At 61.8% G+C, this 57,113-nt stretch carries 52 protein-coding genes and 1 riboswitch (2 of these 53 only partly in view); of the genes, 36 read left to right on the forward strand and 16 right to left on the reverse strand.

The window, feature by feature from the left end:
• The 4 genes in view from IF199_RS02510 to IF199_RS02525 are tightly spaced (at most 14 nt apart) and all read left to right on the forward strand, a layout consistent with a single transcriptional unit that may run on beyond the window.
• Window positions 1-1,350, forward strand: the 3' portion of a protein-coding gene (locus tag IF199_RS02510; protein ID WP_192559609.1) for a PIG-L family deacetylase. It extends 96 nt beyond the left edge of the window; only the last 1,350 of its 1,446 coding nucleotides appear in the window; its start codon lies off the left edge, out of view; the stop codon is at window positions 1,348-1,350.
• Window positions 1,347-2,501: a glycosyltransferase gene (locus tag IF199_RS02515; protein WP_192559610.1), complete on the forward strand. Its 1,155-nt coding sequence runs from the start codon at window positions 1,347-1,349 to the stop codon at window positions 2,499-2,501. Before IF199_RS02510 ends, IF199_RS02515 begins: the two co-directional genes overlap by 4 nt.
• A gap of 14 nt (window positions 2,502-2,515) precedes the next feature.
• The gene (locus IF199_RS02520; RefSeq protein ID WP_096819955.1) at window positions 2,516-3,400 is read left to right on the forward strand and encodes a glycosyltransferase; all 885 of its coding nucleotides are present in this window, start codon (window positions 2,516-2,518) and stop codon (window positions 3,398-3,400) included.
• A gap of 3 nt (window positions 3,401-3,403) precedes the next feature.
• Window positions 3,404-4,027 (forward strand): CatB-related O-acetyltransferase, encoded by a 624-nt coding sequence (locus IF199_RS02525; protein WP_192559611.1) that lies wholly within the window; start codon window positions 3,404-3,406, stop codon window positions 4,025-4,027.
• Between the two features lie 4 nt (window positions 4,028-4,031).
• On the opposite strand, the gene IF199_RS02530 is transcribed toward IF199_RS02525, so the two are convergent.
• Both IF199_RS02530 and IF199_RS02535 read right to left on the reverse strand, forming a co-directional pair.
• Window positions 4,032-5,252 (reverse strand): acyltransferase family protein, encoded by a 1,221-nt coding sequence (locus IF199_RS02530; protein ID WP_192559612.1) that lies wholly within the window; start codon window positions 5,250-5,252, stop codon window positions 4,032-4,034.
• A gap of 2 nt (window positions 5,253-5,254) precedes the next feature.
• The gene (locus tag IF199_RS02535; protein WP_096819857.1) at window positions 5,255-7,120 is read right to left on the reverse strand and encodes a bifunctional O-antigen ligase/aminoglycoside phosphotransferase family protein; all 1,866 of its coding nucleotides are present in this window, start codon (window positions 7,118-7,120) and stop codon (window positions 5,255-5,257) included.
• Between the two features lie 154 nt (window positions 7,121-7,274).
• Here IF199_RS02535 and msbA point away from each other — a divergent pair, with 154 nt between their 5' ends.
• From msbA to hldE, 4 genes are all read left to right on the forward strand, one after another.
• Window positions 7,275-9,077 (forward strand): lipid A export permease/ATP-binding protein MsbA, encoded by a 1,803-nt coding sequence (gene msbA / locus IF199_RS02540; protein ID WP_096819856.1) that lies wholly within the window; start codon window positions 7,275-7,277, stop codon window positions 9,075-9,077.
• Window positions 9,078-9,241: 164 nt separating this feature from the next.
• On the forward strand, window positions 9,242-9,946 hold the full coding sequence (locus tag IF199_RS02545; RefSeq protein ID WP_096819855.1) for a sulfotransferase family 2 domain-containing protein: 705 nt from the start codon (window positions 9,242-9,244) through the stop codon (window positions 9,944-9,946).
• Complete coding sequence (cysC, locus tag IF199_RS02550) at window positions 9,939-10,550, forward strand: adenylyl-sulfate kinase (protein ID WP_096819854.1); 612 nt, start codon at window positions 9,939-9,941, stop codon at window positions 10,548-10,550. The genes IF199_RS02545 and cysC overlap by 8 nt, the downstream gene beginning before the upstream one ends.
• A 102-nt stretch (window positions 10,551-10,652) precedes the next feature.
• Entirely contained in the window at window positions 10,653-12,077 is a 1,425-nt protein-coding gene (gene hldE, locus IF199_RS02555) for a bifunctional D-glycero-beta-D-manno-heptose-7-phosphate kinase/D-glycero-beta-D-manno-heptose 1-phosphate adenylyltransferase HldE (protein WP_096819853.1), read from the forward strand.
• Between the two features lie 66 nt (window positions 12,078-12,143).
• Here hldE and IF199_RS02560 read toward each other — a convergent pair whose 3' ends face one another.
• From IF199_RS02560 to IF199_RS02575, 4 genes are all read right to left on the reverse strand, one after another.
• Window positions 12,144-13,112: a metal ABC transporter ATPase gene (locus IF199_RS02560; protein ID WP_096819852.1), complete on the reverse strand. Its 969-nt coding sequence runs from the start codon at window positions 13,110-13,112 to the stop codon at window positions 12,144-12,146.
• A 31-nt stretch (window positions 13,113-13,143) separates the two neighbouring features.
• Window positions 13,144-13,956, reverse strand: coding sequence for an aldo/keto reductase (locus IF199_RS02565; RefSeq protein WP_192559613.1), 813 nt, complete (start codon window positions 13,954-13,956; stop codon window positions 13,144-13,146).
• Window positions 13,953-15,128 (reverse strand): NAD(P)/FAD-dependent oxidoreductase, encoded by a 1,176-nt coding sequence (locus tag IF199_RS02570; protein WP_096819850.1) that lies wholly within the window; start codon window positions 15,126-15,128, stop codon window positions 13,953-13,955. The genes IF199_RS02565 and IF199_RS02570 overlap by 4 nt, the downstream gene beginning before the upstream one ends.
• Window positions 15,129-15,263: 135 nt before the next feature.
• Complete coding sequence (locus tag IF199_RS02575) at window positions 15,264-15,596, reverse strand: DMT family transporter (protein ID WP_096819849.1); 333 nt, start codon at window positions 15,594-15,596, stop codon at window positions 15,264-15,266.
• A 102-nt stretch (window positions 15,597-15,698) separates the two neighbouring features.
• Here IF199_RS02575 and IF199_RS02580 point away from each other — a divergent pair, with 102 nt between their 5' ends.
• On the forward strand, window positions 15,699-16,601 hold the full coding sequence (locus IF199_RS02580; protein WP_192559614.1) for a LysR family transcriptional regulator: 903 nt from the start codon (window positions 15,699-15,701) through the stop codon (window positions 16,599-16,601).
• An 11-nt stretch (window positions 16,602-16,612) separates the two neighbouring features.
• Entirely contained in the window at window positions 16,613-17,893 is a 1,281-nt protein-coding gene (waaA, locus tag IF199_RS02585; protein ID WP_192559615.1) for a lipid IV(A) 3-deoxy-D-manno-octulosonic acid transferase, read from the forward strand.
• A gap of 30 nt (window positions 17,894-17,923) precedes the next feature.
• Here waaA and IF199_RS02590 read toward each other — a convergent pair whose 3' ends face one another.
• Window positions 17,924-19,357, reverse strand: coding sequence for a TolC family outer membrane protein (locus IF199_RS02590; RefSeq protein WP_192559616.1), 1,434 nt, complete (start codon window positions 19,355-19,357; stop codon window positions 17,924-17,926).
• 219 nt (window positions 19,358-19,576) lie between these two features.
• A riboswitch (TPP riboswitch) is annotated at window positions 19,577-19,682 on the forward strand.
• Window positions 19,683-19,828: 146 nt separating this feature from the next.
• Here IF199_RS02590 and thiC point away from each other — a divergent pair.
• The gene (gene thiC / locus IF199_RS02595) at window positions 19,829-21,718 is read left to right on the forward strand and encodes a phosphomethylpyrimidine synthase ThiC (protein ID WP_096819845.1); all 1,890 of its coding nucleotides are present in this window, start codon (window positions 19,829-19,831) and stop codon (window positions 21,716-21,718) included.
• Window positions 21,719-21,797: 79 nt separating this feature from the next.
• Entirely contained in the window at window positions 21,798-23,090 is a 1,293-nt protein-coding gene (gene cytX / locus IF199_RS02600; RefSeq protein WP_192559617.1) for a putative hydroxymethylpyrimidine transporter CytX, read from the forward strand.
• Here the strand turns inward: cytX and IF199_RS02605 are convergent.
• Entirely contained in the window at window positions 23,059-23,805 is a 747-nt protein-coding gene (locus tag IF199_RS02605; protein ID WP_102620148.1) for an RsiV family protein, read from the reverse strand. The genes cytX and IF199_RS02605 overlap by 32 nt on opposite strands.
• 228 nt (window positions 23,806-24,033) lie before the next feature.
• Between IF199_RS02605 and IF199_RS02610 the strand changes: the two genes are divergently transcribed.
• From IF199_RS02610 to parC, 8 genes are all read left to right on the forward strand, one after another.
• A complete protein-coding gene (locus IF199_RS02610) occupies window positions 24,034-24,651 on the forward strand; it encodes an NUDIX domain-containing protein (protein ID WP_096819842.1) in 618 nt (205 codons plus the stop codon).
• A complete protein-coding gene (locus tag IF199_RS02615; protein ID WP_096819841.1) occupies window positions 24,642-25,094 on the forward strand; it encodes a DUF1249 domain-containing protein in 453 nt (150 codons plus the stop codon). Before IF199_RS02610 ends, IF199_RS02615 begins: the two co-directional genes overlap by 10 nt.
• 126 nt (window positions 25,095-25,220) lie before the next feature.
• Window positions 25,221-26,036 carry a 3',5'-cyclic-AMP phosphodiesterase gene (gene cpdA, locus IF199_RS02620; RefSeq protein ID WP_192559618.1) on the forward strand — a complete coding sequence of 272 codons (816 nt, stop codon included), beginning with the start codon at window positions 25,221-25,223 and terminating at the stop codon, window positions 26,034-26,036.
• 96 nt (window positions 26,037-26,132) lie between these two features.
• Window positions 26,133-26,741 (forward strand): YqiA/YcfP family alpha/beta fold hydrolase, encoded by a 609-nt coding sequence (locus IF199_RS02625; protein ID WP_192559619.1) that lies wholly within the window; start codon window positions 26,133-26,135, stop codon window positions 26,739-26,741.
• A 50-nt stretch (window positions 26,742-26,791) separates the two neighbouring features.
• The gene (gene parE / locus IF199_RS02630; RefSeq protein WP_096819839.1) at window positions 26,792-28,699 is read left to right on the forward strand and encodes a DNA topoisomerase IV subunit B; all 1,908 of its coding nucleotides are present in this window, start codon (window positions 26,792-26,794) and stop codon (window positions 28,697-28,699) included.
• Complete coding sequence (locus IF199_RS02635; protein ID WP_192559620.1) at window positions 28,699-29,688, forward strand: esterase-like activity of phytase family protein; 990 nt, start codon at window positions 28,699-28,701, stop codon at window positions 29,686-29,688. The genes parE and IF199_RS02635 overlap by 1 nt, the downstream gene beginning before the upstream one ends.
• Window positions 29,685-30,209, forward strand: a complete 525-nt coding sequence (locus tag IF199_RS02640; RefSeq protein WP_096819837.1) for a retropepsin-like aspartic protease family protein — start codon at window positions 29,685-29,687, stop codon at window positions 30,207-30,209. Before IF199_RS02635 ends, IF199_RS02640 begins: the two co-directional genes overlap by 4 nt.
• Before the next feature lie 7 nt (window positions 30,210-30,216).
• Entirely contained in the window at window positions 30,217-32,481 is a 2,265-nt protein-coding gene (parC, locus tag IF199_RS02645) for a DNA topoisomerase IV subunit A (protein WP_096819836.1), read from the forward strand.
• 21 nt (window positions 32,482-32,502) lie between these two features.
• Here parC and IF199_RS02650 read toward each other — a convergent pair whose 3' ends face one another.
• Window positions 32,503-32,781 (reverse strand): hypothetical protein, encoded by a 279-nt coding sequence (locus IF199_RS02650; protein WP_176504828.1) that lies wholly within the window; start codon window positions 32,779-32,781, stop codon window positions 32,503-32,505.
• Here IF199_RS02650 and IF199_RS02655 point away from each other — a divergent pair.
• The gene (locus IF199_RS02655) at window positions 32,713-33,423 is read left to right on the forward strand and encodes a PqiC family protein (protein WP_102620143.1); all 711 of its coding nucleotides are present in this window, start codon (window positions 32,713-32,715) and stop codon (window positions 33,421-33,423) included. The two genes, IF199_RS02650 and IF199_RS02655, sit on opposite strands and share 69 nt — an antisense overlap.
• Window positions 33,424-33,647: 224 nt before the next feature.
• On the opposite strand, the gene IF199_RS02660 is transcribed toward IF199_RS02655, so the two are convergent.
• Complete coding sequence (locus IF199_RS02660) at window positions 33,648-35,162, reverse strand: AhpA/YtjB family protein (RefSeq protein ID WP_192559621.1); 1,515 nt, start codon at window positions 35,160-35,162, stop codon at window positions 33,648-33,650.
• 134 nt (window positions 35,163-35,296) lie between these two features.
• On the opposite strand from IF199_RS02660, the gene serB reads away from it, so the two are divergent.
• Window positions 35,297-36,511, forward strand: coding sequence for a phosphoserine phosphatase SerB (serB, locus tag IF199_RS02665; protein WP_192559622.1), 1,215 nt, complete (start codon window positions 35,297-35,299; stop codon window positions 36,509-36,511).
• Window positions 36,512-36,550: 39 nt separating this feature from the next.
• Here serB and IF199_RS02670 read toward each other — a convergent pair whose 3' ends face one another.
• Window positions 36,551-38,305: a molecular chaperone gene (locus IF199_RS02670; protein ID WP_192559623.1), complete on the reverse strand. Its 1,755-nt coding sequence runs from the start codon at window positions 38,303-38,305 to the stop codon at window positions 36,551-36,553.
• Window positions 38,306-38,527: 222 nt separating this feature from the next.
• Between IF199_RS02670 and IF199_RS02675 the strand changes: the two genes are divergently transcribed.
• Window positions 38,528-38,929 carry a lectin OAA family protein gene (locus IF199_RS02675; protein WP_096819831.1) on the forward strand — a complete coding sequence of 134 codons (402 nt, stop codon included), beginning with the start codon at window positions 38,528-38,530 and terminating at the stop codon, window positions 38,927-38,929.
• A 60-nt stretch (window positions 38,930-38,989) separates the two neighbouring features.
• Here the strand turns inward: IF199_RS02675 and asd are convergent, their stop codons facing one another.
• The 3 genes from asd to IF199_RS02690 are packed head-to-tail and all read right to left on the reverse strand — an operon-like array spanning window position 38,990 to window position 42,262.
• On the reverse strand, window positions 38,990-39,850 hold the full coding sequence (gene asd / locus IF199_RS02680; protein ID WP_096819830.1) for an archaetidylserine decarboxylase: 861 nt from the start codon (window positions 39,848-39,850) through the stop codon (window positions 38,990-38,992).
• An 18-nt stretch (window positions 39,851-39,868) separates the two neighbouring features.
• A complete protein-coding gene (locus tag IF199_RS02685) occupies window positions 39,869-40,684 on the reverse strand; it encodes a rhodanese-like domain-containing protein (protein WP_192559624.1) in 816 nt (271 codons plus the stop codon).
• A 39-nt stretch (window positions 40,685-40,723) separates the two neighbouring features.
• Window positions 40,724-42,262, reverse strand: a complete 1,539-nt coding sequence (locus IF199_RS02690) for an HDOD domain-containing protein (RefSeq protein WP_192559625.1) — start codon at window positions 42,260-42,262, stop codon at window positions 40,724-40,726.
• Window positions 42,263-42,428: 166 nt separating this feature from the next.
• On the opposite strand from IF199_RS02690, the gene motA reads away from it, so the two are divergent.
• The 3 genes from motA to dinD all read left to right on the forward strand — a co-directional run bounded on the left by motA (window position 42,429) and on the right by dinD (window position 45,393).
• Window positions 42,429-43,280, forward strand: coding sequence for a flagellar motor stator protein MotA (gene motA / locus IF199_RS02695; protein ID WP_007952169.1), 852 nt, complete (start codon window positions 42,429-42,431; stop codon window positions 43,278-43,280).
• A gap of 3 nt (window positions 43,281-43,283) precedes the next feature.
• The gene (motB, locus tag IF199_RS02700) at window positions 43,284-44,375 is read left to right on the forward strand and encodes a flagellar motor protein MotB (RefSeq protein ID WP_192559626.1); all 1,092 of its coding nucleotides are present in this window, start codon (window positions 43,284-43,286) and stop codon (window positions 44,373-44,375) included.
• Window positions 44,376-44,541: 166 nt separating this feature from the next.
• Entirely contained in the window at window positions 44,542-45,393 is an 852-nt protein-coding gene (dinD, locus tag IF199_RS02705) for a DNA damage-inducible protein D (protein ID WP_192559627.1), read from the forward strand.
• 104 nt (window positions 45,394-45,497) lie between these two features.
• Here the strand turns inward: dinD and rsgA are convergent, their stop codons facing one another.
• Window positions 45,498-46,529, reverse strand: a complete 1,032-nt coding sequence (gene rsgA / locus IF199_RS02710) for a small ribosomal subunit biogenesis GTPase RsgA (RefSeq protein ID WP_102620136.1) — start codon at window positions 46,527-46,529, stop codon at window positions 45,498-45,500.
• A gap of 107 nt (window positions 46,530-46,636) precedes the next feature.
• Here rsgA and orn point away from each other — a divergent pair, with 107 nt between their 5' ends.
• On the forward strand, window positions 46,637-47,179 hold the full coding sequence (orn, locus tag IF199_RS02715; RefSeq protein ID WP_096819824.1) for an oligoribonuclease: 543 nt from the start codon (window positions 46,637-46,639) through the stop codon (window positions 47,177-47,179).
• An 84-nt stretch (window positions 47,180-47,263) separates the two neighbouring features.
• Complete coding sequence (locus IF199_RS02720) at window positions 47,264-47,875, forward strand: trimeric intracellular cation channel family protein (protein ID WP_096819823.1); 612 nt, start codon at window positions 47,264-47,266, stop codon at window positions 47,873-47,875.
• Here IF199_RS02720 and queG read toward each other — a convergent pair.
• Window positions 47,857-48,936, reverse strand: a complete 1,080-nt coding sequence (queG, locus tag IF199_RS02725; protein ID WP_096819954.1) for a tRNA epoxyqueuosine(34) reductase QueG — start codon at window positions 48,934-48,936, stop codon at window positions 47,857-47,859. The two genes, IF199_RS02720 and queG, sit on opposite strands and share 19 nt — an antisense overlap.
• Before the next feature lie 63 nt (window positions 48,937-48,999).
• Between queG and IF199_RS02730 the strand changes: the two genes are divergently transcribed.
• From IF199_RS02730 to hflK, 8 genes are all read left to right on the forward strand, one after another.
• Window positions 49,000-50,499: an NAD(P)H-hydrate dehydratase gene (locus IF199_RS02730; RefSeq protein ID WP_192559628.1), complete on the forward strand. Its 1,500-nt coding sequence runs from the start codon at window positions 49,000-49,002 to the stop codon at window positions 50,497-50,499.
• Window positions 50,487-50,957, forward strand: a complete 471-nt coding sequence (gene tsaE / locus IF199_RS02735) for a tRNA (adenosine(37)-N6)-threonylcarbamoyltransferase complex ATPase subunit type 1 TsaE (RefSeq protein ID WP_096819821.1) — start codon at window positions 50,487-50,489, stop codon at window positions 50,955-50,957. Before IF199_RS02730 ends, tsaE begins: the two co-directional genes overlap by 13 nt.
• 51 nt (window positions 50,958-51,008) lie before the next feature.
• On the forward strand, window positions 51,009-52,397 hold the full coding sequence (locus tag IF199_RS02740) for an N-acetylmuramoyl-L-alanine amidase (protein ID WP_425220387.1): 1,389 nt from the start codon (window positions 51,009-51,011) through the stop codon (window positions 52,395-52,397).
• Entirely contained in the window at window positions 52,394-54,304 is a 1,911-nt protein-coding gene (gene mutL, locus IF199_RS02745; RefSeq protein ID WP_192559629.1) for a DNA mismatch repair endonuclease MutL, read from the forward strand. Before IF199_RS02740 ends, mutL begins: the two co-directional genes overlap by 4 nt.
• Entirely contained in the window at window positions 54,304-55,275 is a 972-nt protein-coding gene (gene miaA / locus IF199_RS02750; RefSeq protein WP_085732663.1) for a tRNA (adenosine(37)-N6)-dimethylallyltransferase MiaA, read from the forward strand. Before mutL ends, miaA begins: the two co-directional genes overlap by 1 nt.
• A gap of 93 nt (window positions 55,276-55,368) precedes the next feature.
• Window positions 55,369-55,629: an RNA chaperone Hfq gene (gene hfq, locus IF199_RS02755; RefSeq protein WP_007902656.1), complete on the forward strand. Its 261-nt coding sequence runs from the start codon at window positions 55,369-55,371 to the stop codon at window positions 55,627-55,629.
• Window positions 55,630-55,641: 12 nt separating this feature from the next.
• Window positions 55,642-56,943: a ribosome rescue GTPase HflX gene (gene hflX / locus IF199_RS02760; RefSeq protein ID WP_096819817.1), complete on the forward strand. Its 1,302-nt coding sequence runs from the start codon at window positions 55,642-55,644 to the stop codon at window positions 56,941-56,943.
• 96 nt (window positions 56,944-57,039) lie between these two features.
• On the forward strand, window positions 57,040-57,113 hold the start of the coding sequence (gene hflK, locus IF199_RS02765; protein WP_085685164.1) for an FtsH protease activity modulator HflK. The gene runs 1,096 nt beyond the window's last position; 74 of the gene's 1,170 nt are visible here — the first part of the coding sequence; its start codon is at window positions 57,040-57,042; its stop codon lies off the right edge, out of view.

Genomic DNA, 57,113 nt, shown 5'->3' on the forward strand with positions numbered 1-57,113 from the left:
GTGGCCTGGTGGTTGCCGCTGGTGCTGGCGGTGGTTGGCTGGATCGCTCACGAAGCGTGGTTCGCCGATCACTTGTTCTACTCGCCGAAAGACGACTACCAATACAGCTTTCCGCCGTTCACACCGCAGCCGAAAGTGCATTTGACCGGTGAGCAGTTGCGCCTCGACGAGGGCGTGATGCTGGTGGACGACGCCACGCTGATCCTCGCCGTGCGGGTGAAAAGCACCTGGCTGGGACGTTTCTTCGATCCACGCGTGGAGCTTGCGGGCGGAACGAATCCGGATGCACAGACCTTCGAACGTGGCGTCAACGGCCTGCGTTATCTGAACCTCAGCGGTCAGGCACAGACCTTGTCGCAAGGGTTGCTGCGCCTGCGCGGACGATTCTGCCGGGTGACCGGCGAGCCGGTGCTATGGGCGCTGGAACAACCGGATTACCGCCGTCAGCGGGTGATGGTGATCGCGCCGCACGCCGACGATGCCGAGTTGGCCGCTTACGGTTTGTACAGTCAGGCCGATGAGGCCTGGATCGTCACCCTGACCGCTGGTGAGATCGAAGCCGAACACTATCAGCAGATGGGCCTGAACAAGGTCGAGGCATCGCGGCTCAAGGGCCGCTTGCGGGCCTGGGACAGCCTCGCCGTGCCGCGTTGGGCCGGTGTGCCGCAGGAACATTGCGTGCAGCTCGGTTACTTCTGCCTGCAACTGGCGGCGATGCAGGCTGCGCCGAATCAACCGGTGGGCTCGCGGGAAGCCGATCTGAGCGATACGCGGATGTTTCGCCAGTTGAATCCGTTTGCCTTGCCCGGCGATGCCGACGGCGCGCCGACCTGGAACAATCTGCTGGCCGACCTGCGTGACGTCCTGTCTCGTGCGCGTCCGGATGTGATCGTGTCGCCACACCCGACGCTGGATCCGCATCCCGACCATATCTGCGCCCAGGAGGCCGTACTGGAAGCCTTGCGCGGTCTCGATTACCAACCGACCCTGCTCGGTTACGCCAACCACCTGCACGACAACGATCGCTGGCCGATGGGCGACAGCGGGCAGGGCATCGCCTTGCCACCGACGTTCGATGCAAACGTGGCGATGCAACCGCTGTGCCTGCCGCTGCCGATCGAGCTGCAACGTGACAAGGCCATGGCGCTGGGCATGATGCATGACCTGCAGCCGCCGGCACCGTTCAAGCGGCGCCTGCGCCGGCTGTTTCAGCGACTGCTGGCCGGTCGTATGCCGTCGGTCTACGGCGAGAACGAATTTTTCCGCAAAGCGGTCAGGCGCCAGGAGTTGTTCTGGGTGCTGAAGCAGAGCGAAACAGGCGCGACGGGTTCGCAACGGGGAGAGTCATGAGTCAACGCGCAAAGGTTCTGCAGCTGCAGCCCGACTACAACGTCAAATCCCATGATTTCGCCGACCTCGCCGAACAGATCGTCAAGGCTTTGCCGACGGATCGTTATGAGGTGACAGCAGCATTCCTGCGCGGCAAGCCCGGGCCGGGTGAGGCCGTCAGCCGGGCCGACCGTTCGGTGTATTTCGAGTTTTCCGACAAGTCCCTCAAAGGCATGCGCCTGCGGGCGATGTGGCAGCTGTACAAGTTCTGCCGGCGGGAAAAGTTCGACGTGGTGATCTGCAACCGGTTCAAACCGGTGAACATGATGCTGACGCTCAACCGCTGGTTGAAAGTGCCGTTGTGCATCGGCATTTCCCACGGTTTTGGCGAGTACGACCGCTTCTATCGCCGTCGTCAGACCCAGCGTCTGATCGATCGCCACTGGCGCTTTGTCGGTGTGTCGCCGGCGGTCAAGCAGTACCTGCTGGACTGCGATTGCGGTTTCACCGATCAGAATACGTACGCGATCACCAACGCTATCGACATCGAACAGGCCGAAGGTTTGCAACACAGCCGCGAGCGTGCTCGTGAGCTGCTCGGTATCGACCCGAAGGTGCGCCTGATCGGTGCGCTGGGCCGGCTGGTGTCGGTCAAGGGCCACACTTACCTGTTGCAGGCTTTCGCCCAACTGAAAGACAAATACCCGAACACCCAACTGGCAATCATCGGTGCCGGGCGCCTGCAAGCGCCGCTGGCGGCCGAGATCGAACAGTTGGGTCTGAGCGGTCGCGCGCACCTGCTGGGCTTCAAGGAAAACGCCCTGCAATACGTACGAGCGTTCGATATCTGGACCATGCCGTCGCTGGCCGAAGGCCTGGGCCTGGCCTTGCTGGAAGGCATGAGCGGGCATCTGCCGGTGATCGCGTCGAACGTGCCGGCCATGTTGCCGCTGATCGAAGGTGCCGGTGGCCTGTCGATCACCCCCAAGGACGTGACGAGCCTGGTCACTGCACTGGATGCTTACCTCGGGCTGTCGGATGACGAGCTCAAGGCCAAGGGCGAGCAGGCCTATCGCTATTTGCAGGAACAACACGACATCGAGGTCTTCCGTCAGGAATACCTGACCCTGATCGACTCCGGCCTGGCGCAGGCCCGCAAGGAACAGCCATGAGTGAGGTCACCGCCCTGAGCGATGCACAACCCATCGTCACCGTGATCATCGCGTCCTACAACCACGGACCGTACATCGAGGAAAGCATCCTCAGCGTCATCAACCAGAGCTACAAGAACATTGAGCTGCTGGTGGTCGACGACGGCTCGAAGGATGACAGCGTCGAGCGCATCAAAGCCTTGCAGGAAAAGCACGGATTCGACTTCCGTGTGCAGCAGAACCAGGGCCTGACCAATACGCTGAACGGCGCGATTGCGCGGGCCAGGGGCAGCCTGATCGTGCCGTTCGGCTCCGACGACATCATGTACCCGGACCGGATCGCCACCCAGGTCGCGTACATGGACGGCAAGCCGGAAGTGGGTATCTGCGCCGGCAACATCGAGTTGATGGACGCCGACGGCAACCTCTACCCGGAAAAGCGCCAGCGCCGGGACGTGCCGTTCCGTCGCCTGGATTTCGATGACATGTTCCTGGAGCGCAAGCCGTATCCGCCGGCCCCGACCCTGATGATCCGCCGCGAGGCGCTGGACAAGGTGGGGGGGTTCGATCCGACGATTCGTCTTGAGGATCTGTACATCGAGCTGAAAGTCACCCGCGCCGGGTATTTCATCGACGGCCTGAACGTGGTGATGGCGCGCTATCGCAAACACGCCACGAACTCGTACAAGAACCACCGTTTCATGATCGAAAACATCCTGCGTACCTACGCGCTGTTCAGCGATCACCCGCTGTACGACGAGGTGCGCTACAAGTCGCTCAATTCGATGTTCCTGAAAACCGCCAACCGTGACCGCAAACTGGCGCGGGAGCTGCTGGCACAGATTCCGCTCAAGGCCTGGAACAAGAAAACCTGGCGCGGTCTGGGCCGGCTGCTGTTTTCACCGCTGGAAAAGGACTGAGCCATGGGCTGGCTTCAGCGCTGGCGTGAGCAGCGCGCCAAACGGGCGATTCGCAAGCTGCCGAAGATCGAACGCGGCGCGGCGCGGTTCGCCCGGGCTTACCCTGACTACAGCTTTGGCCGGGGCAGTTATGGTCTGCCGATCGTTCATGACTGGAAGGAAGGCTCGACGCTGAAGATCGGTGCCTACTGTTCGATTGCCGTAGGTGTGCAGATCTTTCTTGGCGGGCATCACCGTGCGGACTGGGTGACCACGTTTCCCTTTCCGGCGATGCTGCCGGAGGCCGCTGGCATCTGCGATTACAGCGGTACTCACGGGGACGTGATAATCGGCAACGATGTCTGGCTGTGCTCCAACTGCACAATCCTGTCGGGTGTCACGATCGGCAGTGGCGCGATCATCGCTGCCGGTGCACTGGTCACACGGGATGTCGAACCCTATGCGGTCATGGGCGGCAATCCGGCGAAGTTCCTGCGCTGGCGGTTTCCCGAGGAGCAGCGTCAGCAGTTGTTGCAGAGTGCCTGGTGGGATTGGCCGGAAGCCGAACTGCGCGGGCTGGTCGACAAGCTCTGCAGCGATGACATCGAGGCTTTCCTGAGTTATGCCCGCCAACGCCAGCCGGCGTAGCCGCTCAGTGGTCCTGAACGGCTTTGTCGGCCAGTTTTTTCGGCGCCTGCTTCTGACGTAACCATTGCAGAAACTTCCTGCCTGCTTCGATGCCCGGTTTCTCGATGTACAGAAATGTCAGGCTGGCGATCACGATCAGCAGACAACTGCACACGGCCATCAACAGCAGATAGAGGCTCGGGTTCTGTGGATTGAAGGGAACCAGGTGTGGCAGTTGCTGCACCATCATCCAGAGCACATAGCCGTGCAGCAGATAGGTGCTGTAGCTGATCTCTCCCAGCCAGCGGACGCTACGCAGGCGCAAGGCGCCAAATAGCGCGTTGCCCGATGCCACGATGACGAAAAACACGCCCAGCAACAGCAGCGGCATCAGGCTGAAGGCGCGTTTGTATTGCGTCATCACGAGAACAAGGGCCAGCAGGGCAATGAAGGTGGCGAACCGTGTCTGGCTCCATGCCACCAGATGGGGACGTCTCACCCAGTAAGCCGCGGCGATCCCCCCCAGGAAACTCGCCAGAAAGTGCTTTTTCAGCGAGTGCTCCCAGCCGACCACCTGATAAAGGGCATAGATCCCGATCAGGCACAGGACCACCTGCAGCCAGTGCTTGCGGTAGATGAATATCAGCCCCAGAAGTGGCAGCGCCAGGTAGAAAAACACCTCATAGGCCAGCGTCCAGGTCACGTTGGAAATCAACATGCCGCTATGGGGGTACTGATTGATGTCGGGTCGGTCGAACGTCAGCCAGGCCAGTATCTGCCCGGCCAGCTGCGTGCCGGAGTCTTTCAGCTCCCAGCCTTGCAGGTGGAAGACGGTGACAAACACGATCAGCATCAGCGGCAGGTAAAGCGGATAAAGCCGAAACACGCGTGAGACTGCAAATGCCTGCCAGTCATGGTCGCGACCCTGTTTGAGCAGGCGGCTCCAGAACAGGAAACCGGTGATCATGAAAAATAGCGCGACACTGGCCTGGCCCAATTGGGAGTAGAGATTGCTGGGCGGAAAGTCGATGACGCCAGTGCGCAGGTAGAACCAGGTAATGATTGCGTGATGAATGAACACGCCAAAAGCCAGATAGCCGCGCAAGCCGTCAATGCTGTTATAGCGGCTTTCGCCGCTATGACGCAGGTGCTGGGCGGCTTTGGGTATCAGACGCAGGAACATTACCGACGTCGCGATAGCGAGCAGATACGCTATCGCGGCAAAGACTGGGTTTGTATCCGTCATGATCAGTGGGCCCGAGCCGGGCGACCTCCCTGTTGCACTTGCCGGTGCAGATTGTCGACGGCAGCCTTGGAGGCCGTCACCGAATACCCCTGGAGCAGGGCATCGAAGTGATCCTCGAACAGCCAGCGCTTGTCTTCCGTGTAGCGTTGCATGTGGCGCAAATTGCGCTGGCGCAATGAAAGGCTCAAGGGTGATGGATAGATGCGCAGGTCGGCCAGATCGATCAGCCCGAACTCACCGTCCTCCAGCACCAGCACGTTACCCAGATGCAGTGAGCGGAAATAGACACCCTGCTCATGAAGCCGGGCCATGAACTTGCCGAAACGCTCGACCAGCGCCTGTCGCACCGCTGGTGCTGGGATGCCCTGCAGCACCTGACGCAAGGTGTGACCCGGCAACGGAGCGTAGTGCACCGCGCTGCTGCCATCGTCCAGGCGATACAGATTCAGCACCTGCGGGGTCGGGATGCCCATCCGGCGCAATTGTTCGCTATTGATGGCGAAGCGTTCGGAGTACGGGTTGAAGTTGCCGGAGGTGTACCAGCGGCGGCGACGGAACAGCTTGAGGAAACTGCCATCGGTCAGGCGCAGGACCTTTGGACCCAGGCCGTCCTCTTCGATCACCTGAGCATCGGCGCAGCGTTGTTGCAGGCCGGAGACCGACAGTTTCTGCACCGGTATTGCCAACAGGCGTCGGGCCCGCTGATTGATGCTGATCGCAGCAATCAGCGCCAGCGGAATCCACAGCAGGAACCAGTGCTCCTTGGGGCGCGAAATGATGCCGCCACCTTCTGTCAGCCCGGCGCCGATGCCGAACACCAGCCAGGTGGAAGCGATGATCAGCAAGGGTTGTACGCGTTGACGCCAACTGCTCAGCAAGCTCCAGCCCTGGAAGAACAGCCACGGCAGCAGGCCCAGGATGCCGACGTAATAAAGCACGCCGAGGACAAAGCTGTGCGGTTCCTGAAAGCTGTAGCCAACGCCCGGGTCAATCGCCAGATCGGCGTTGTAGCCATGACCGATCCAGGGGTGATCGGCAATTTTTTGCAGGGCAATCTGCCAGATTTCGAAACGGTAGGAGTCGCCGCGCTCGGTGATCATCTTCGAGAACAGGGCGACCACGGCGATGCCGACGGCCGCCAGCGACCCCAGCATCACCAGCGAACGCCGGTTCCAGCAGATGAAGGCCAGCCACAAGGCCGCCATGGTCAAGGCGACCAGCGGCGTTCTTGAACCGGTCGAGATCACCGCCGCGAACATGATCAGCATCGCCGGCAGGCTGAGCCAGAGCAGGCGGCCATGTTTGCAGGACATGCTGACGCTGAGCCAGTAGGCACAGAAAAAACCGAACAGATGGGAGCTGAGCAGCGGGTTGTCGAACGCCCCGCCGCCGACCAGACGCGCACCTGGCTGGTAATGATGGATAAAGGGGATCAGGAAACAGATCGTGGCGATCAGGGCAACCACGGCCGCGACGAACAGCATCGGCGAAATAATGTCACTGCGGTAGCGCACCACCAGGTAGCAACCGACGAACAGCAGCAAGGTATGCAGCGGGGGTTTGAGCATGCCGCCGAACGATTCGCCATCGGGCGGACCCCAGCACAGACTGAGCAACGCCCAGGCGATGAACGCAAGCACCGCAAGAATCACCGGTTCGCCCAGCAGCTCTTTCAACTCCCGCGGGCGCAGGCACAGGGCGATCAGTGCAGGAATGCTGAACAGACCATAAAACAGTTTGTGATGCAGGCTGCGACCCGGCAGGAAGAACAGCGCGCACAAGAGCAGGAAGTAGCCGACGGGAAGTATCCACAGGCTGATGAAATCGAAGATTCGATTGGACGTACTGCTGAAGCCGCGAAGTTGCATGCTGTGAGATTCAATCCTGAAGTTGATCGGCCATTTCATTGATGGCTATTTGATGCTGAAAAAGATGCCTAACAATAACAGCCTTTGCCCGATTGCCAGAACCCTGAAGAAGCTGTGCTAAAGTCAGCGTCCTTTTTATCGACTCTCGCGTGATATGACCGACTCCAGTCTCGCCGCAAGCCCTTCGAGCTTGAAAATCTACTTCCGCCTGCTCGGCTACGTCCGGCCGTATATCAGTCTGTTCCTGATCAGCATCGTCGGTTTTCTGATTTTCGCATCGACCCAGCCGATGCTCGGTTACATTCTCAAGTATTTCGTCGACGGTCTGTCCAATCCCGAGGCAGTGCTGTTTCCCACCGTGCCGTACCTGCGCGACCTGCAACTGTTGCAGGCCGTACCGCTGCTGATCATCCTGATCGCTGCGTGGCAGGGCCTGGGATCCTATCTGGGCAACTACTTCCTGGCCAAGGTCTCCCTGGGCCTGGTGCACGATCTGCGGGTGCAGCTGTTCAACAACCTGCTGGTGCTGCCGAACCGGTATTTCGACAAGCATAACTCCGGCCATCTGATTTCGCGTATCACCTTCAACGTGACCATGGTCACGGGGGCGGCAACAGATGCGATCAAGGTCGTAATCCGTGAAGGCATGACGGTGATCTTCCTGTTCGCCTCCCTGTTGTTCATGAACTGGAAGCTGACGCTGGTGATGGTTGCGATCCTGCCGCTGATCGCCGTGATGGTGCGTACCGCGAGCAAGAAATTCCGCAAGCAGAGCAAGAAGATCCAGGCGGCCATGGGCGACGTGACACACGTGGCCTCGGAAACCATCCAGGGTTATCGCGTGGTGCGCAGCTTCGGCGGCGAAACCTACGAAGAAAAACGCTTCCTCAATGCCAGTCAGAGCAATACCGACAAACAACTGCGCATGACCCGCACCGGCGCGATCTACACGCCGATGCTGCAACTGGTGATCTACAGCGCCATGGCGGTGTTGATGTTCCTGGTGCTGTTCCTGCGCGGTGACGCTTCGGCGGGCGACATGGTGGCCTACATCACCCTGGCTGGCCTGTTGCCCAAGCCGATCCGCCAGTTGTCCGAAGTCAGCTCGACCATCCAGAAGGGCGTTGCCGGTGCCGAAAGCATTTTCGAGCAGTTGGACGTCGAGCCGGAAGTCGATACCGGCACGATCGAGCGCGATGCGGTCAGCGGTCGTCTCGATGTGCGCAACCTGAGCTTCACCTACCCGGGGACTGAGCGTCAGGTACTCGACAACATCAGCTTCTCGGTCGAGCCGGGGCAGATGGTGGCGCTGGTGGGGCGTTCCGGCAGCGGCAAGTCGACGCTGGCCAACCTGATCCCGCGCTTCTATCACCACGACAAGGGTGAAATCCTGATCGATGGCGTGGAAGTCGAGCAGTACAAGTTGCTCAACCTGCGCCGCCACATCGCCCAGGTGACCCAGCATGTAACGCTGTTCAGCGACACCGTGGCCAACAACATTGCCTACGGCGACCTGGCCGGGGCACCGCGTGAAGACATCGAGAAAGCGGCGCGTGATGCGTACGCGATGGATTTCATCGCGCAACTGCCGGAAGGCCTGGACACCCAGGTCGGCGAGAACGGCGTGCTGCTTTCCGGCGGTCAGCGCCAGCGCCTGGCGATTGCCCGTGCCTTGCTCAAAAACGCGCCGCTGCTGATCCTCGACGAGGCCACCTCGGCTCTCGACACCGAATCCGAGCGGCACATTCAGGCGGCTCTGGACCAGGTGATGAAAGGCCGCACCACGCTGGTGATCGCTCACCGTCTGTCGACTATCGAGAAGGCCGATCTGATTCTGGTCATGGATCAGGGCCGGATCGTCGAGCGCGGGACTCACGGCGACCTGCTGGCGCAGAACGGCTACTACGCGCGTCTGAACGCCATGGGCCTCGATGCGCCGGCCGAAGACATCGCCTGATCCAGCCTTGTGAAGGTCGGGCGCGCAATGCGCCCGGCCATTTGTATCCGAATCTTTACCCTTCTTGACCAAACCTGCATAAAACCCGGCATCGCGCTTGTTAAGGTTCCTGACTGAACTCTGACTTCCAACGAAGGGGCTATCCCCGTCGCGCGGGTACTCTCATGCTGCAACGCTATCTGTGGAAATTGTTGCCCAAGTCGCAGCGAACCTTCCTGCTTGGGCGCCTGTCGGTGGTCGACCGGCAAGTGGTGAACAAGTCGATGTCGGCCAACCTGCGCTTTCCCAAAGCCTTCGAGCAGCATTCCTGTCTGTTCATTCATGTGCCCAAATGCGCCGGCAGCAGCGTGTGTGCGGCGATGTTCGACGGCTGGCGGCCCGGCCATCTGCCGTTGTACTGGTATGAAGAACAGTTTCCCGCGCAGTTTGCGGCTGCATACAAGTTCGCTTTCGTGCGTGATCCGCTGGAACGTGCCTATTCGGCCTACGCGTTCCTGCGGGGCAACGAACTGAGCGAGCGTGATCACGCAGCGCAGCAAATGGTCAGGCATTACCGCGACTTCGACGATTTTGTTGCACGCTGGCTACATGCCGACACCATTGCGCGACAATTGCATTTTGCCGCGCAAACCGACTTTCTTACCGATTCGCTGGGGCGTCTGGCGCTGGATTTCGTCGGCTATCAGGAGCATCTGGAGCGGGACTTCCGCCTGGTGTGTGAGCACCTGGGGCTGACGAGTCAATTGCAGCACGTCAACGTTTCCCGGCAGCGGCGTCCGCTGCCGGCGCGTGATTTCTGCACGCAGCGCACCCGACGCCTGGTTCGGCGGGTCTATGAACGTGACTACGAGATGCTCGGCTATGAATGAAGCACTGTCCGTTTCCCTGTTGCCACCGGCCATCCGCCCCTATGCCCTGGCACTGCCCGCCCAGGCTCGTGCCGAGCAGAAGTCGCAGCAACCGCGCTGCCTGTGGCTGACCGGGTTGTCCGGGGCCGGCAAATCGACGCTGGCCAATGCACTGGAGCTGCATCTGCATCAGTTCGGGCTGCATACGTTCCTGCTCGATGGCGACAACCTGCGCGGCGGTCTTTGTCGCGATCTGGGGATGACCGAGGCCTGTCGGCGCGAGAACATCCGGCGCACCGCCGAAGTGGCGCGGTTGATGGTGGACGCCGGGTTGATCGTGATCGTGGCCGCCATTTCACCGTTTCGTGCCGAACGGGATACGGCGCGCCGGCTGTTTGCCGAAGGCGATTTCATTGAAGTGCATGTCAGCACCTCGCTGGAGGTCTGCGCCCGACGCGACCCGAAGGGGTTGTACCGGGCGGCGCGGGAAGGGCGGATCAAGGACTTCACCGGCATCGACAGCCCGTACGAGGCGCCGCTGGCGGCCGAGTGCCGGATCGATACCGATGAGGTGGAACTGGCCGATGCCTGCCATCGACTGGCCGCGTTTCTGTGCAAAAAATGAGCAAAAAAGCCTGTCGTTTCATCCTGTTGCAGCCACCGCACAAGCCTTCGCCAACCCTGTGTTAATATCGCGCCCCTGTTCATTTTGTATGTGGGTTGCTCCATGAAGTTGTCCATGCCGCGATTCGATCAAGCCCCTGTCTTGGTGGTCGGCGATGTCATGCTCGACCGTTACTGGCATGGTGGTACCTCACGGATTTCCCCTGAGGCGCCGGTTCCGGTTGTAAAGGTCGAGCAAATCGAAGACCGCCCGGGCGGTGCCGCCAACGTTGCCTTGAACATTGCCGCGCTGGGCGCGCCGGCCTCGCTGGTCGGTGTGACCGGCGATGACGAAGCCGCCGACAGCCTGAGCAACAGCCTCAAGGGTGCGGGCGTGCGCGCCTTGTTCCAGCGCATTGCGCACCAGCCGACCATCGTCAAGCTGCGGGTCATGAGCCGGCACCAGCAACTGCTGCGTATCGACTTCGAAGAACCGTTCGCCACTGACGCCCTGGCCCTTGCTTCCCAGGTCGACGACCTGCTGGAAGGCATCAAGGTGCTGGTGTTGTCCGACTACGGCAAAGGCGCCCTGAAAAACCATCAGGCGTTGATCCAGGCCGCCCGTGCCAAAGGCATTCCGGTGCTGGCCGACCCGAAGGGCAAGGATTTCTCGATCTACCGTGGCGCGAGCCTGATCACCCCGAATCTCAGCGAGTTCGAAGCTATCGTCGGCGGTTGCGCCGATGAGCACGAACTGGTGAGCAAGGGCGCAACGCTGATGCACGACCTCGAGCTCGGCGCACTGCTGGTGACCCGCGGCGAGCACGGCATGACCCTGCTGCGTCCGGATCATCCGGCGCTGCACCTGCCGGCCCGGGCCCGTGAAGTGTTCGACGTGACCGGTGCCGGCGACACGGTGATTTCCACCCTGGCGGCCGCGATTGCCGCTGGCGAAGAACTGCCGCACGCGGTGGCGCTGGCCAACCTGGCGGCCGGCATCGTGGTCGGCAAGCTGGGTACGGCGGCGATCAGCGCTCCGGAACTGCGCCGCGCGATTCAGCGCGAGGAAGGTTCCGAGCGGGGTGTGCTGGGTCTGGAACAACTGCTGCTGGCGGTGGCCGATGCCCGGGCGCACAACGAGCGCATCGTGTTCACCAATGGCTGCTTCGACATCCTCCATGCCGGCCATGTGACCTACCTCGAGCAGGCGCGGGCCCAGGGCGATCGCCTGATCGTCGCGATCAACGATGACGCTTCGGTCAGCCGCCTGAAAGGCCCGGGCCGGCCGATCAACAGCGTCGACCGACGCATGGCGGTTCTCGCCGGTCTCGGTGCGGTGGACTGGGTGATCAGCTTCGCCGAAGGCACCCCTGAAAACCTGTTGCGCGAGGTCAAGCCGGACGTGCTGGTGAAGGGCGGCGACTATGGCATCGACCAGGTTGTCGGCGCCGACATCGTCAAGGCCTACGGTGGCACCGTTAAAGTGCTGGGGCTGGTGGAAAACAGCTCGACCACGGCAATTGTGGAAAAAATCCGCAAGTCCGAGTGATGCAAGCATAAAGACCGCGCCTGCGACGACTCTCTGGAGTCACTCGCAGGCGCGGTCTTTTGCCGTTCAGGAGTTCACTTTCTTGCGCGGCACGATCTTCTTCAGCAGTTGTTTCGCCTTGCCGCGCAAGCGCGCCAGCCCCGTGTCCTTGGGCGGCGGCGTCAAACCTTGCTGCCGCAGCCAGTCCTTCCAGCGAATCCGCTCCTCGCGCACCAGCCAGCCGTCCTGTCGGGCGAAGCTCTCCGCCAGATACAGACCGCGAGTGCCCGCCGGGTACAGCTGACCTTTCTTCAGCGTGTACAGCTCAGGGAGCGGTTCGCCGTCCTGCAACGGCATCAAGTACAGATCGGGGCGTTTGCGGTCGAGCCGGGCGACCAGTTGATCGCCTTCCAGCCGTTCATCGACATGGAACAGGCTCAGACTCTTGGCTTCCTTGGGCACGTCCAGCCGCAGGTCGTAGATCAATTGCAGGGACGCGGTCGGCAAGTGCACGTAGGCCTGTGGCCGTTCGAGCAATTGCAGGTTGGCGCAGCGCACCGGTCGGGCCGAACCGGACAGCGGCGTCAGGCGAAAGGGCAGGGCCTCGCGGTAATGCAGCGCCGACGCGTACGGCGCTGGCAGCCAGGTGTCGTTGAAGCGCCCGCCGAGCCAGCCTTCCGGGGTTTCCAGCAGGCATTCCTCGGCGATCTCCTGGATCGCCGTGTGCAGCGGAATGTTCAGTTCATGCGCCGGCACGTAGCCGGAAATCAGCTTGAGCACGACATCGCCGCGATCCTGCCGCCGCTGGCGCACCAGCACCCAGTAATCACGATTCTGCCAGTGCAAGGTCAGGCGCACCGAGACGCCGAGGTTGGCCAGCTCCAGCGCAAAGCGTTCGGCATCCGCCACGCTGACCGGTTTGCGCCGTTGCAGGGTCTGGGCGAAATTCAGCGGCATGCCGACGCTCTGGTAGGTCAGGCCTTCGGGCGTCGCTTCGACGAACAGCGGCAGCGTCTTGAAGTTGCTCGGGTTCTTTCTGATGAGCGTACGCGGCATGTCGGCTCCTGCTTAAGGCCGCGGGGCGGCGTCATTGACCACGAAGGACCTGAGCAACGGTCGCAACGTTATGGGCGAGGTGCAGCGGATTGATCGTCCCGACAATGGCGCTGGCCACACCGGGCTGGGCGAACAGCAACTCGAAGCTGGCGCGCACCGGGTCCATGCCGGGACTCAGGCACACGTGACCGCTGGCCAGCGCCTTCTTCACCAGAATGGCTTTGCCGTGGGCAGCAGCATAGTCAATGACTGCCTTCTCGTTTTGCTCGTTCAGATTGTAGGTGACCATCGCGCAATCGCCTTGCTCCAGTGCTTTCAGGCCGCCGTCGACGGTTTTGCCGGAGAAACCGAAGCCGCGAATCTTGCCCTCGGCCTTCAGCGCCGCGAGGGTCGCGTAGACTTCGCTGTCATTGAGAATCGCCAGATCGTTGCCATCGGAGTGCACCAGCACCAGGTCGATAAAATCGGTTTCCAGACGTTGCAGGCTGCGCTCCACCGACATCCGCGTGTGAGCGGCGCTGAAGTCGTGGGTCGACTGGCCATCGACAAATTCTTCGCCGACCTTGCTGACGATCACCCAATCCTCGCGCTCGCCGCGCAACAGCGGGCCGAGGCGCTCTTCGCTGCGGCCATAGGCCGGCGCGGTGTCGATCAGGTTGATGCCCAGCTCCCGCGCCTGTTTGAGCAGCATGCGCGCGGCGTCGTCGTCGGGGATCTGAAAGCCGTTGGGGTATTTCACGCCTTGGTCGCGACCGAGTTTGACGGTGCCCAAGCCCAGCGGCGAAACCTTCAGGCCGGTGCTGCCCAACGGGCGATGCAAATCGTGCAGGGTCGGCAGGCTCATGGCAGCAGTTGCTCCCAGGCCGGAACGCCCATCGGTGGTTTCGGCAGCTCGGGCAGCGGAGCAGCGTGGCTCGGCTGGATGCCGTCGCGCTCGAGGGACGCGATCACCCGGTCGGCGAAGTCCGGCGCCAGGGCGAGTTTGGTTGGCCAGCCCACCAGCAGGCGGCCTTCTTCCGCGAGGAAGGCGTTGTCCGGGCGGGTCAGGCCGGTTTGCAGCGGTTCGGCGCGGTCGACGCGCAGGGTCGCCCACTGCGTGGTGCTGAGATCGATCCACGGCAACAACTGTGCAATTTCCTTTTGCGCAGTGGCGATCTGCTCGGCCGGCTCGCGGGCAACGCCTTCGCTTTCGGCAATGTCGCCACCCATGTACCACACCCACTGACCATTCGCTGCCGGATGGGTCGTCACGGTAATCCGTGGCTTGGTGCCGCCACCGAGGCAGTGAGCGTACAGCGGCTTCAGGCCCGGGCCCTTGGCGATGATCATGTGCAGCGGCCGGCGTTGCATGGCCGGATGAGTCAGGCCGAGGGTTTCCAGCAGCGCTGCGGTGCCGGCACCGGCACTGATGACGATGCGCTGGGCACGAATCTCTCGGCCATCAACTTTCAAGCCAACCAGCACGCCGCTTTCCAGCAACGGCTCGATGTTCTGGCCGGCGAGCAGACCGTCGCCCGCCAGGTCGGCCAGGCGCTGGATCACGCTCGGCACATCGACCACCAGCTCGGCGAGGCGGTAGACCTTGCCCTTGAAGCGCTTGTCCTGCAGGGCCGGTGGCAATTGATCGCCCTTGACCTGATCGACCCGGCCACGCACCGCTTTACTGGCGAAGAAACTGGTGAGGTTGCCGGCCAGGGTGCCCGGCGACCACAGGTAATGGGCTTCGGACAGCAGGCGCACGCCGCTCAGGTCCAGTTCGCCGTCGCCGGCCAGGGCTTCACGCCAGCGGCGCGGCATGTCGGCGATGGCTTCCGAGGCGCCGGTCAGCGCACCGTGCAGCGCGTACTTGGCGCCGCCGTGGATGATGCCCTGGGACTTCACGCTCTGCCCGCCGCCGAGGCTGGCGCTTTCCACCAGCACGGTCGAAAAACCCTGGCGGCGCAGGCGCGCGTTCAGCCAGAGACCGGCGACACCCGCGCCGACAATCAGCACGTCGGTGGAAATTGGAGATGGCATGCAACGACCTCAGTGTTCAAGACGAGGGCGCAGTATACAGACTCGGGGAAAAGGGGATTTGTTGCTGATCAACAGAGGGAAGGCACCCGCCACTGTGGGAGCACGCTGGCTCCCACAGGGAACTGGATCGGCTTATCAGTGGCCGGCGGTTTTCGAGAACAGCTGGATCACCACCACGCCGAGCACGATCAAGCCCATCCCGAGCATCGCCGGGATATCCAGCTTCTGCCCGTAGATGAACAGCGCCGCGATGCTGACCATCACGATGCCCATGCCGGCCCACACCGCGTAGGCCACGCCCACCGGCACGCTGCGCACTACCAGCGTCAGCATCCAGAACGCGATGCCGTAGCCGACGATGACCAGCACCAATGGCAAAGGCGTGCTGAAACCTTTGACGGCTTTCATCGAAACGGTCGCGATCACTTCGGCGCAAATGGCGATGGCCAGGTAGACGTAAGCGTTCATGTTCAAATCCTCGTGTGAAGCGTTGCTTTCTGAGGCGGCATTCTAGTGACTCCCCAGATGGGGTAAAGTCATTACCTATCTGTTTACGAGATGGGTTGGCCGATGAGCATGCAGTGGAATCTGGATCAGTTACGCGTGTTCGTCGCGGTCGCCGAACAACGTTCGTTCTCCGCCGTGGCGCGCCAGCAGCGCAAGGCGCAGTCGGCAATCAGTAGCGCGATCGCGATGCTGGAGGACGACCTCGGTGTCAGTCTGTTCGAGCGTAGCAGCGGTCGCCAGCCGAGTCTTACCGAAGCGGGTGAAGCCTTGCTCGAAGAGGCGCGGGAAGTCCTGCGTCAGTGCGAGCGCCTGAACGGCCGGGCCATGGCCATGTTGCGCGGTCAGGAGGCGCAATTGCGGGTCGCCCAGGATGAGGCGATGCCCTATCAGGCGCTGGTGGAAAGCTTCGGCGCACTGGCCGAGCAGTTTCCGAGTCTGGAGGTGCAACTGACCAGCGCCGCCCAGGGCGAGGTTTCGCGCAAACTGGTGGAGCGCCGGGCCGATCTCGGGCTGTTGTTCTATCACGATGAAATTCCCGAGGCACTGGAGCGCCGGGTGCTGGGCAGCGTGGAGATGGTCACGGTGTGTGGCGTCAATCACCCGCTGGCCGCGCAATCCCGGGTCAACAGTCAGCAGCTTGCCCAACATCGGCAGCTGTTGATGTCGACCCAGACCAGCGTCTACCCCGGCAGCGAACCGGCCAGCCCGCAGGTGTGGCGCGCCGACAGTTTCTACGTGATGGCCGAATGGCTGGTGCGCGACCTCGGCTGGGCCTGGCTGCCGCGCCACGTGGTGCAGTACTCGGCGTATCAAGGGCTGATGGTGGAACTCGACAGCGAATGGACGCCGCCGGCGCTGGTGGTGGAACTGGTCTGGCGCCGTGACGAACCGCTGGGGCCGGCGGCGCGTTGGCTGGCGGAGCGATTTGCCATACACCTGCGGGCGATCGGCGGCAAAAGCCGATAAACTCCGCCGCCATGAATAGAACTCTCTACACCGCGCTGTTTTACCTGGGGCTGCCATTGGTGGCGATTCGGCTATGGCTGCGTTCGCGCAAGGCGCCGGCGTATGCCAAACGGATTGGCGAACGCTTCTCCTACGGGATGCCGACGCTGCAACCCGGCGGCATCTGGGTCCATGCGGTGTCGGTGGGCGAAAGCATCGCGGCCGCGCCGATGATCCGCGCGCTGCTGCAACGTTATCCACAGCTGCCGATCACCGTGACCTGCATGACCCCGACCGGGTCGGAGCGCATCCATGCGATGTTCGCCGACGAACCGCGCATCCAGCACTGCTACCTGCCTTACGATTTGCCCTGCGCGGCGGCGCGTTTTCTCGATCGCGTGCAGCCGAAGCTGGCGGTGATCATGGAAACCGAACTGTGGCCCAACCACATTCACCAATGCGCCAAACGCGGGATTCCGGTGGCGCTGGCCAACGGACGCTTGTCCGAGCGTTCGGCCAAAGGCTATGGCCGGTTCAGCAAACTGACCACGCCGATGCTCGCCGAAATGAGCCTGTTCGCCGTGCAGACCGAAGCTGAAGCGCAGCGTTTCCGTGATTTGGGCGCACGCCCTGAGACAGTCGAAGTCACCGGCTCGATCAAGTTCGACCTGACCATCGACCCGCAGCTGTTGCAACGCGCCGCTGAACTGCGCGGCCAATGGCAGGCGCAGGAGCGTCCGGTGTGGATCGCCGCCAGCACCCATGAAGGCGAAGACGAGGTGGTGTTGAGCGCCCATCGCCGTTTACTGGCCAACCATCCCGATGCGTTGCTGATTCTGGTGCCGCGCCATCCGGAGCGTTTCAACTCGGTGTTCGAACTGTGCCAGCGCGAAGGTTTTGCCACGGTGCGTCGCTCGACCGGCGTAAACGTCGACGCCACAACGTCGGTGCTGCTCGGCGACACCATGGGCGAGTTGCTGTTTCTCTACGCCCTGGCCGACAGCGCGTTTGTCGGCGGCAGCCTGGTGCCCAACGGCGGACACAACCTGCTGGAACCGGCAGCGCTGGCGAAACCGGTGATCAGCGGCCCGCACCTGTTCAACTTCCTCGACATCGCCGCACAACTGCGCAGCGCCGGGGCGTTGGCCGAAGTGGATGACGCCGAAGGTCTGGCGACAGAAGTGCAGCGCCTGTTCGAACTGCCGCGCGACGCGCAGCGCATGGCCGAAGCCGGATTGAGCGTGATGCGCCGCAATCAGGGCGCGTTGCAGCGATTGCTCGATGGCCTGGGACGGTTGATCGACCGCCCATAAAAAACGCAGCCTCAGGGCTGCGTTTTTTGTTTAAGGCCGGGCCTTGAGCTGTGCTTCCGCAGCCTTGGCCAGATCCGGCGGCAGGAAATCCTTGTCCGGGTTGTAGTCGGCCTTCAGATAACGTGTCAGGTCCTGCAAGTCGCCCGGGTTCAAGGTGCCCGCGGCCTGCTTCAGGCGCAGGTTGTCGAGAATGTAGTCGTAACGGGTGTTGTTGTAGTTGCGCACCGAGGTGTAGAGCTGGCGCTGGGCGTCGAGCACGTCGACGATGTTGCGCGTCCCCACCTGATAACCGATTTCCGTGGCTTCCACCGCGCTCTGGTTGGAGATGATCGACTGGCGGCGCGCCTGCACCTGCTCGACGTCGGTGTTCACCGCGCGATGCAGGTTGCGGGTGTTCTCCACGATCTGCCGGCGCAGGCTTTCGCGCTGCTGCTCGCTCTGATCCAGTTGCGCGTAGGACTGGCGCACCTGGGAACTGGTCAGCCCGCCGCTGTAGATCGGGATGTTCAGTTGCAGGCCCACGGTGCTCTGCTCGACGTTGCCACTGTACGGCGTACCGAAGGCATTCGGGTTGGCGAATCCGAGCGCGTCGTTGTCGCCTTTTTCGTACTTGGCCACGGCGTCCAAGGTCGGCAGGTGGCCGGCCTTGCGTTGCTTCAGGGTCTGTTCGGCGGAGCTCACCGCAAAGTTGCTGGCCAGCAGGTTGAGGTTCTGTTTCGCGGCGGTGTCGACCCAGGCCTTGGCGTCGTTCGGCGCCGGCGGCAGGATCGGCAGGGTGTGGACGATGCCCTGGATCGAGTTGTACTGGCGGTTGGTCAGGGTGATCAGCGCTTCGAATGCATCATCGACCTGACGCTGGGCGACGATCCGGTTGGCGCGGGCGGTGTCGTAACTGGCTTGCGATTGCAGCACGTCGGTCTTGTCCGACAGGCCCACGTCGAAGCGCTCGTTGGACTGGTCGAGCTGGCGCTTGAACGCGGCTTCTTCGGCTTTGGTCGAGGCCAGGTTGTCCTGGCTGCGCAGCACGTTGAAATAGCTTTCGGCCGATTGCAGGATCAGGTTCTGCTCGGTGGCCGAGAGTTGCAGCGCGGCTTGCTCGTTGACGTCCTTGGCGGCCTGGTACTGGAACCAGCGATCGGCGCGGAACAGCGGCTGAGCCAGTGTCGCCTGATAGGAGTGGGCGCTGCGGTTGGCGGTGGCCGAAGGCTGGTCGATCGAGGTGCGCACGCTGGCGGTTTCGGCGCCGCCGGAGAGATTCGGCAGCAACCCGGCGCGGGCCTGTGGCACCACTTCTTTCTGGGCGCCGTACTGGGCGCGGGCGGCGGCCAGATCGGCGTTGTTGTCGACCGCTTCCTGATAGACGCTGACCAGATCGGTCTTGGTCGACAAGGGCGCTTCTGCTGCCCAGACCATTGCGTTGGACGCACAAGACACGGCAACAGCCAGTGAGAGTTTGCGCAGCATGAGGCGATCCCTAGCATGAATATTATGGAAATAATCCGGGCGCCAAAGGTAGGGCGCGGGCACTGCATCGTCAAGGCCTGGCGCCAAGGCGCGGCAGGGCAAGGCGAGTGTAGTTGTGCATTGAGGCGCTCACAATCCTGTCGGCCGCCGCAATTGCGCCATTCATCATGGTGTTTGCCACGGTGTTGGCGTTCTTTGCCGGTTGTGTCTAGACTGGCCGGGTTCTTGTCGGGGTGCCTTGCTATGAGGCTGAGATCGAATAATTTCGGATCCCGTTGAACCTGATCAGGTTAGCGCCTGCGTAGGGAACAAGATTTCTCGTCACCCGGCGAGTCCTCTTGTGCTTCGTCCGGGAAATTGTTCGACAATCGAACGCTCGACGACGATGCACAGCACCAGTCCTGGTGCGTCCGTGCCTTTCAGGTTCTGCTCCGACAATCCACTGCCTGGATGCTGTCTGGAGAGCCCGTGATGACTACAAAATCTAAAAACGCGATCAACCTGAGTGACTCGGCCAAGGTCGATGAACAGTCGGTTCAACCGTTCACCCGTTCGCAAAAAGTCTACGTTCAGGGCTCCCGCCCGGACATCCGCGTGCCGATGCGCGAAATCACCCTCGATGTGACCCCGACCGACTTCGGCGGCGAAATCAACGCGCCGGTCACCGTCTACGACACCTCTGGCCCGTACACCGATCCGAACGTGGTGATCGACGTGCGCAAAGGTCTGGGCGATGTGCGTTCGGCGTGGATCGACGACCGTGGCGACACCGAGCGCCTGCCAGGCCTGAGCTCGAACTTCGGCCAGCAACGCCTTGCCGACGCCGAACTGACCAAACTGCGTTTCGCCCACGTCAACAACCCGCGCCGCGCCAAGGCCGGGGCCAACGTCAGCCAGATGCACTACGCCCGCCAAGGCATCATCACCGCCGAGATGGAATACGTCGCCATCCGCGAAAACATGAAGCTGCAAGAGGCCCGCGCTGCCGGCCTGTTGAAGCAGCAGCACGCCGGTCACAGCTTCGGTGCGAGTATCCCGAAAGAAATCACCCCTGAGTTCGTGCGCGAAGAAATTGCTCGCGGCCGCGCGATCATCCCGGCCAACATCAACCACGTCGAACTGGAACCGATGATCATCGGCCGCAACTTCCTGGTGAAGATCAACGGCAACATCGGCAACAGCGCACTGGGTTCGTCCATCGAAGAAGAAGTGGCGAAACTGACCTGGGGCATTCGCTGGGGTTCGGACACGGTCATGGACTTGTCCACCGGCAAACACATTCACGAAACCCGCGAGTGGATCATCCGCAACTCGCCGGTGCCGATCGGCACCGTGCCGATTTATCAGGCGCTGGAAAAGGTTAACGGCGTCGCCGAAGACCTGACCTGGGAGCTGTTCCGCGACACGCTGATCGAGCAGGCGGAGCAGGGCGTCGACTACTTCACCATCCACGCCGGCGTACTGTTGCGCTACGTGCCGCTGACCGCCAAGCGCGTGACCGGCATCGTTTCCCGTGGCGGTTCGATCATGGCCAAGTGGTGCCTGGCGCACCACAAAGAGAACTTCCTCTACACCCACTTCGACGAAATCTGCGAAATCATGAAGGCCTACGACGTCAGCTTCTCGCTGGGCGACGGCCTGCGTCCGGGCTCGATTGCCGACGCCAACGACGAAGCGCAATTCGGCGAACTGGAGACCCTCGGCGAGCTGACCAAGATCGCCTGGAAGCACGACGTGCAATGCATGATCGAAGGCCCGGGCCACGTGCCGATGCAGCTGATCAAAGAGAACATGGACAAGCAGCTGGAGTGCTGCGACGAGGCGCCGTTCTACACCCTCGGCCCGCTGACCACCGACATTGCGCCGGGCTACGACCACATCACCTCCGGTATCGGTGCGGCGATGATCGGCTGGTTCGGTTGCGCGATGCTCTGCTACGTGACGCCGAAGGAGCACTTGGGTCTGCCGAACAAGGATGACGTGAAAACCGGGATCATCACCTACAAGATCGCCGCTCACGCCGCGGACTTGGCCAAAGGACATCCGGGCGCGCAGATCCGCGACAACGCCTTGAGCAAGGCGCGGTTCGAATTCCGTTGGGAAGACCAGTTCAACCTCGGTCTGGACCCGGACACCGCCCGTTCGTATCACGATGAAACCCTGCCGAAGGACTCGGCGAAGGTCGCGCATTTCTGTTCGATGTGCGGGCCGAAATTCTGCTCGATGAAGATCACTCAGGAAGTCCGCGAATACGCGGCCAACCAGCGGATCGACGCGGTCGACGTGGACGTCGCCCAGGGCCTGGCGGAACAGGCCGAGCGGTTCAAGAAGGAAGGCAGTCAGCTGTACAAGAAGGTTTGATCTGACCTGAGTCGGGCGGCGTTCGCGCCGCCGCGATGACGATCAAAAAAACAACAAATGTCCCTCTGAGATAACACCCTTGAGCATTCAACCCGGTACTTATTCCCCCGACCTCGCCGTGCCCGCCGACAAGCGGGTATTCGGCGGTCGCGATCTGTTTTCCCTGTGGTTTTCCCTCGGCATCGGCCTGATGGTATTGCAGACCGGTGCGCTGCTGGCGCCGGGGCTGGGACTGTCGGGATCGCTGCTAGCGATCTTCCTCGGCACGCTGGTCGGCGTCCTGTTGCTGGCCGCCGTTGGCGTGATCGGCAGCGACACCGGCCTGTCGTCGATGGCCGCGCTGAAACTCAGCCTCGGCCGCCAGGGCGCGAGCCTGCCGGCGCTGCTCAATCTGCTGCAACTGATCGGTTGGGGCTCGTTCGAAATCATCGTCATGCGCGACGCGGCCAGCCTGCTCGGCACCCGTGCGTTCAGCGAAGGTTCGCTGTGGGCCAGCCCGATGTTGTGGACCTTGTGCTTTGGTGCACTGGCGACGCTGCTCGCCGTCAGCGGTCCGCTGACGTTCGTGCGCAAGATCCTGCGTAAATGGGGCATCTGGCTGATTCTGGCCGCGTGCATCTGGCTGACCTGGAACCTGTTCGCCAAGGCCGATCTGAGCGCCTTGTGGGCGCAGGCCGGGGATGGTTCTATGCCGTTCGCCGTGGGCTTCGACATTGCCATCGCGATGCCGCTGTCATGGCTGCCGCTGATTGCCGACTACTCGCGTTTCGGCAAGAAGGCGAAGAACGTGTTCGGTGGTACGGCGATCGGTTTCTTCATCGGCAACTTCTGGCTGATGAGCCTGGGCGTTGCCTACACCCTGGCCTTTGCGCCGAGCGGTGAAGTCAACGCGTTGCTGCTGGCGCTGGCCGGTGCCGGTCTGGGGATTCCGTTGCTGCTGATCCTGTTGGACGAGTCGGAAAACGCCTTCGCCGACATTCACTCGGCAGCGGTTTCCAGCGGGATTCTGTTGCGTCTGAAAGTCGAGCATCTGGCTTTGGCTATCGGCGTGATCTGCACCCTGATCGCCTTGCTCGCGCCACTGGCGCAATACCAGAACTTCCTGCTGTTGATCGGCTCGGTGTTCGCGCCGCTGTTCGGCGTGGTGCTGGTGGATCACTTCATCCTGCGCAAGCGCAGTGGCCAGGTGGCTTCGGCCGCATTGCGCTGGCCGGCGCTGTTGGCCTGGCTGGGTGGCATCAGCACCTATCATCTGCTGGCCAATCTGTATCCGGATGTCGGCGCAACCCTGCCGGCGCTAGTCCTGGCAGGGCTGCTGCAGCTCGTGCTCGGTCGGGCTTTCAGTTACGGCCGGGAAACAGCTCGGGCTTGATGATGCCGTTCAGGCGCGGGTAAGGGATCTTCAGTTCGACGTGGCCCAGCGCATAAGGCGCGATGGTGGTCACGTCGTACTTGAGGATCACGCCGCCGTAAGTCAGCGCCACGTGCGGGGTTTTGACGAACGGCCAGTTCTTCACATACTCCGGTTCCTGATCGAGCTTGGTGCTGATCAGCCAGCTGTTATGCGCGACTTGCGCAGCCTTCCAGAACGCTTCTTCCTGACCCGGCACCAACATGTCCGACAGGCTCAGCACCTTGTGCTGCTGGCGCGAATAGTTGATGAAACCGCGACCCGGCGTACCGTGTGCGCCACCGGTGTCCAGGTAGCTCGACACTTCGACAATCACCAGACCGTCATGCTGCTCGCGTACTTTCGCCTGCAAATAGCTGCTGTTGCGTGGGCCTGCAGTGCGCAGGAACTGCTCGCGGTAGGCGGCCAGGGTCGGTGCAACCGGAGCATCCGGCGATGTGCGGGTGAATTGCAGCAGGCGTTTTTCGATGATGCCATCCAGTGCAGGTTCTGCCGGGAAGTGCAGAGTGTCGATGTTCACCAGCGGGCAATCCGGGTTGGAGCAACCGGGTTTCAGCGTTTCCGAGGCATCGCGGGTGGTTTCCAGCGGCGTGCGGTAGTTGGGCTGGAACAGGCTGGCGCAAGCGCCCAGGGTCAGGGCGATGGCGGCCACGGAGGCAATTTTGAAAAGCGACATGGGCGTCCTTTCTGAAACAGGGGAAGGCAAAAAGTTACCGCTTCGACTCTCTACGAAGCGGTCAGTTCGCCACTAAGCTAATTAGAGTGGGTTTCGCCTCCACCGTCCATCTCGGTGACGGTAAAGGGGCTGCATCAAACGTCACCGGCGCGTTAGGATGGCGCGAAGTCGAGGTTGCAGGTAACTGAAATGAACCTCGTATTGGATTTGCAGTAAACGAGGATGCTCATGACCGATTTCGCCAAAGCCATTCCGTCCGCCATCGACATCGTGCGACGCGAGCAATGCTACAAGGGCTTCTACAAGCTCGATCGCGTGCATTTGCGCCACGAACTGTTCGCCGGTGGCATGAGCCGCGAGATCAATCGTGAAGTGTTCGTGCGGCACGACGCCGTATGCCTGCTGCCCTACGATCCGCAGCGCGATGAAGTGGTGCTGATCGAGCAGTTTCGCGTCGGCGCCATGGGCAAGACCACCAATCCCTGGCTGGTTGAGCTGGTCGCCGGTCTGATCGACAAGGAAGAAGTGCCGGAAGAAGTTGCTCGCCGCGAAGCGCAGGAGGAAGCTGGACTGGACATCAAGGCCCTGTGGCCGATGATGCAATATTTCCCGTCGCCGGGGGGCAGCAACGAGTTCGTGCATTTGTACTTGGGGCGTTGCAGCACCGAAGGCGTTGGCGGCCTGCACGGGCTGGAGGAAGAGGCAGAAGATATCCGCGTCACGGTCTGGGCCTTCGAAGATGCCCTGCAGGCTGTACGCGACGGACGGATTGCCAATGCGGCGAGCATCATCGCCTTGCAGTGGCTGGCGCTCAATCGCGCCGAAGTGAGGGGGCTATGGTCGTAAACAAACTGCGCGATCGCTATCGTGTCGACCTCGTGGGCCTGCAAGCCGCCTGCGAGGCCAACTACGCGCGCCTGATGCGACTGTTGCCGGACATGCGCCGCGAACCTGAAGCGCGGCGCATCGCCGTGACCCAGGGCGACCAGATGCTCGGCGTGCTGGCCATCGAAGTGTTGCAGGCCTGTCCGTACACCACGACTCTGCAAGTGCGTCAGGAACACAGCCTGCCCTGGCTGCCGGTGCCGCAACTGGAAGTGCAGGTCTATCACGACGCGCGCATGGCCGAAGTGATCAGCGCCGAACATGCACGACGCTTTCGCGGCATCTATCCTTACCCCAACGCGGCCATGCATCAGCCGGACGAAAAGGCCCAGCTCAATCTGTTCCTCGGAGAATGGCTGAGTCATTGTCTGGCCTGCGGTCACGAGTACGCTGCCGTTCGATAGCTTCGATAGCTGTGATAACAGCGGCAAGTTGTGAACTGCGTCCGGTTCGGCGGTTTCTTCCCGGGGCCTTCCCCCAGCATAATTGCGAACCTTTCCGACCCGGCGATCCAGCCTTGGGAGAACGCCTTGCCGAGCGTATCGACTCTGACCACCGCCGATGCGGCGTTGCTGGTGCAACTGTCCGACAGTCATTTGTTCGCCGAGGCGGACGGTACGCTGCTGGGCATGAAGACTCGCGAGAGCCTGCAAAAAGTCATCGAACTGGTGCTCGAGCAGCAGCCGCAGATCGACCTGATCGTTGCCAGCGGTGATCTGTCCCAGGACGGCACGCTGGAGTCCTACCAGCAATTTCGTCAGATGACGGCGCAGATCGACGCGCCGGCCCGCTGGATCCCCGGCAACCACGACGAACCGCAGATTATGCAGATGGCCGCGGTACAAAGTGCATTGCTGGAGCCGGTGGTGGATGTCGGTAACTGGCGCGTGACCCTGCTCGACTCGGCGGTGCCGGGCTCGGTGCCGGGGTATTTGCAGGATGACCAACTGCAATTGCTGGCGCGTTCGCTGAGCGAGGCGCCGGATCGGCATCATCTGGTGTGTTTCCACCATCACCCAGTGTCGATCGGTTGCGCCTGGATGGAGCCGATCGGCTTGCGCAATCCCGAAGCGTTTTTCGACGTGCTCGACCGTTTCCCGCAGGCCCGTGCCGTGTTGTGGGGACATGTGCATCAGGAGATCGACCGCGAACGTAACGGCGTGCGACTGATCGCCTCGCCGTCGACCTGCATTCAGTTCGAGCCGGGCAGTGTCGACTTCAAGGTCGGCGAACAGGCGCCAGGGTATCGCTGGTTGCGGTTGTTGCCGGACGGGCGGATCGAGACGGGCGTGGAGCGTGTCACCGATTTCCGGTTCACCGTCGATTACGGCTCCAACGGCTACTGATTCACGGGCGCGGCGCTGATTTCCTCGGGTGCTGGCCCAACACCCCCTGACTCCCTGTAAACTCCGCTTTCTTTAGCCGACACCCAGGGAGCTCAAATGTCCGGTTCGATCCTCTATATCCACGGTTTCAACAGCGCGCCGGCCTCGAAGAAGGCCTGTCAGCTGGTCGAGGTGATGGAGCGGCTGGGTTTGAGCGATCAACTGCGTGTCCCGGAGCTGCATCACCACCCGCGTGAAGCCATCGGTCAGCTGGAGCAGGCAATCGCCGAACTCGGCCGGCCGTTGCTGGTGGGAAGCTCGCTCGGCGGCTACTATGCGACTCACCTGGCCGAGCGCCATGGCCTGAAAGCCCTGCTGGTCAACCCGGCCGTCAGTCCGCACCGGATGTTCGACGGATACCTGGGGACGCAGAAAAACCTGTACACCGACGAAACCTGGGAATTGACCCACGACCATGTGACGGCCCTGGCCGAACTGGAAGTGCCGGCGCCGCAGGATTCGCAGCGGTATCAGGTGTGGTTGCAGACCGGGGACGAAACGCTGGACTATCGCCATGCCCAGCAGTATTACCGGGCCTGTGCCTTGCGCATCCAGGCCGGCGGCGACCATAGTTTCCAGGGGTTTGCCGGGCAATTGCCGGCGTTGCTGAGTTTTGCCGGCATTGGCGCCGATTTGTTTCAGGCAATCGATTTCACCGCGCTGTGAGCGGTTGCCCCATTAATTCCTTATTCACCGAACACTGACGACGAGACCTTATGGCCACTCCCAGCGCTAGCTCCTATAACGCCGACGCCATCGAAGTCCTCTCGGGCCTCGACCCGGTGCGCAAACGCCCGGGCATGTACACCGACACCAGTCGGCCGAACCACCTTGCCCAGGAAGTCATCGACAACAGTGTCGACGAAGCCCTGGCCGGCCACGCCAAATCGATCCAGGTCATCCTCCACGCCGACCACTCGCTGGAAGTCTGCGATGACGGTCGCGGCATGCCTGTCGACATCCACCCGGAAGAGGGTGTGTCGGGCGTTGAGCTGATCCTCACCAAGCTCCATGCGGGCGGCAAGTTTTCCAACAAGAACTACCAGTTCTCCGGCGGTCTGCACGGGGTAGGTATTTCTGTGGTCAACGCTTTGTCGACCCAGGTGCGGGTGCGGGTCAAGCGTGACGGCAACGAATATGAAATGACCTTCGCCGACGGCTACAAGGCCACCGATCTGCAAGTGATCGGCACCGTCGGCAAACGCAATACCGGGACCAGCGTGTACTTCGCGCCGGACCCGAAATACTTCGATTCGCCAAAATTCTCCATCAGCCGCCTCAAGCACGTGCTCAAGGCCAAGGCCGTGCTGTGCCCGGGTCTGCTGATCAGCTTCGAAGACAAGGGCACCGGCGAAAAGGTCGAGTGGCATTACGAAGATGGCCTGCGCTCCTATCTGGTAGACGCGGTCAGCGAATTCGAGCGTCTGCCGGACGCGCCGTTCTGCGGCAACCTGGCAGGCACCAAGGAAGCGGTCGAATGGGCCCTGCTGTGGCTGCCGGAAGGCGGCACCTCGGTCACCGAAAGCTACGTCAACCTGATCCCGACGGAGCAGGGCGGCACCCACGTCAACGGTCTGCGTCAGGGCCTGCTCGATGCGATGCGCGAGTTCTGCGAATTCCGCAGCCTGCTGCCGCGCGGCGTGAAGCTGGCGCCGGAAGACGTCTGGGAACGCATCGCCTTCGTGCTGTCGATGAAGATGCAGGAGCCGCAATTCTCCGGCCAGACCAAGGAGCGTCTGTCGTCCCGTGAAGCGGCGGCGTTTGTCTCCGGCGTGGTCAAAGACGCGTTCAGCCTGTGGCTCAACGCCAACCCGGAAACCGGTCTGGCGTTGGCGGAGCTGGCAATCAGCAACGCCGGCCGTCGCCTGAAAGCCAGCAAGAAAGTCGAGCGCAAGCGCATCACCCAGGGCCCGGCGTTGCCGGGAAAACTGGCCGATTGTGCCGGGCAGGACCCGATGCGCTCCGAACTGTTTCTGGTGGAAGGTGATTCCGCCGGCGGTTCGGCCAAGCAGGCGCGGGACAAGGAATTCCAGGCGATCCTGCCGTTGCGCGGCAAGATCCTGAATACCTGGGAAGTCGACGGCAGCGAAGTGCTGGCCAGCCAGGAAGTGCACAACATTGCCGTGGCCATCGGTGTCGATCCGGGCGCCGAGGACATGAGCCAGCTGCGTTACGGCAAGATCTGCATCCTCGCCGACGCCGACTCCGACGGTCTGCACATTGCCACGTTGTTGTGCGCCTTGTTCGTCCAGCATTTCCGCCCGCTGGTGGATGCCGGTCACGTCTACGTCGCGATGCCGCCGCTGTACCGTATCGACTTGGGCAAGGAGATTTTCTACGCCCTGGACGATGCCGAGCGCGACGGGATCCTCGACCGTCTGGTGGCCGAGAAGAAGCGCGGCAAGCCGCAGGTCACCCGATTCAAGGGTCTGGGTGAAATGAACCCGCCGCAACTGCGTGAAACCACCATGGACCCGAACACCCGGCGTCTGGTGCAGTTGACCCTCGGGGAAGACTTCGCCGAGACCTCGGAAATGATGGACATGCTGCTGGCGAAGAAGCGCGCCGGTGACCGCAAGACCTGGCTCGAATCCAAGGGCAACCTCGCCGAGGTTCTGGCCTGATGCGTTTTGGCTGGGCCTTGGCGGGTGCGTTGCTGCTGGGGTCGATGACGGCGTCGGCGGAGCCTGTGCAAGAGTTGCGTGTGCTCGCCGAACACCCGGTCGAAGGCATGCGCGGCGGCAATCTGTCGGGGCTGGCCCTGTGCGGCAACGAGCTGTGGACGGTGTCGGATCGCGATGATGATCAGATCTACCGTCTCGATACTCGCGATCCCGTCTGGCAGGCGACTGCCGTGCGCATCGATCCACCGCCAGTACCCGACAGCGGCTTGCCGTGGGGCATCAAATCGCGGACCTGGGCGGCGTCGTTCGTTCGCGGCGGTGATCTGGATTTCGAAGGGATCACCTGCGACAGCGCCGGCAATCGCTACATTGTCAGCGAAGGCCACGCAGCCGTATTGCAAGTACCGCCGCAAGGGCCGTCGTCATGGCTGAAAATCTCGCCGATGATGGTGCGCGAAGCGCGGGCCAGTGGCCTGCTGCTGCAATTCAATGCGATTTTCGAAGGCCTGGCGATCAATCCGGCGGGCGATCAGATGTGGCTGGCCGCCGAACGGCAAAGCCGTGGTTTGTTGCTGATCAAGCGCCAACAGACGGTGTGGGACTGTGACGGTCGCTGCGTGTTGCTGAGCGAAGGCGGGATGGAAATGCAGCCGCCGCAGTTTCCCAAGGCCAGACCGGTCAATCGGGATTTTTCCGACCTGTCATTGTTCAACGGCAAACTGTTTACCCTTGAGCGCAACGCCTACCAGATCTGTCGTCGCGATGCGCAGACGGCCAAGGTCGAGCTTTGCTGGTCGTACGCGGCCGAGCTGTTGCAGGGCAATCGTCGTTACGCGCAGAACTTCGGGCTGGAAGAGGCGCTGGTCGTCGATGCTCAAGGCGCCTGGATCGGTGTCGACAACAATTTTGGTCCTCGCGCCGATGGCGAGGTCCGCCCGATTGTCTGGCGCTTTGCCGCGCCTGAGGGTGGCTGGAGCGCCAAGCCATGAGTCAGCAACCGCCGGGCAAGCGCGCCGGGCGTGTGCTGATGATTCTGGCCTGGTGCGCGGCGCTGTTTCTGGCCACGCGGTTTTTCGGCCAGTGGGAAGACCGCCAGCGTAATCCCAATGCAGAGGTGACTTCGCAGCAGGGCAACGGCTATATCGAAGTGAAACTGATCGGCAACGCCCAGGGACATTTTGTCGTCAGCGGCCTGATCAACGGTCGGCCGGTGGAGTTCATGCTCGACACCGGCGCGACCGACGTGGCAATCCCGGCGGAGGTGGCGAAAAGCCTGAAGCTGGAAGAAGGTTTCGGTGTGACCCTGAGCACGGCCAATGGCCTGAGCCAGGGCTATCGCACCCGTATCGACCGCCTGCAACTGGGCGACATCGTGCTGCGGGACGTCCGCGCACTGGTGGCGCCGGGGCTGCATGGCGACCAGGTGCTGCTCGGCATGAGCGCCCTGAACAAACTTGAATTTACTCAGCGCGGCGGCACCATGCTGTTGCGCCAGACAACGAACCGATGAGGCCCGCATGAGCGACAACCTTGCAGACAGCTTAGATGGCGTAGAACGCCGGTCGCTGGCTGACTTCACCGAAAATGCCTACCTCAACTACTCCATGTACGTGATCATGGACCGTGCCTTGCCGCATATCGGCGACGGTCTGAAACCGGTACAGCGGCGTATCGTCTACGCCATGAGCGAGCTGGGGCTGGACGCCGATTCCAAGCACAAGAAGTCGGCGCGTACCGTCGGCGACGTGCTCGGCAAGTTCCACCCCCACGGCGACTCGGCGTGCTACGAAGCGATGGTGCTGATGGCCCAGCCGTTCAGCTATCGCTACACGCTGGTGGACGGCCAGGGTAACTGGGGTGCGCCGGACGATCCGAAATCCTTCGCCGCCATGCGATACACCGAAGCGCGGCTGTCGCGTTATTCCGAAGTGCTGCTCAGCGAACTGGGCCAGGGCACCGCAGACTGGGGCCCGAACTTCGACGGCACCCTTCAGGAACCGCTGGTTCTCCCTGCGCGCCTTCCGAACATCCTGCTCAACGGCACCACCGGTATCGCCGTGGGCATGGCCACCGACGTGCCGCCGCACAACCTGCGCGAAGTCGCCACGGCGTGCGTGCGTCTGCTCGATGAACCGAAAGCCACGGTCGAACAGCTCTGCGAACACATTCAGGGCCCGGACTACCCGACCGAAGCGGAAATCATCACCCCGCGTGCCGATCTGCTGAAAATGTACGAAACCGGCAAGGGCTCGGTGCGCATGCGCGCTGTGTATCACGTCGAGGACGGCGACATCATCGTTACCGCGCTGCCGCACCAGGTCTCCGGGGCCAAGGTGCTGGAACAGATCGCCGCGCTGATGCAGGCCAAACCGTCGAAAGCGCCGCAGATCGCCGACCTGCGTGACGAGTCCGACCACGAAAACCCGTGCCGCATCGTGATCATCCCGGTCAACAGCCGTGTCGATCACGAAGCGCTGATGCAGCACCTGTTCGCCAGCACCGAGCTGGAGTCGACCTATCGGGTCAACGTCAACATCATCGGTCTGGACGGCAAGCCGCAGCTGAAAAACCTCCGTGCGTTGCTGGTGGAGTGGCTGGAATTCCGCGTGCTGACCGTGCGTCGCCGCCTGCAGTTCCGCCTCGACAAGGTCGAGCGTCGCCTGCACCTGTTGGACGGTTTGCTGATCGCTTACCTCAACCTGGATGAAGTGATCCACATCATCCGTACCGAGGAACACCCGAAAGCCAAGTTGATCGAGCGTTTTGCCCTCAGCGAAATCCAGGCCGACTACATCCTCGATACCCGTCTGCGTCAGTTGGCGCGTCTGGAAGAGATGAAACTGCGCGACGAGCAGGACGAACTGCTCAAGGAACAAGCCAAGCTGCAAGCCCTGCTGGGCAGCGAAGCCAAGCTGAAAAAACTGGTTCGTACCGAGTTGTTGAAAGACGCCGAAACCTACGGCGACGACCGTCGGTCGCCAATCGTCGAGCGCACGGAAGCCAAGGCGCTGACCGAGCACGATCTGCTGCCGAACGAGAAAGTCACCGTTGTGCTGTCGGAAAAAGGCTGGATTCGTTCGGCCAAGGGCCACGAGATCGACGCCACCGGCCTGTCGTACAAGGCCGGCGACGGCTTCAAGACCTCGGCGGCGGGGCGCTCAAACCAGTCAGCCGTGGTCATCGACTCCACCGGTCGCAGTTACTCGGTGGCCGCGCACACCTTGCCGTCGGCACGGGGCCAGGGCGAGCCGTTGACCGGCCGTCTGACGCCACCGCCTGGCGCCACGTTCGAATGCGTGCTGATGCCGGAAGACGATGCGCTGTACGTGATCGCCTCTGATGCTGGCTACGGTTTTGTGGTCAAGGGTGAAGACCTGCAAGCCAAGAACAAGGCCGGCAAGGCGCTGCTGAGCCTGCCGAACAACGCCAAGGTGATCGCGCCGCGTCCGGTGGCCGACCGTGAGCAGAACTGGCTGGCTTCGGTGACGACCGAGGGTCGCCTGCTGATCTTCAAAATCAGCGATCTGCCACAATTAGGGAAGGGCAAAGGCAACAAGATCATCGGCATTTCCGGTGAACGAGTGGCCAGTCGCGAAGAATATGTCACGGACATCGCCGTTCTTCCGGAAGGCGCCACGCTGGTGCTGCAGGCCGGAAAACGTACCTTGTCGCTGAAAGCCGACGACCTCGAACACTACAAGGGTGAGCGTGGTCGCCGTGGCAATAAACTGCCACGGGGCTTCCAGCGAGTGGATGCGCTGCTCGTCGAAAACCTCAATTAAGCGGCCAGGAAGCGTTCGCACTCATTTCTCCTTCGGGAAAAATGACTGAGAACGCCTCTCTAGAGCGCCCGATCTTCGATTTAACCCGTAGATCGGCGCTTTGGCGCTGGAGTCGGAACGCATATTCACGGATGATATGGCCTTTCCAAGCGCCGGCGTGGCCGAGCGTTCTTCATATTTTTTGAGTATTTTCACTGTGGTCAGCCTTGTGGCGGCCACCTGGACGGGATGATGACTTCTCTGCGCCCCCTTATTTTCCTGCTCGCCGGCGTTCTTGGCCTGGCGGGTTGCAGCGTTCACCAGCCGGTGTCGCTGTATCAGCTGGACAGCGGAAGTCCGGCTCAGCCTGCGCAAAGCGCGGGCATGGCAGTTTTGCTGGGCCCTGTGGTAGTTGCCGATTACCTGCAACGTGAAACCCTGTTGCAGCGTCAGCCGGACGGCAGCCTGCAGGCATCGATCGACGGCCGCTGGGCCGGCAGCCTGTCTTCGGACATCGATCAGTTGCTGTTGCGTCAGGTCGCCGGCCATCTGGACAGCCAGCGTGTGGTATTGGCGCCGGCCACTCTGGGTTTCACCCCGGATGTGCAGGTGCTGTTGACCATCACGCGTCTGGATTCCGGTGTGTCGCAGCCGGCGATTCTCGATGCCCAATGGCGTCTGATCGACCGTCGTGGCCAGGTGCGTGACAACCGCATCGTCCATCTGCAAGAGCAGCACAGTGGCGGCACGGCTTCGCAGGTTCAGGCGCAAGGCATCTTGCTGCAACGCCTGGCCGAGCAGCTCTCTGTAGCGCTCAAACCGTTGGCCAACCAGCCACCGGTTGCCGAAGCGCCGCGCAAACCGGCACCGAAACCGGCAGCACCGGCGGCGGAAGCCGAGAAGCAACCGAAGATCCCGATGGCTTCACCGATTCGCACCGATATGGAAGTGTTTCGCTTCTAAGGCTGGAACGAGTCAGAGCAGAGCCCGCCTTGTGCGGGCTTTGTTGTGTCTGGGGTTCTGGGTAGAAGATCAAAAGCTCCCTCACCCTCCGGGCGGTCCGACGTTTCGGGAGGGCTAGGGTGAGGGGGCTCTTCAGCTTCGAGCGCAACCTCAAGACCACCACGCACAAAAAAGCCCGCAGACGAGTGATCATCTGCGGGCTTCTTCACATCAAGGACAAGGCCTCAGGCCCGGCGCTCATGCATCCGCGCCAGCTGCCGCTCAAGCATCGACGGATAAGGCTCCATCAATCGCTCCACACAGCAAGCCCCTTCAGGGCTGGCAATCGGCCGGATCCGTGCACGCTGGCGAATCAGCGCGTCATCACCGATCTTGCGCTCCACCAGCAACAGGTTGCGGCTGTGCTGCGACAGCGCCAGGGCGTCCTGGGCGGAGTCGGTCAGCAGCAGGTCGATCTGGCTCAGGCCGAACAGTTCGTCGCCCAGGGTCAGGCCCAACTGCAATTGCAGGGTGATGCCGCTGTCGGCGACTTCGATCTGCAACTGGTGGCCCAGCGCTCGCAGCAGCTCGCCGCAGCAGATGGCGTTGGTCAGGTAATCGTCGCCGCTGTCTTCGGTGTGGAACAGCATCAGCGTGCTGCCATCGTTCAGGGTTTCGATTTCACCCTGATACAGCGAAGCAGCTTGCTCCAGGCAGTCACGATAGCGCTCCTGCAACTCTTCCAGACGTGCCCGCGGCAAGCGGCGAAGTTGCTCCTGCGAACCCAGTTGCACTGCCAGCACCGCGGTGTGCTGAGGCACGCTCGGGGTTGGCTGGCGAACGGCAGGTTGCGCGGGTTCGTTCAGCGATTCGTCACGCAGATCGGCAAACGGGTCTTCGTCATCGTCGTCTTCCACGGTGCTGACCACGTGGCGTGGCGCAGGCTTCTGCGCGGCCATCGGGCGGCTCTCGTCAAAACTCGGATCGCGCAGGTTGCGTACTTCGAACTCCGGCTCGACGTCGTCGTCCTCGAACTCGGGTTCCGGCTCAGGCTCGGGAATGGTCGGCTCGGGAGCGTAACTGGCGTGCAGTTGACGGGCCAGATCGCCGATCTCGTCCTGACGCTCGATCCCCGGCGTGTATTCGTCGATCCGGCGCAGCCACACGCGCAATTGCAGCAGCGGCGTGGAGATGTGCCGGCCAAGGCGCAGACTCAGGGTCAGGGACAGTGCCAGCAGGATCGCACTCAGGATGCCCATGCTTTGCAGGCTGATGGTCATCGGCTGCTGGAACTGATCCATGTCCAGACTGATGCGCAGCTGCCCGGCGGTCACGTCCTGGAAGGTTATCTTGCTCTCGTACATGCCCTCGGCTTCGCCCAGCAGGCTGTGCTTGGGCCGCTGACCGGACTCGGCGAGGATGCGGTTGTCCACGCTGTAGATGGCGGCGTGGGCCACCAGCTTGTTCTTGGTCAAGTTGTTGAGCAGCACGTTGAGGCTGAGGATGTCGTTGGACACCAGCAGCTCGGTCGCGGAGGTGGCGGTCTGCGTGGTCAGGCTTTCGCCCAGCGCATCGGCCTGCTCGTGCATGGCCTGCTTGAACTGCAAGCCCATCACGCAGGCATAGATCACCAGGGCCAGGGCGACCAGGATCACGTTATGGCTGGCAATGCGCAATGCAATCGGTACACGGCGGTGGCGCAGTGCACGGAAGATCAGCAGAAAGAAGTTATCGGTTTTAACTGGCGTGGGCCGGTTCACTGAGCTCGGCTCTTTTGTCCGTGAAGTTGACGCGCAGTATAGCGACAGGCCCTAGACCGGCAAAGCGCTGGCGGTGCCCGATGGTCACTGAAAGTGGGTAGAATGCGGTTTTTTTCCAGTTGCGGGGGTGCGCGTTGCGCGAAATCGTCCTGATTAACATCACGGGAGTCGACCGTCCCGGTCTGACGGCGGCCATTACCGGTGTTCTGGCTCAGGGTGGTGTGAACATCCTCGATATCGGTCAGGCGGTCATCCACGACATGCTGTCGTTCGGCATCCTCGTGGAAATCCCCGACTCCGAGCAAGGCAAGTCGGTGCTCAAGGACATCCTGTTCAAGGGTTACGAGCTCGACCAGCAGGTGCGCTTCACCCCGGTGTCCGAAGAGGATTACCAGCAATGGGTGGGCAATCAGGGCAAGAAACGCCACATCGTCACCCTGCTGACCCGCAAGGTCACCGCCGGCCAGTTGCAGGCCGTGAGCTCGATCACCGCCAAATACGGGCTGAACATCGATCATATCGACCGTCTGTCGGGTCGCATGCTGCTGGACACGCCGGCCGACAAGGGCAAGGGCTGCATCGAGTTCTCCGTACGCGGCGAAGCGGCCGATCCGCAGGCCCTGCGCGCCGAATTCCTCAGCGTGGCCCAGGAGCTGAACGTCGACATCGCATTCCAGGAAGATTCGCTGTTCCGTCGCAACCGTCGTCTGGCGGTGTTCGACATGGACTCGACCTTGATCGAAGCCGAAGTCATCGACGAACTGGCCAAGGCCGCCGGCGTTGGCGACCAGGTTTCGGAAATCACCGAGCGGGCAATGGCCGGTGAGCTGGACTTCCGCGCCAGCTTCAAAGAGCGTCTGGCGCTGCTCAAGGGCCTGGATGTCGGTGTACTCGATTCGATCGGTGCCTCGCTGCGCCTGACCGAAGGCGCCGAAACCCTGTTCGCCGAACTCAAGCGCCTGGGCTACAAAACCGCCATCCTGTCCGGCGGCTTCACCTACTTCGCCAAGCAATTGCAGGCCAAGCTTGGCATCGACTACGTGTTCGCCAACGAACTGGAAGTGGTCGACGGCAAATGCACCGGCGTGGCGATCGAGCCGATCGTCGATGCCCAGCGCAAGGCTGATCTGCTGAAACAGCTGGCTGAAAAAGAAGGTTTGCGTCTGGAGCAGACCATCGCCGTGGGCGACGGTGCCAACGACCTGCCGATGCTGGCGATTGCCGGTCTGGGTGTGGCGTTCCGCGCCAAGCCGCTGGTCAAACAGTCGGCGAAGCAAGCGATCTCGACCCTCGGCCTGGATGGCGTGCTGTACCTGCTGGGCTTCCGGGATCGCGACGGGCAGCTCTGACAACGGCACAGGATCGCAGCCCCCGGCTGCGATCCTGGCTCAAAGGGATTTCCACAACGAGTCGAAATCCTCCTCGCTGCCGCCATTCTGCGCGGCCTCCAGCGAGCGATAGGCAAACTGATTGAAACTGTGGGTGCTCGCCACCCGCCGATCCAGCCCGGCGCGGTGCTCTTCGCCCTGGGTGTTGATCATGACTTTACTGCCTTCCTGAAACGGCAGTCGTGGCGCCAGTAGCGTCGCGGGCAAGTCGATGGCGCTGATTTCCGGCAACAACAAACCCCGCAGGTAATGGCTGTGATCGTCCCGCGTGCGCACCAGTTGCAAGCCGCAGGGCTGGGCGTGTGGCGCCACCAGTTCGATGCCCATTTGTGTCCCGGCACCGCGCACCTGACGGATCCAGCGCACCACGGCAATGCTCCAGCCCTGATTCGTGGTGTCCTGGATGCCGACCATCTCCCCGGTCTGCAATTCGGCGGGCACTTCTTTTGGCCACGCCAGGCAATAACCGCCGGGGCTGTGGTTGATGACCGGCAACGCATAGGTCGGGTAATGCGGCGGGCTGTCAGCGTCGCCTTCGTCGTCGGCCAGCGGTTCGTAGCGGATTTCCTCGTAAGGCAGGAAATCGTCGGACTTGCTTTGCGGCGCGGCATCGAATGCCTGGCTCCAGCTGTCCTTTTCGCCTTGGGCCACTGCACGGCTGAAGTTCGCGGCGCGCGAGCCGGGATGCCGGAGCAGTTCGCTGAAGGTGCGTTCGCCACCCAGATAGAAGTGCAGGGCGCTCATGCCCACACATACGGTCAGGTTGCCCTGGCCGACGGTGCGCTGGAAGCTGCGTTCGGCGGCTTCGCCCCAGGTGGCGTGCAGATGTTGCAGGGTGTCGAGTGTCAGACCGGCCGGCACTGGCAGTGGCGTCGAGGTGTCCTGATGCAGCAGGTGAGCCTCGATGGCATTCACCAGCGCTTGCGGATCGAATCCCAGCAGTCCCGGCTGTTGTTCGCTGCGAAATTTGCTGCGATAGCGCGGACCTGCGTCGATCTCCGCAGAAATGGCGAACAGCCCTTCGCCCGAGGCACCGGGATGGAGTTTCAACCAGGCACTCCACGGCTCAAGCACCTGCGCGAGTTGGGCGATCGGGTTCTGGCGCAGTTGATTGCAGCGGGCGCTGCCCAGCAGCAGAGCGGCGATGTAGGTCTGTTCGACGCTCAGTTCCCCGGCGAGGCTGGCCAGGTCATCACGGACCCGACGGTGTTGCAGCTGCAAGTCGCAGGCGCAGCGAAACAATTGGTGCAATTCAAACCACAGCTGTTCCGGCGCCGGGCTGTACAACTGCGTGGCGCGCACCAGTTGCCCTTTCAGCGCATGGGTGGCGCGTTGCAGCGCCTCGCTCAGCAGAGTCGCCCGATCCTTTGTGTATTTGGGCGCGATCCGCAGAACGATCTGTTTGTAACCGATGGCCAGTTGGCTTTGCAGCGCCTGGCACAGGTTGCTGATCTTGCGTGAACGCTCATCGAGCATGATCGCCTGATGCAGAAAGTGCCGCTCAAGGTGCTGGCAGACGAAGTACACCTCGGGCCGCAGCAGTTCCAGCAGATGCAGACGATTGTCACTGGGCGTCAGCAATTGATTGAGTTCGCCAAGGCCCTGATAAAGCTGGCGCGCGGTTTCGCCGATGTTGGCTTTCGGCAGGCCGGCGATCCAGCGCTTGAGATCGCGCGGGGTCGCTTCACAGAACGACAGGCGCAACTGAGTCGGGGTCGGGGCGCTCAGTTGTGGTCGGGATCGAGGCTCACTCATGCCGTGACCCGCTCCGGCGGCGAATAGGACGATGCCAAAAACTCTAGCAGTTGTGGTCTGTTTCGCAGACGTTTGTCAGGCTTTTTTACCGTTGGTCTGCTGGCTTGGTGCCATTTCGGCAGGCGCTACTAGGCTCTTTGGCGTGCGATCGGAAACGCACGGTTGCACGGCTTGCCGCACACGTCGGGCAGGTCTCTGAACAACTTCAAGGAGATGAGGTTCATGTCTAAATACGCAGTGGCAAATCAATGGGGCGGTAACTCGGCACCCTGGCATCCGGGTGGAACCTGGGTACTGGGCGCGCGGGACAACCAGAAAGTCGTCGCGATCGAGATCAAGTCCGGCGACGGCGGCAAAAGCTTCACCGGCACCATGACCTACGCCGGCGAAGGCCCTATTGGCTTCAAGGCTCAGCGCACTGGCCAGAACCAGTACAACGTCGAGAACCAGTGGGGTGGCAACGATGCCCCGTGGCACCCAGGTGGCAAATGGGTGATCGGCGGTCGGGATAACCAGAACGTTATCGCGTTGAGTGTCACGTCGAGTGACGGCGGGAAAAACCTCAGCGGCACCAATACCTACGCCAACGAAGGGCCGATCGGCTTCCGTGGGCAGATAGAGTAACGGCGCCAGCCAGGTCGTATCCGCCCCTTCGCAGACGTGCGAAAGGGCGGATCAACAGGTTCAGGCGTTCGGCAATGCCAGGGCCTGGCCCATCTGTACCGGCGAGCCGGCTTTCATTTCTTCAACCCATTTCACCTGATCCGGGCCAAACAGCACGATCGCGGTCGAACCCAGCTTGAAGCGACCCAGTTCCGCACCTTTTTCCAGATGAATTGGTGCACGGGCGGCTTCGTCGTAGCGGAAGGTTTTCAGTTCGCGCTTCGGTGGAGTCACCAGACCGGCCCACACGGTTTCAATCGACGCCACGATCATCGCGCCCACCAGCACCACGGCCATCGGCCCGCGCTCGGTGTCGAAGATGCACGCTACGCGCTCGTTGCGGGCGAACAGCTCAGGGACGTTTTCAGCGGTGGTCTTGTTGACCGAGAAGATCCGGCCCGGGATGTAGACCATTTCGCGCAGGGTGCCGGCCAGCGGCATGTGCACGCGGTGGTAGTCCTTCGGCGACAGGTAAACGGTAGCGAATTCGCCGCCCATGAACGGCGCAGCGTTGGCCGCGTCGCCACCCAGCAGCTCCAGCACGCTGAAGCTGTGGCCCTTGGCCTGGAAGATGCGGCCGTGCTCGATCGGGCCGAGCTGGCTGATCGCACCGTCGGCCGGGCTGAGGATCGCGCCCGGTGTCTCGTCCAGAGGGCGTGCGCCGTCTTTCAGCGCACGGGTGAAGAAGGCGTTGAAGTGCTCGTAAGCGGTCACGTCCTCAACCAGCGCCAGCGACATGTCCACCTGATAACGCTTGGCGAACCAGGTGGTGAAGGCATTCTTGAACCAGCGCACGCGGCACTCGGCAATGCAGCCGGCCAGGCGCGACAGCAAGTGGTGAGGCAGCAGGTATTGGCTGATGATAAACAAACGCTCTTTCATGACTGTCCTTAAAAATCCTTAAAGCTCGACGGGGGTGTCGGGGTGGTTGCCCCATTCGCCCCAGGAACCGGCGTAGCCCTTGACCCGCGGATAACCGAGGGATTTGGCCACCAGATAAGTGAAACCGGACCGGTGATGGGTCTGGCAGTGAGTAATGATTTCTTTGTCTTTCGTGATCCCGAGGCTTTCGAGGATCTGCGGCATGTCGGTGCGGATGCGCAGCTGGCGCGCCTGATCCATGCCTGCCGTCCATTCGAAGTTGACTGCGCCGGGGATGTGCCCACCCTTGGCCGCCAGCACTTTCTCGCCGGAGTATTCCAGTGGCCCGCGAGCATCCCAGATCGCCAGGTCGGCGGCACCGAGGCGGCTTTGCAGGTATTCGCGGGTGGCGGTCGGTTCGTCGTGCAGGGTCAGGGCTACCGGACCGCCGACGACAGGAGGGATCTGGATCGACATCGGCGAGCCTTCCGCCAGCCACGCCGGCAGGCCGCCGTCGAGGTAGTGGTACTTGTCGTGACCGATCACGTCGAGCAGCCAGATGAAACGTCCGGCCCAGCCACCGCCTTCGTCGTCATAGACCACGTAGACCGCGTCCTTGTGATGACCCAGTTCACCGAACAGTTCTTCGAGTTTTTCTTTTGTCGGCAACAGGCCCGGAGCCGGTGCCTGGCCCAGCTGGGTGCGCTTCGGATCGACAAAGCGTGCGCCGGGAATATGACCCTCGGCATAGCGGGCGGCACTGGTCAGATCCACCATAATCAGGTTGCGGGCTTCGAGGCGAGGGAGCAGGTCGCTCGGCTCGATCACCAGCGCCAGGCCAGAGAAGTCAGACATGTGAGGTCTCCAGAGCACAAAGGGGAAGGATTGTAGCTGTCATTGGCCGCGCTGGCTAAAGCTGTGCAGGGCTTTCTCGATGCACTGCGCGGTTTTGCCGAAGGCTTGCACGGTGATGTCGGCGAACGGCCCGCCACCTTGGTCGGCCACCACGATCATGATGACGCGGCCGTTGTGGACCAGCGAGCGCAGGAACAGGTGTTCGCCTCGGAACAGCGTGCGCAGCGAGGGCGGCAGCAGGGCGGAAAACTGGGCGTTGTTGTCCGGGGTGATCCGCACTTGTGCCTGCTGCGCGAGCAAGCGTTGCAGCACGGTGCTTTGACTGACGACGAAGTTGAGCGCAGCAGCTTCCTTCGGCAGGCCGGAAATCTGATGCACGCGCAGACTGGACTGCGTGCGGTCGGCCATCAGGATCATCACCCGGCGCATGCCGCTGGCCACCAGCGCGTCGCGAGCGGCAATGGTCAAGTGCATGGCATTGGTGAAACGGCTCGGCTCGGCCAGCAGTTCGGCACATTGCCGGCGCCACTTGGCGAGGTCGTCGGCATTGGGTGCGGCGGCCGGCAGCATTCCGGCGGGCAGGCGATGGGTGCCCCACGGCCACAACAGGGAAACCGCCGGGTGCCACAGATCCGGCATCGAATGCCGGCGCGCACTGTTGGCGGCCTGTTGGTGCAACTGTTGTTGCACCTCGTCCATCGAGATTTGCAGATAGAGGCTGGTCAGGTATTGCCAGCGCTCACTGTGCGGACTGTCCCAGGCCTGTTGGGCCGAAAGCGCCAGGCCGTTGGCCAGCAGCACGGTGTTGGCCGGTTGATTGAGCCAGTGGCGCAGGGTCGGGTCGTCATCGAGGCGATTCTGCTGGCGTAGCGGGTGATCGACATCGCGGGCGATGCGCAAAACCTTGACCAGTTCGCGTTGCTCGGTGAGCAGCAATCGATAACCCTGCTGCACCCAGATCGGCAATCGCCAGACTTCGACCAGCGCCTCACCGATCTTCAGCAGACGCACACCGAACAATTGCTTTTCCACGTCGCGGGCCGATTCGCCCTTGTGGATAACCCGCACTTCCCACTCTTCGAGCAGTTGGGGAAAGGTCAGCGCCAGCGGCCACAGCGGCGACAGAAATAACAGACTGCCCCAATGAATGTCCTGCCACAGCCGCGCCAGGCGACTGGCAAAAAAGCCGTTGGCCTGTTGCGTGGCGTGCTGACTGATCATCTGTATCTGGCGCAAGGCCTGGGGAATTTGCGCCTGCGGTTCGGCGGGCAGGCGTGCCAGCAGTTCTTCGGTGCGGGCGAGGCCAAGGCGATTGATCGCGACCTCAAGGTTTTCCGCCGGCGCGGTCATGCTGCCCTGGGTGTGGCGATTGGCTTCGCGAATGATGCTCAGCGCCAGCGCCGGGCTGTCCTGCATCAGGTCGGCGATGTCGCGCAGCGAGCTGCGATTATCGCGGATGGCGCGGCAGACACGATCGTGGGCTTCTTGCGGCACCGGCAGGCGTACGCCGTCGAGCAGCTTCACCCAGCCATCGAGTGTGGTGGGTTTTACGTGTGGGACGTTCGTTTCATTAGCCATGTCTGGACGAGATCTTCACTGACTGTAGACGCGCCCGGCATGGGCTAAATTGGCTTTTCGCCTGAACTGGCTATAGTCTGGCGCAGTTTTGCCGATAAGTAGAAGAAGAGATTTTTTAACTTCCGAATATGACCTTGAACCCGACTTAAATAAGTACTTTCTACCTATGGCTAAAATTATCGGCATCATCGTCGTATTCGCGAGCGTGCTCGGCGGATACGTGCTCTCCCACGGCAAGATTGCCGCCCTGATCCAGCCTTTCGAGGTGATGATCATCGGTGGTGCGGCACTCGGAGCATTCCTCCAGGCCAACCCCGGTTACATGACGATGCACGTGCTCAAGAAATCCCTGAGCATGTTCAGTTCGCGTTTCAGCCACACGTTCTATCTGGAAGTGCTGGGCCTGATCTACGAGATCCTCAACAAGAGCCGCCGTGAAGGCATGATGGCCATCGAGGGCGACATCGAAGATGCCGCTGCGAGCCCGATCTTCGCCAAGTACCCGGCGGTATTGAAAGACGAACGCATGACCGCGTTCATCTGCGATTACCTGCGCATCATGTCGTCCGGCAACATGGCGCCGCACGAGCTGGAAGGCTTGTTCGACATGGAACTGTACAGCCTCAAGGAAGACCTCGAGCATCCGTCCCACGCGGTGAACGGCATTGCCGACGCCATGCCGGGTTTCGGTATCGTCGCGGCGGTACTGGGTATCGTGGTGACCATGGCCTCGTTGGGTGAAGGCGATCAGAAGTCCATCGGTCTGCACGTAGGTGCGGCACTCGTGGGTACCTTCTTCGGTATTCTCGCGGCATACGGTTTCTTCGGCCCGCTGGCGCACTCCCTGGCGCACGATGCCAAGGAAGAGCTGAACGTCTACGAAGCCATCAAGGCCTCGCTGGTGGCTTCGGCGTCCGGCATGCCGCCATCGCTGGCTGTCGAGTTCGGTCGCAAGGTTCTGTACCCGGCTCACCGTCCAAGCTTTGCCGAGCTGGAACAAGCCGTTCGCGGTCGTTAAGTCATGGAAAATAACCAGCCGATAATCATCAAGCGCGTCAAGCGCATCGCCGGCGGGCATCACGGCGGGGCGTGGAAGATCGCCTTCGCCGACTTCGCGACGGCGATGATGGCGTTCTTCCTGGTGTTGTGGCTGCTGTCCACCGCGACCCCGGAACAGAAGATCGCCATCGCCGGTTACTTCAAGGACCCGGTCGGTTTCTCCGAGAGCGGCACGCCGTACATCATCGACCTGGGCGGTACGCCGACCCTGGCGCCGGAAAACACCCTCAACCCTGAAGTGAAGTCGCAGCCGCAACCGGACAAGGTCACGGTCGACACCGAGCAGGTTGAAGGCATGGCCGAGCAGGTCGAGAAGGAACGTCTGGAACTGTTGCTGCAAGAACTGCAGAACAAGGTCGACGAGAATCCGCAGCTGCAGAAGTTCAAGGATCAGATCCTGTTCGAGATCACGCCGAACGGCTTGCGCATCCAGATCATGGACGCCGAGAACCGTCCGATGTTCGACTCCGGTTCTGCACGCCTGAAGCCGTACTTCGAAGACATCCTGCTGGCCATGGCCGACACCATCAAAGCGGTGCCGAACAAGATCAGCATCAGCGGCCACACCGACGCCAAGCCGTACACCGGCACCGGTGACTTCGGTAACTGGGAACTCTCGGCCAACCGTGCCAACGCCGCCCGGCGTGCGCTGGTGGCGGGTAGTTATCCGGACGGGCAAGTGGCGCGGGTCGTGGGTTACGCCTCGTCGGCGCTGTTCGACAAGGAGAACCCGTTCAACCCGGTCAACCGTCGCATCGACATCGTGGTGCTGACCAAGAAGGCCCAGGCGGCCATCGAAGGTTCGCAAGGTACCGAACCGTCGAAACCGGCAGATCAAGGTCAGAACGGTGCGGCCCCGGCCACACCGGTCGACCCGAACGCCTTGCCGGCGGATCAGCAGCCAGTGCCGGCGCACGAGCTGCGCGAACGGTTGAACCTGTTTGACGACGCGGCGCCGAAGCCAACCGCGCCGGGCAGCGCGGCGCCAGCCCCGGCGCCCGCTGCACCCGCCACTGCACCGGCCACTGCCCCGGCGCCCGCGCCCAAGCAGTGACCCACAAAAAAGCCGACAGTGATGTCGGCTTTTTTGTATCCGGCGACGACTGGGCGCTTTTTTGATCAGCCTCTCACGGATAATCCCCGATCAGCGCACACGGGTGTTTTGCTTTAAATGGCCAGCAATGAATTCAAATCCTTCTGAACCACAGGGAGTCGTGACGATGGAAAATCAGACAATCTTTTTGCTGCAACAGCAATTTGACGAATTAGCGCAACGGGTGCCTGGCGAGGGTATCGAGTTCTGGTTCGCTCGCGAACTGCAGGAGCCTTTGGGTTATGCACGTTGGGAAAACTTTCTCACCGTTGTCCAGCGTGCAATAGCCTCGTGTGAAGCCACCGGTGTGGATGCTCTCGATCATTTTCGTGGCGTTACGAAAATGATCGAGATTGGCAAAGGTGGGCAACGAGCTACCGACGATTTCATGCTTACGCGCTATGCCTGTTACTTGATTGCGCAGAATGGCGATCCGCGTAAACGGCCCATTGCCTTTGCTCAGAGCTATTTCGCGCTACAAGCGCGCAAGCAAGAGTTGATTGAAGACCGGATGCGCCTGCAGGCCCGCTTTGATGCTCGTGATCGCTTGCGCGAGTCGGAAAAAGAACTGTCGCAGAATATTTACGAACGTGGCGTGGATGATGAGGGGTTTGCTCGTATCCGCTCCCGGGGAGATGCAGCGCTTTCCGGTGGGAAAACGACTCAAGCGATGAAAGATCGCTACGGCATCATCAAGAGTCGGCCACTTGCTGATTTTCTGCCTACATTGACTATTGCTGCGAAAAATCTTGCCACTGAGATGACCAATCACAATGTGCTTCAGGTTGATTTACAGGGTGAGTCGGCTATTGCGAGCGAGCATGTCCAGAACAATTTGAGCGTGCGCGACATGCTGGACCAGCGTGGTATCAAACCCGAGGAACTCCCTGCGGAAGAGGATATTCGCAAGCTTGAACGTCGGGTTAAATCACAGGAAAGGAGCATCGCCAAGCAGGCGCCGAAGCTACCGGCTGACTGATATTGAGGTGGTCGCTGGAGTGGATCCACAAACAAAAGCCGCAGGTGACTGCGGCTTTTGTTTGGCTGGGACATTCCCAAAGTCAGCGTTGCTGGCGATCTTGTTCAGTAGCCGTTTTCAGGCAGGCTGGCGATGATCGAGCGGTAGCTGTTCATTCGCTGCTGTTGCACGCGGCCATCTTCCAGGGCCTTGAGCAGGGCGCATCCTGGCTCGCGGTCGTGCTTGCAGTCGCGGAAGCGGCAGGTGCCGAGCAGGTCGTCGAACTCGATGAAGCCAGCCTCGACGTCGGCGCGGCTGACGTGGCCCAGGCCGAACTCGCGGATACCCGGGGAGTCGATCAGCTCACCGCCACCTGGGAAGTGAAACAGGCGCGCGGTGGTTGTGGTGTGGGTGCCCTGGCCGGACAGTTCGGACAGCGGGCCGACGCGGGTTTCCACCTCGGGCAGCAGGCTGTTGACCAGCGACGACTTGCCGACGCCGGACTGACCAACGAACACGCTGATGCGTCCGTCGAGCTGTTTCTGCAATTGCTCCATGCCGTTGCCGTGGTGCGCCGACACTTCCAGCACCGGGTAACCCAGCGTGCGGTACACCGCCAACAACGCGTTCAGCGCCGGGGCGTTCTGTTCGTCGATCAGGTCGAATTTGTTCAGCAGCAGCAACGGGCGGATGCCGGCGTGCTCGGCCGCGACCAGATAGCGGTCGATCAGGTTCGCATGGGGCTCGGGCAGCGGGGCGAAGACGATGACGATCATGTCGACGTTGGCGGCCACCGGTTTGAGCTGGCCACGGCTGTCCGGCCGGCACAGCTCGGTGGTGCGCGGCAGTTGCGCGACGATTACGCCGATGCCCTGGTTGCCGGCGCGCCAGACCACTTGATCGCCGGTCACCAGCGCGGGCAGGTTGGCCCGCAAGTGGCAGCGGAAAACCTGGCCGGCCAGTTCGCCGTCAACGGCCTCGACTTCGACCTGCACACCGAAGTGGGCGATCACCAGGCCGTGCTGTTCCGGGCCCAGATCGCCGCCTTCGAGCGCCTCGACAGCCGAGGACTCGCGTTTGGCGGCGCGGGCGGCGCGCTCGCCCTGAATCTTTTCGATGCGCCAGTTTTGACGACGATTGAGTTGGCGTTTGGCCATGGGTGTTCCGTCTGAAGAATGCAGCGATTAGGTAAAACGGCCGCGAGTTTAGCACGCCCGGGCACCGCCCTAGGCTAAACTGCGCAGCATTGCCTAGGAGCCGAAATATGCAAAACCCGCAGAATCTGATCTGGATCGACTTGGAAATGACCGGTCTGGATCCGGAAAACGACGTCATCATCGAAATGGCCACCATCGTCACCGACAGTGACCTGAATACTTTGGCCGAAGGCCCGGTGATCGCCATCCACCACAGCGACGAAGTGCTGGCCCGCATGGACGAGTGGAACACCCGCACCCACGGCAACTCCGGCCTGACCCAGCGCGTGCGCGACAGCCGCGTCAGCATGGCCGAGGCTGAAGCCGAAACCATCGCCTTCCTCGAGCAGTGGGTGCCGAAGGGCAAGTCGCCGATCTGTGGCAACAGCATCTGCCAGGATCGTCGCTTCCTCTATACCCACATGAAGTCGCTGGAAAGCTACTTTCACTATCGCAACCTCGACGTTTCCACGCTCAAGGAACTGGCCGCGCGCTGGGCGCCGGACGTGCGCGACAGCTTCAAGAAGGGCAGCACTCACCTGGCGCTGGACGACATCCGTGAATCCATCGCCGAGCTGCAGCACTACCGCAAGCATTTCATCAAGTTCTGAGATCGGCGACCCACGCCGAGGCGCCCTCTTTTGGTGCCCCGGCGAAGTGAGTAGACTGCGCGCCTTCCTGCCAGGATCGCCACCATGTTGCTGATGCTCTACCTCGTCGCCATTACTGCTGAAGCCATGACCGGCGCCCTGTCTGCGGGCCGTCGCGGCATGGACTGGTTCGGCGTGGTGCTGATCGCCTGCGTCACGGCATTGGGCGGCGGTTCGGTGCGCGACGTGCTGCTCGGGCACTACCCGCTGACCTGGGTCAAACACCCGGAATACCTGGTGCTGACCACGGTCGCGGCGATGATCACCGTGTTCACGGCACGCTGGATGCGCCATCTGCGCTCGCTGTTTCTGGTGCTCGACGCGGTCGGTCTGGTGGCGTTCACCCTGATCGGCTGCATGACCGCGCTGGAAATGGGTCACGGCATGCTGGTGGCTTCGGTCAGCGGCGTGATCACCGGGGTGTTCGGCGGCATCCTGCGCGACATCTTCTGCAACGACATCCCGCTGATCTTCCGCCGCGAACTCTACGCCAGCGTCTCGTTCGCCGCAGCGTGGTGCTACATGCTCTGTCTGTTCCTCAACGTGCCGAGCGAACAGGCGATTCTGATCACCCTGTTCGGTGGCTTTCTATTGCGGCTGTTGGCGATTCGCTTCCATTGGGAAATGCCGAAGTTCGTCTATAACGACGCGCCTTGACGGTCGGCGTGCTGTTTCAGCGCCCACTCCACATGTTCACGCACCAGTTCTGACGGGTATTCGCGCCGCGCCTTGAGCGCTTCCAGCACCGGAATGCTCGACGGTGCGTTACCCAGTCCCACCGCCAGATTGCGCAGCCAGCGCTCATAGCCGGCGCGACGCAGCGGCGAACCCTCGGTGCTGCTGAGGAATTTGTCTTCATCCCACAGAAACAGCTCGGCCAGTTCGGCGTTGTCCAGATTGTGCCGTGGCTTGAAATCGCTTTCGCCGGACGGGCGGGCGAAGCGGTTCCACGGGCAGCAGATCTGGCAGTCGTCGCAGCCGAACACCCGATTGCCGATCAACGGTCGCAGGTCTTCGGGGATGGCGTTCTTCAGTTCGATGGTCAGGTAGGAAATGCAGCGTCGCGCATCCAGCACATACGGCCCGACGAAAGCGTTGGTCGGGCAGATGTCGAGGCACGCGGTGCAGCGCCCGCAGTGTTCGGTGCTGTGGGGTTCGTCCACCGGCAACGGCAGGTCGACGAACAGTTCGCTGAGAAAGAAGTAACTGCCGGCCTTGCGGTTCAGCACCAGGGTGTTTTTGCCGATCCAGCCCAGGCCGGCCTGTTCGGCGATGGCTTTTTCCAGCACCGGGGCGCTGTCGACGAAGGCGCGGAAGCCGAACGGGCCGATTTCGGATTGAATCTTGTCCGCCAGTTGTTGCACGCGTTTACGGATCAATTTGTGATAATCGCGGCCCAAGGCATAACGCGAGATGTAGGCCTTTTCCGGTTTGGCCAGCAATTGCGCCATTTGCGTGTCGCCCGGCAGGTAGTCCATGCGCAAGGACACCACGCGCAAGGTGCCCGGCACCAGCTCTTCGGGGTGCGAGCGTTTGCTGCCGTGGGCGCCCATGTAATCCATTTCGCCGTGGTAGCCGGCCTCGAGCCAGCGTTGCAGATGCTGCTCGTGCTCGGCCAGGTCCAGACCGCTGATGCCGACTTGCTGGAAGCCCAGCTCTCGGCCCCAGTCCTTGATGGATTGGGCGAGGGCGGGAAGATCTGTGGTGATGGCGGACATGAGGCGAGAGAAACCGGAGCTGAGGTGCGTATAATTCTGCCAGACATCGGAGCCAGAAGACGCATGCCGCACACTAAAGATCAATTACCCGACGCGCTGTACTGCGCCGCGCAAGTGCGGGCACTCGACGCACGGCTGATTGCCGCCGGCACGCCGGGCTTCGAATTGATGCAGCGTGCCGCCCATGCCACCTGGCGCGCACTGGTGCGCCAATGGCCTTCGGCGAACGCATTGACGGTGCTTACCGGCCACGGCAACAACGCCGGCGATGGTTATCTGGTGGCTGCACTGGCCCGGCGTGCGGGGTGGACGGTGCAGGTGCTGGCCGTCGGCGATCCGCAACGCTTGCAGGGTGATGCGGCCCTGGCGCATGCCGAAGCAGTGGCTGAAGGCGTTGCGATTGCGGCGTGGACTGCTTCCAGTGAATTGCGCGGAATTCTTGTCGACGCGCTGCTTGGCACCGGTCTGAGCGGTGATGTGCGTGAGCCGTATGCATCTGCCATCGCAGCCATCAATGCCAGCGGCCTGCCGGTGGTGGCGGTCGATATCCCTTCCGGTTTGTGTGCCGATACCGGCCATGTGTTGGGCAGCGCGGTGCGCGCCGACCTGACCGTGACCTTCATCGGGCTGAAACTCGGCCTGTTTACCGGGGACGCGGCGGATCACGTCGGCGACCTGCTGTTTAACGATCTCCAAGCACCTGCCGAAACCTACAGTGACATTGCCGTCGCCGCCCGCCGGCTCAACGTGGGTAATCTGCCGCACCTGCCTGCTCGATTGCCGGCTGCGCACAAGGGGCGTTTTGGCCATGTCCTGCTGATCGGTGGCGATCACGGCTTTGGCGGCGCGATTCTTCTCAGCACCGAAAGTGCGTTGCGCAGCGGAGCCGGAATGGTGTCGCTGGCGACCCGCCCGGAACATGTCCCGGCAGCGTTGAGCCGGGTTCCTGAAGCCATGGCGTTGGGCACTTCGTCGGCCAATCAACTGATGGGGCTGCTGGAAAAGGTGTCCGTGCTGGTAGTAGGTCCGGGGCTTGGGCAAGCGAGTTGGGGCAGGGCACTGCTGTCGGCCGCCGCCAATGCACCGCTGCCGCAAGTGTGGGATGCCGACGCGTTGAATCTGCTGGCGTCCGGATTTGTCACTCTGCCCAAAGATTGCGTGATTACGCCGCATCCGGGTGAAGCGGCGCGTTTGCTGGGGATCAGCACCGCCGAGGTGCAGGCCGATCGTCCTGCGGCAGCACTGGCGTTGAGCAAAAAATATACAGCGGTGGTGGTGCTCAAGGGCACCGGTAGTCTGATCGCTCATCCCGACGGGCGTCTGGCGTTGTGTCATCAAGGCCACCCGGCCATGGCCACTGCGGGCCTTGGCGATGTGCTGGCCGGTCTGGTCGGTGCGTTGCTGGCTCAGGGCATGAATGCGTTCGACGCGACGTGCCTGGCGGTCTGGCTGCACGCCAACGCCGGGGCGCAACAAGGTAAATTCGGCCGTGGGCTGGCGGCCAGTGATCTGATTCCAGTCATTCGTCAGTTGTTGGAGGAGCATGCACCGTGTCTGAAGTAACCCTGTACCTGGCCGATGAACAGGCGATGAGCGACTTTGGCGCACGGATCGCCCGCGTGACCGGGGGGCATGGCCTGATCTTCCTCGAAGGCAACCTCGGCATGGGTAAAACCACGCTGTCGCGGGGCATCATTCGCGGGCTGGGGCACGTCGGCGCGGTGAAAAGCCCGACCTTCACGCTGGTCGAGCCCTACGAAATCGGTGACATCCGCGCCTTCCACTTCGATCTGTATCGTCTGGTCGATCCGGAAGAGCTGGAGTTTCTCGGCATTCGCGACTATTTCGAAGACGACGCCCTGTGCCTGATCGAGTGGCCCGATAAAGGTGCAGGCTTTTTGCCAAAGCCTGACCTGACCATTACCATTAGCCCGCAAGACAGCGGGCGTTCGCTGACTATTTTGTCCCAGGGCTCGCGTGGCGAGGCCTGGTGTGCCGCTTTGGCATTGGAAACCAATTAAATGATGGGGTTAGGTATGCGCTTTCGCGCGTTGGTGGCTGCCGCTGGACTGATGTTGATGGCAGTAACCGTCAACGCTGTGGCCGACACGAAGGTCAACAGCGTGCGCCTGTGGCGGGCGCCGGACAACACGCGTCTGGTGTTCGACCTGACCGGTCCGGTGCAGCACAGCGTTTTCACCCTGACGTCGCCGGACCGTCTGGTCATCGACATCAATGGCGCCACCCTCGGCGCGCCGTTGAAAGTCTCCACCGCCAATACGCCGATCACTGCGATGCGTTCGGCCCAGCGTACGCCGACCGACCTGCGGGTGGTCATCGACCTGAAAAAAGCCGTCACTCCGAAGAGTTTCTCGCTGGCGCCAAACGCGCAGTATGGCAACCGTCTGGTGGTCGACTTGTTCGATAACCCGGCCGATGCCGCGCCGCCGCCACCCACACCTGCGCCGACACCGACAGTTGCGACCGTTCCGGCCGTGCCGGTCACCCCGACAGAACCGGCGATCAAACTGCCTCCGGCCCCGGCCGGCAAGCGCGACATCATTGTGGTGATCGACGCCGGCCACGGTGGCGAAGACCCGGGTGCGTCCGGCTCGCGCGGTCAGCGCGAGAAAGACGTGGTGCTGCAGATCGCCCGTGAGTTGCAGCGTCAGGTCAACGGCATGAAAGGCTTCCGCGCCGAACTGACCCGTACCGGCGACTACTTCATCCCGCTGCGTGGCCGTACCGAAATCGCCCGCAAGAAAGGCGCCGATCTGTTCGTCTCGATCCATGCCGACGCCGCGCCGTCTGCGGCGGCCTTCGGTGCTTCGGTGTTTGCCTTGTCCGACCGTGGCGCCACCTCGGAAACCGCCCGCTGGCTGGCAGACAGTGAAAACCGTTCTGACTTGATCGGTGGTGCCGGCAACGTCAGCCTCGACGACAAGGACCGGATGCTTGCCGGCGTACTGCTCGACCTGTCGATGACCGCCTCGCTGACCTCCAGTCTCAACGTCGGCCAGAAAGTCCTGACCAACATCGGTCGCGTCACGCCGTTGCACAAGCAACGCGTTGAGCAGGCCGGGTTCATGGTGCTGAAGTCGCCGGACATTCCGTCGATCCTGGTGGAAACCGGCTTTATCTCCAACGCCAACGAAGCGAACAAACTCTCGGCCTCGAGCCACCAGCAGGCGCTGGCGCGTTCGATCAGCAGCGGTGTGCGCCAGTTCTTCCAGCAGAACCCGCCACCGGGCACTTACATTGCCTGGCTGCGTGATTCGGGCAAGATCGCTCAGGGCCCGCGTGATCACCGCGTCAGCCCCGGCGAAACCCTGGCGATGATTGCCGTGCGTTATCAGGTGTCGCCAGCCACTTTGCGCAGTGCCAATAACCTCAGCAGCGATGAGCTGAAGGTCGGTCAGCACCTGACCATTCCTGGTACCGAACTGGCGTCCAAAGAATGAATCAGGTTCTGAACGCGGCCCGCATCGAACTGCTCAGTCCACGGCTGGCGAACCAGATCGCCGCTGGTGAGGTGGTTGAGCGCCCGGCCTCGGTGATCAAGGAATTGCTGGAAAACAGCCTCGACTCCGGCGCCAGGCGCATCGACGTCGATGTCGAGCAGGGCGGCGTCAAGCTGCTGCGGGTGCGTGACGATGGTAGCGGCATTTCTGCCGATGACCTGCCGTTGGCGCTGGCCCGTCACGCCACCAGCAAGATCCGCAACCTTGAAGACCTCGAACAGGTGATGAGCCTGGGTTTCCGGGGCGAGGCACTGGCGTCGATCAGCTCCGTGGCGCGCCTGACCCTGACGTCGCGTACCCGCGATGCCGATCAGGCCTGGCAGGTCGAGACCGAAGGTCGCGACATGGCACCCCGCGTGCAGCCGGCGGCGCATCCGGTCGGCACCTCGGTGGAAGTCCGTGACCTGTTCTTCAACACCCCGGCACGGCGCAAATTCCTCAAGACCGAAAAAACCGAATTCGATCACCTGCAAGAAGTGATCAAGCGTCTGGCGCTGGCGCGTTTCGACGTGGCCTTCCATTTGCGCCACAACGGCAAGACCATCCTCAGCCTGCACGAGGCTCACGATGACGCGGCCCGCGCCCGGCGTGTGGCGGCGATCTGCGGTTCGGGCTTCCTTGAGCAGGCGTTGCCGATCGAGATCGAGCGCAACGGCTTGCACCTGTGGGGTTGGGTCGGTCTGCCGACGTTCAACCGCAGTCAGGCGGACTTGCAGTATTTCTTCGTCAACGGCCGTGCGGTGCGCGACAAACTGGTGGCCCACGCGGTGCGTCAGGCTTATCGCGATGTGCTGTTCAACGGTCGGCATCCGACGTTTGCGCTGTTTTTCGAGGTCGATCCGGCAGCGGTCGACGTCAACGTGCACCCGACCAAACACGAAGTGCGCTTCCGTGACGGGCGCATGGTGCATGACTTCCTGTATGGCACCTTGCACCGTGCCCTCGGCGATGTGCGACCGGAAGATCAGCTTGCCGGTTCGGTCACCACCGCGATCGTCCGGCCGACCGGCCTCGAAGCCGGTGAGTTTGGCCCGCAGGGTGAAATGCGTCTGGCCGCCAATGCGCTGCTGGAGCAGCCGCAGGCACAACCGACTTTCAATACCTCGTCGGGCGCCAGCACTGGTGGCGCTTATCAGTATCAATACACGCCGCGTCCGCAATCTGCGGTGCCGCCGGCCGCTGAAGTTCAGGCTGCGTACCGCGAGTTTTTCGCGCCGCTGCCCGAGGCGAATGCCAATGCGCTACCGGCCGGTCAGGAAGATATTCCGCCGCTGGGCTATGCGCTGGCGCAGCTCAAGGGCATCTATATTCTGTCCGAGAACGCCCAGGGCCTGGTTTTGGTGGACATGCACGCCGCTCACGAGCGGATCATGTATGAGCGCCTGAAGATCGCCATGGCCAGCGAAGGCCTGAGCGGTCAGCCGTTGCTGGTGCCGGAGTCGCTGGCGGTCAGTCAGCGTGAGGCCGATTGCGCTGAAGAGCATGCGGCGTGGTTCCAGCGTCTCGGGTTCGAATTGCAGCGTCTGGGCCCGGAAACCCTGGCGATCCGCCAGATTCCGGCCCTGCTCAAACAGGCCGAGGCCAACCGTCTGGTGGGCGACGTACTGTCGGACTTGATGGAATACGGCACCAGTGACCGGATCCAGGCGCACCTGAATGAACTGCTCGGCACCATGGCCTGCCACGGCGCGATCCGCGCCAACCGCCGCCTGGCCTTGCCGGAAATGAACGGTCTGCTGCGCGACATGGAAAACACCGAGCGCAGCGGTCAATGCAACCATGGCCGACCGACCTGGACCCAACTGGGCCTGGACGATCTGGACAAACTGTTTCTGCGCGGTCGTTGATGAGCCAGCTTCCTCCAGCGATTTTCCTGATGGGCCCGACCGCTGCGGGCAAGACCGACCTGGCCATCGAGCTGACCAAGGTGCTGCCGTGCGAGTTGATCAGCGTCGATTCGGCGCTGGTCTATCGCGGCATGGACATCGGCACGGCCAAACCGTCCAAAGAACTGCTCGCCGAACATCCTCATCGGCTGATCGACATCCTCGACCCGGCCGAGAGCTATTCGGCGGCCGATTTCCGCCGCGATGCCCTGCAAGCCATGGCCGAAATCACCGCACGCGGAAAAATTCCGCTGCTGGTAGGCGGCACGATGCTCTATTACAAGGCTTTGGTCGAAGGTCTGGCGGATATGCCGGCGGCGGATCCCGAGGTTCGTGCGCAGATCGAGGAAGAGGCTGCACGCCTTGGCTGGCAAGCCTTGCACGATCAGTTGGCAGTGATCGATCCGGAATCGGCAGCGCGTATTCACCCGAATGATCCTCAGCGCCTGAGTCGTGCGCTGGAAGTCTATCGGGTCAGCGGTCAGAGCATGACTGAACTGCGGCTGAAACAATCTGAACAAAGTACCCAAGCTGCGGCATCGGGACTGCAACAATTGCCCTATACTGTCGCGAACTTGGCCATTGCTCCGGCAAATCGCCAGGTGCTGCACGACCGCATTAAACAAAGATTCACAAATATGCTGGAACAGGGATTCATCGACGAGGTCGTAGCCCTGCGTAATAGAAGTGACCTGCATGCCGGGTTGCCGTCTATACGTGCGGTAGGCTATCGCCAAGTCTGGGATTACCTGGATGGCAAGCTGACGTCGGCTGAAATGCAGGAGCGGGGCATCATTGCCACGCGCCAATTGGCCAAACGCCAGTTTACCTGGCTGCGCAGCTGGGACGATTTACACTGGCTCGACAGTCTGGATTGCGACAATCTGCCACGCGCCTTGAAATACCTTGGGACCATCTCCATATTGAGCTGAGTCCTTGCAATTGCCGTCTATCCTTGGGGGTGTGGCGGCAAAAGCCATCTGATTACCTATTTTTTATATTGAATCCTTAAAGGAGTGCGGCACATGTCAAAAGGGCATTCGCTACAAGACCCTTACTTGAATACTTTACGTAAAGAGAAAGTTGGGGTTTCCATCTACCTGGTCAACGGTATCAAACTGCAAGGCACGATCGAGTCGTTCGACCAGTTCGTTATCCTGCTGAAGAACACCGTCAGCCAGATGGTTTACAAACACGCTATCTCTACAGTCGTGCCGGTTCGTCCAATTCGTCTGCCAAGCGCAACCGAATCCGAAGCAGGTGACGCTGAGCCAGGTAACGCCTGATAGGAGTCTCCTTTGTTCTTTGAGCGCCACGGTGGTGGTGAGCGAGTGATCCTCGTTCACTTGGATGGACAGGACCCTGAGGCGCGCGAAGATCCGCAGGAGTTTCAGGAGTTGGCAAATTCGGCCGGCGCCGAGACCGTTGCGTTTTTTAACGTGCCGCGTCATCGGCCAACGGCCAAATTCCTGATTGGCAGCGGCAAGGTCGAGGAACTGCGCGACCTGGTCCACGCCGAAGAAGCCGATCTGGTGATCTTCAATCACGTCCTCACGCCCAGTCAGGAACGTAACCTCGAACGTGTTTTCGAGTGTCGCGTGATCGACCGTACCGGTCTGATTCTCGATATTTTCGCCCAGCGCGCCCGTACCCATGAAGGCAAGCTCCAGGTCGAACTGGCCCAGCTTGACCACATGAGCACCCGGCTCGTTCGCGGCTGGACTCACCTTGAGCGTCAGGGTGGTGGTATCGGCATGCGCGGTCCGGGTGAAACGCAGCTCGAAACCGACCGGCGACTGCTGCGGGTTCGCCTGCGCCAGATCAAGGGGCGGCTGGAAAAAGTGCGCAGCCAGCGCGAACAGTCGCGTCGCGGCCGCTCGCGTGCGGATATCCCAACCGTGTCTCTGGTGGGCTATACCAACGCCGGCAAGTCCACGCTCTTCAATAACGTGACGAAATCCGACGTGTACGCGGCGGACCAGTTGTTCGCCACGCTGGACCCGACCCTGCGCCGTCTGGAACTGGACGACCTGGGGCCGATTGTCCTGGCCGACACCGTGGGTTTCATTCGTCATTTGCCGCACAAGCTGGTCGAGGCATTTCGGTCTACGCTCGAAGAGTCGAGCAATTCCGACCTGCTGTTGCACGTGATCGATGCGGCCGAACCGGATCGCATGTTGCAGATCGAGCAGGTGATGGTGGTGCTGGGCGAGATTGGTGCCCAGGACTTGCCGATCCTCGAGGTCTATAACAAACTCGATTTGCTTGAAGGCGTTGAGCCACAAATCCAGCGCGACGAAAACGGCAGGCCTCAACGGGTCTGGCTGTCGGCGCGGGATGGCACTGGTCTGGAATTGCTTGAGCAAGCCATTGCCGAATTGCTGGGCAGTGATTTGTTTGTCGGAACCTTGCGTTTGCCCCAGCGGTTTGCGCGTCTGCGTGCACAGTTCTTCGAGCTGGGCGCGGTACAGAAAGAAGAATACGACGAAGAAGGTGTCAGCTTGCTGGCCATTCGATTGCCACGCTCGGAGCTCAATCGACTGGTCAGTCGTGAAGGCGTTGTGCCGACGGAGTTCATCGAGCAACACACTTTGCAATAAAAGCCTGAAAAAGCGGTTGTGCCGCAACGGCAGGCATTCTGTAGCATTGGTCGGCGCGCCGTGGGTGCGTCTTTGCTTTATCAGATGGAGAGCGCTATGGCTTGGAATGAGCCGGGTGGCAACTCGAACAATCAGGATCCTTGGGGTGGCAAGCGCCGCAATAACGGCGA

Source organism: Pseudomonas allokribbensis (assembly GCF_014863605.1).
Classification (GTDB): domain Bacteria; phylum Pseudomonadota; class Gammaproteobacteria; order Pseudomonadales; family Pseudomonadaceae; genus Aquipseudomonas; species Aquipseudomonas allokribbensis.

Excerpts from the sequence above, each read along its gene's own strand:
- IF199_RS02535 (WP_096819857.1), bottom strand. The coding sequence starts at position 7,120 with ATGCAACTTCGCGGCTTCAGCAGTACGTCCAATCGAATCTTCGATTTC.
- thiC (WP_096819845.1), top strand. The coding sequence starts at position 19,829 with ATGACTACAAAATCTAAAAACGCGATCAACCTGAGTGACTCGGCCAAG.
- IF199_RS02670 (WP_192559623.1), bottom strand. The coding sequence starts at position 38,305 with ATGAGTGAGCCTCGATCCCGACCACAACTGAGCGCCCCGACCCCGACT.
- parC (WP_096819836.1), top strand. The coding sequence starts at position 30,217 with ATGAGCGACAACCTTGCAGACAGCTTAGATGGCGTAGAACGCCGGTCG.
- motA (WP_007952169.1), top strand. The coding sequence starts at position 42,429 with ATGGCTAAAATTATCGGCATCATCGTCGTATTCGCGAGCGTGCTCGGC.
- IF199_RS02525 (WP_192559611.1), top strand. The coding sequence starts at position 3,404 with ATGGGCTGGCTTCAGCGCTGGCGTGAGCAGCGCGCCAAACGGGCGATT.
- IF199_RS02565 (WP_192559613.1), bottom strand. The coding sequence starts at position 13,956 with ATGAGCCTGCCGACCCTGCACGATTTGCATCGCCCGTTGGGCAGCACC.
- IF199_RS02530 (WP_192559612.1), bottom strand. The coding sequence starts at position 5,252 with ATGACGGATACAAACCCAGTCTTTGCCGCGATAGCGTATCTGCTCGCT.
- IF199_RS02575 (WP_096819849.1), bottom strand. The coding sequence starts at position 15,596 with ATGAACGCTTACGTCTACCTGGCCATCGCCATTTGCGCCGAAGTGATC.
- IF199_RS02570 (WP_096819850.1), bottom strand. The coding sequence starts at position 15,128 with ATGCCATCTCCAATTTCCACCGACGTGCTGATTGTCGGCGCGGGTGTC.
- IF199_RS02720 (WP_096819823.1), top strand. The coding sequence starts at position 47,264 with ATGTTGCTGATGCTCTACCTCGTCGCCATTACTGCTGAAGCCATGACC.
- IF199_RS02685 (WP_192559624.1), bottom strand. The coding sequence starts at position 40,684 with ATGTCTGACTTCTCTGGCCTGGCGCTGGTGATCGAGCCGAGCGACCTG.
- IF199_RS02640 (WP_096819837.1), top strand. The coding sequence starts at position 29,685 with ATGAGTCAGCAACCGCCGGGCAAGCGCGCCGGGCGTGTGCTGATGATT.
- IF199_RS02605 (WP_102620148.1), bottom strand. The coding sequence starts at position 23,805 with ATGTCGCTTTTCAAAATTGCCTCCGTGGCCGCCATCGCCCTGACCCTG.
- IF199_RS02730 (WP_192559628.1), top strand. The coding sequence starts at position 49,000 with ATGCCGCACACTAAAGATCAATTACCCGACGCGCTGTACTGCGCCGCG.
- orn (WP_096819824.1), top strand. The coding sequence starts at position 46,637 with ATGCAAAACCCGCAGAATCTGATCTGGATCGACTTGGAAATGACCGGT.
- IF199_RS02610 (WP_096819842.1), top strand. The coding sequence starts at position 24,034 with ATGACCGATTTCGCCAAAGCCATTCCGTCCGCCATCGACATCGTGCGA.
- IF199_RS02580 (WP_192559614.1), top strand. The coding sequence starts at position 15,699 with ATGAGCATGCAGTGGAATCTGGATCAGTTACGCGTGTTCGTCGCGGTC.
- IF199_RS02655 (WP_102620143.1), top strand. The coding sequence starts at position 32,713 with ATGACTTCTCTGCGCCCCCTTATTTTCCTGCTCGCCGGCGTTCTTGGC.
- dinD (WP_192559627.1), top strand. The coding sequence starts at position 44,542 with ATGGAAAATCAGACAATCTTTTTGCTGCAACAGCAATTTGACGAATTA.
- queG (WP_096819954.1), bottom strand. The coding sequence starts at position 48,936 with ATGTCCGCCATCACCACAGATCTTCCCGCCCTCGCCCAATCCATCAAG.
- IF199_RS02635 (WP_192559620.1), top strand. The coding sequence starts at position 28,699 with ATGCGTTTTGGCTGGGCCTTGGCGGGTGCGTTGCTGCTGGGGTCGATG.
- IF199_RS02515 (WP_192559610.1), top strand. The coding sequence starts at position 1,347 with ATGAGTCAACGCGCAAAGGTTCTGCAGCTGCAGCCCGACTACAACGTC.
- asd (WP_096819830.1), bottom strand. The coding sequence starts at position 39,850 with ATGAAAGAGCGTTTGTTTATCATCAGCCAATACCTGCTGCCTCACCAC.
- rsgA (WP_102620136.1), bottom strand. The coding sequence starts at position 46,529 with ATGGCCAAACGCCAACTCAATCGTCGTCAAAACTGGCGCATCGAAAAG.
- IF199_RS02560 (WP_096819852.1), bottom strand. The coding sequence starts at position 13,112 with ATGCCGCGTACGCTCATCAGAAAGAACCCGAGCAACTTCAAGACGCTG.
- IF199_RS02545 (WP_096819855.1), top strand. The coding sequence starts at position 9,242 with ATGCTGCAACGCTATCTGTGGAAATTGTTGCCCAAGTCGCAGCGAACC.
- cysC (WP_096819854.1), top strand. The coding sequence starts at position 9,939 with ATGAATGAAGCACTGTCCGTTTCCCTGTTGCCACCGGCCATCCGCCCC.
- IF199_RS02740 (WP_425220387.1), top strand. The coding sequence starts at position 51,009 with ATGTTGATGGCAGTAACCGTCAACGCTGTGGCCGACACGAAGGTCAAC.
- mutL (WP_192559629.1), top strand. The coding sequence starts at position 52,394 with ATGAATCAGGTTCTGAACGCGGCCCGCATCGAACTGCTCAGTCCACGG.
- parE (WP_096819839.1), top strand. The coding sequence starts at position 26,792 with ATGGCCACTCCCAGCGCTAGCTCCTATAACGCCGACGCCATCGAAGTC.
- waaA (WP_192559615.1), top strand. The coding sequence starts at position 16,613 with ATGAATAGAACTCTCTACACCGCGCTGTTTTACCTGGGGCTGCCATTG.
- IF199_RS02625 (WP_192559619.1), top strand. The coding sequence starts at position 26,133 with ATGTCCGGTTCGATCCTCTATATCCACGGTTTCAACAGCGCGCCGGCC.
- hldE (WP_096819853.1), top strand. The coding sequence starts at position 10,653 with ATGAAGTTGTCCATGCCGCGATTCGATCAAGCCCCTGTCTTGGTGGTC.
- IF199_RS02690 (WP_192559625.1), bottom strand. The coding sequence starts at position 42,262 with ATGGCTAATGAAACGAACGTCCCACACGTAAAACCCACCACACTCGAT.
- IF199_RS02615 (WP_096819841.1), top strand. The coding sequence starts at position 24,642 with ATGGTCGTAAACAAACTGCGCGATCGCTATCGTGTCGACCTCGTGGGC.
- IF199_RS02590 (WP_192559616.1), bottom strand. The coding sequence starts at position 19,357 with ATGCTGCGCAAACTCTCACTGGCTGTTGCCGTGTCTTGTGCGTCCAAC.
- IF199_RS02675 (WP_096819831.1), top strand. The coding sequence starts at position 38,528 with ATGTCTAAATACGCAGTGGCAAATCAATGGGGCGGTAACTCGGCACCC.
- hfq (WP_007902656.1), top strand. The coding sequence starts at position 55,369 with ATGTCAAAAGGGCATTCGCTACAAGACCCTTACTTGAATACTTTACGT.
- msbA (WP_096819856.1), top strand. The coding sequence starts at position 7,275 with ATGACCGACTCCAGTCTCGCCGCAAGCCCTTCGAGCTTGAAAATCTAC.
- miaA (WP_085732663.1), top strand. The coding sequence starts at position 54,304 with ATGAGCCAGCTTCCTCCAGCGATTTTCCTGATGGGCCCGACCGCTGCG.
- motB (WP_192559626.1), top strand. The coding sequence starts at position 43,284 with ATGGAAAATAACCAGCCGATAATCATCAAGCGCGTCAAGCGCATCGCC.